Below are 42,936 nucleotides of genomic sequence, written 5' to 3'. Positions count from 1 at the left end.
GGGAAGAGGCGGGCTCCCTGCGGCCTGCCCGGACGGGCACCACGACCGGGCACCCTTACCCGAACGAAATTCACCTTTTCTGGCGTCCATCTCGCGTAACGAGAGGTTCAGCTGATCATCTCGGTGGATTTGTTGCGTCCCCGGATCGCCGGTCTCCCCGCACGAACCGGACGATGCCCGCCACGATGCGCTCGGCGGTGAAGTTCTGTGCCCCCGGTCGGATTTGAACCGACACTTCTACTCTTTTAAGGAGTATGCCTCTGCCGTTGGGCTACGGAGGCGGAGCGCCTGTCCCTGGTCTCCCGTGACCCTCGCGGGAGGGGAGGCGCGGCCTGAAGCCTTGCGGTCACCGCACCCCGGGCGCCGCGCGGATCCGGCCGTGGCGCAAGCGGATCCGGCCGTTGGGTACGCGGGCCGCGCGCGCCCGCGGCGCCGGCGCGCGGCGTTCTCCGGCCGGATCCGGCCGCCCGCCACCCGTATCCGGCTCCCTCCCGCTCAGGCCCCTGACACGTTCCACGTGGTGTCCCGCCATACCGAAGTCCCCGTCATTACGTTTTGTGTTCGCAATGTGACTAATGCTGGTCCTGGCTGATCATCCGCGACACCCAGGTTGCCCTGGATCGCGCATGGGTGCCGTATATTTTCCGTATATAGGGCCGATGTCTTCCTCGACGGTGGGACCGGAGCCTGAAGAGCGGTGCGGGGTGATCGCTCCTGACAGGCCCCGGTAAGGGGATCAGATGGAATTCCGCATCCTTGGACCGCTCGAAATCGCCGTGGACGGCCGTCCGGTGAGCGCGGGCGGCCCGCAGCAGCAGGCGGTGCTCGCGGCGCTGCTGCTCGCGACGAACCAGGTCGTCGCGATCGACCGGCTGGTGGACGCCGTCTGGTGGACCTCGCCCCCCTCCGCCAGGGCGAACGTCCGGGGATACATCGCCGCGCTGCGCCGGATGCTGCGCTCGGCGGGCGAGCCCGCGGACCGGCTCGTCACCCGCTCGCCCGGCTACCTGCTCCGCGTCGAGCCCGGCGAGCTGGACCTGTGCCGGTTCGAGGCGTCGTTCGCCAGGGGAGAGAAGGCGCTGCTCGGCGGGCGGCCGGAGCAGGCCGCGCAGGACTTCGCCGAGGCGCTGCGCCAGTGCCGGGGACGGCCGCTCGAAGGGATGGCGCTGGGCGCCCCGCTGCAGGCCGACGTGGAGCGGCTGGAGGAGCGCGAGCTCCTCCTCATGGAGCAGTACACGGACGCGTTGCTGATGCTCGGCCGCTCGGACGCGCTCGTCCCCGACCTGCGGCGGCTCGTGGCGCGCCATCCGCTCCGGGAGCGGCTGTGGGAACGGCTGATGCTCGTCCTCTACCGGATGGGCAGGTCCGCGGACGCGCTCGACGCGTACGCGCAGGTCCGCCGGCATCTCGCCGACGATCTGGGCATCGACCCCGGCCCGCGGCTGAAGTCGCTGGAACGGCGGATCCTCAGCGGCGACCCGGCCCTGGACACCGCACCGCCGCGCGCCGCGGGCGGCGGCGGGGACACCGGCCGTGCGGCCGGACGGCCCGCGGTCGCGGCGCCCGCACCGGCGCCCGGCGAGGCGGGCACGCTGCGCCAGTTCCCCATGGACATCGTCGAGTTCACCGGCAGGGAGGCGGAGCTGCGCGCGCTCAACCGGCTCGCCGACGGCGCCGGCGGCCGCGGCGACACGGCGCTGACGGTGATCGCGATCGAGGGCATGGCCGGGGTCGGCAAGACCCGCCTCGCCGTCCGCGCCGCGCACCAGATCAGTTCCCGGGGCCGGTTCGGCGCGGTGCAGCTGTGGGCCGACCTGCGCGCCATGGACCCCGAGGTCCCCGCCGCCGATCCGGCGGAGGTGCTGGAGACGTTCCTCCGGCAGCTCGGCGTGCCCCCCGCGCGGATCCCGCCCGACCTGGAGTCGAGGGCCGCGCTGTACCGGGACCGGCTGCACGGCCGCCGCGCGCTCGTGATCCTCGACAACGCGACCGACGAGGCCCAGGTGGAGCCGCTGCTCCCGGGCGACCCGACCGGCCTGGTGCTGATCACCAGCCGGCGGAGCCTGGCCGGGCTGGACGGCGTCCACCGGCTCCGGCTGGCCGGCTTCGCGCCGCCGGAGTCCGCCGACCTGCTGGGCCGGATAGCGGGCCGGGGGCGGGTGACGGCCGACCGCGCCGCCGCCGCGCGGATCGCCGAGCGGTGCGGGCAGCTCCCGATGGCCGTCACGATGGCGGCGCGCCGGCTGCAGACCCGTCCCGCCTGGACGCTGGCCGAGTTCGCCGCGCGGCTGGAGGACGAGGAGCGGCTGCCGGACGAGCTGGAGTTCCGCAACCGGTCCATCAGCGCGTCGTTCGACCTGTCCTACCGGGCGCTGGCCGCCGACCAGCGGCGCATGTTCCGGCTGCTCGGCCTGCATCCCGGCGCGGACTTCACCGCCGCCTCCACCGCCGCGCTGGCCGACCTGCCCCGCGCGCGGGCGGAGTCGCTGCTCGAAGCCCTGCTGGACGAGAACCTCCTGCAGCAGGCGGCTCCCGGCCGCTACCGGATGCACCCGCTGCTGCGCGCCCACGCGAGGCGGAAGGCCCGCGAGCACGAGGACTGGGCGGACGGCGAGCGCGAGGCGGCGGCCGGGCGCGTGCTCGCCTGGTACCTGCGCGCCGCCCATGCCGCCGACCTGGTGCTGAACACCCATGACCGGCGCGTCCCGATCGAGATCCCCGGCGGCGACACCGGCCCCGTGCCCGCCTTCGGCACGCGCGCGGAGGCGCTCGCCTGGCTGGACGCCGAGTCGGAGAACTTCCTCGCCGTGATCAAGGCGGCGGTGGAGCACGGCAGCCACGCGGTGGCGTGGCGGCTCCCGGCCGTCCTGCTGACGTTCTTCCGCCTCGGCCGGAGCCGGGGCGACTGGATCACCGCGTACGAGATCGGGCTCGGCGCGGCGCGCAGGCTCGACGACTGGCGCGGGGTCGCGCTCATGCTCAACGGCCTCGGCATGGCCTGCAACGACGCGGACCGTTTCGGCGAGGCCATCGCGCACCACCGCGAGGCCCTGGCCGTGCAGCGCCGGCTCGGCGATCTGGTCGGCCAGGCGTGGAGCCTGAACCGGCTCGCCGTCGCCTACCTCGGCGCGCGGCGGCCGTCCCGCGCCATCGGGTGCTTCGAGGAGTCGGTGCGGATCTTCCGGCGCGTCGCCGACCCGGACGACGACAGCGCCGCCGCGCCGCCCGTCCTCGGGGCCGGTGACGCCGACGGCGGCCATATCCGCATGCGCGACGCCATCACGTGGCCGAGCGCCATCATGATCCCGGCGGCCGTCCGCACGGCATCGGGCGGGGCCTGAGCGACCCGTCCGGAACGCCGGGCGCCGTGGCCCGTAATCCGCACGCCGTGCATTTCCAAGGAATGGACAAAACGCCCGTCACCGGCCGCGCGGAACATTGTTCTCGCGGGAAGGGAAACGCGCTGCGCCGGACGGCGATCAGTCGTCGATCCAGCCGTGCTTGTGCGCGATCTCCACGATGCTCCCGCGGATCTTGACGATCTGGCCGCCGGTGAGGTCGGGCGCCTCGGCGAGCAGCACGTCGACGATCTCCCGGCTGAGCTCCTTGCGGGACAGGACGTCGCAGAGCATGTCGTCGGCCGGGACACCGGCCGGAGCGCGGTCGGCCGTGGCCGCGGAGCCGTTGGACGGCGAGCCCACCGCGCGCACCGCGAACGCCTTGAGCCCGCGCTCGCCCTCGGTCACCTCGAACTCGACCGCCGTGCCGGGCGAGAACGCCGCCTTGTCGTCGAGAAGCTCGTTCGCGTGGACGAACACGTCCTCGCCGCCGCCGTCCGGAACAATGAATCCGTAACCGCGGACTTCGTCGAACTTGAGAATCCTGCCTGAACGCACCGCACGCCTCCACACGCCAAACAACAAGCCATACGCTGTTTCAACGATTTGCAGCGCACAGGATAGCACACCAATTCGCACCGGAATCGCTAATGCGATAGGCGAATGACGGCAAAGTCAGGGTTTCGCTCGTTCCGCCGCGGGCGATCGGGGCCGCGGTGCGCGGGGAGGGTAGCCCGGGCCCGGCGCCGGGACTATGCATCCCGTGCCAGAAAGACTCTCATCAGTGACCGCGGGGTTGACGGAAGGCCGCGCAGGGTTCACCTTACTGAAAGGAAAGTTTCCTTTTGGGTCGTCGCGTCGACGGACGAGCTCCGCTCGACGGGCCGGCTCGCCTCCGCCTCCAGGTACGCCGCGTACGCCGTACCTCCCGCCAAGGAGAAGCAGGATGCCAAGGAAGACCAGTATCGCCGTGGCCGCGGCCGTGACCGTCGGGCTGCCGCTGACGCTCACCGTCCCGGCGTGGTCGCACGGGTTCTCGACCTCCCCGCCGAGCCGCAGCTACCTGTGCGGACAGGGCAAGGTCAAGAACTGCGGCCAGGTCCAGTGGGACCCGGACGGCGTCGAGGGCCCGAAGGGGTTCCCGGCGCGCGGACCGGCCGACGGCAAGATATGCGCCGCCGCCGACGGGCGCTGGGCCGAGCTCGACGACCAGCGCGGCGGCACCGGCTGGCCCGCGACCAAGGTGACGGCGGGGCAGAACCTCAGCATCTCCTGGCGCTTCACCGCCCCGCACTCCACCACGTCGTTCCGCTACTTCCTCACCAAGGACGGCTGGGACATCACCAAGCCCATCACCCGCGACACCCTGGACCTCGCGCCGTTCATCACCGCGAACCTGGGCGGGCGGCAGCCGTCCAACCCGACGGTCCACAGCGGAACGCTTCCGCAGCGCCAGGGCAAGCACATCCTGCTGGCCGTCTGGGACATCGCCGACACCGGCAACGCCTTCTACCAGTGCATCGACGTCGACTTCGGCTGACGTCCCGGCCCGCCGCGCGCCAGGAGAAGCGGCGGGCCCGCTGACCGGATTTTGCGCCGGTCCACCGTCCGAGCGGGGCTTCGCGAGGGCTCCGGCGGTGGGCCGGCGCCGCCATTTCCCACAGCGCCCCGGGAGGGGCCGCCGGCCCGGCCGGGTCTACCGGATCGTCCGGTACGGGTGACAACGGGCCTGATAGGCTGCGACGCTTTGCTCATGCCCCGGACGACCCTGCAAGGGTGGCCGGGGCGTCTACAGGCCGAGCGCCTCGCGGCGCGGCGAAGGGGACATCAAGGAGGCGACGGCTGTGACCGTCTCGATGGTGAAGGGTCAGCGCATCTCGCTGGAGAAGCCCGGCGGAACGCTGAGCATGGTCCGGATGGGGCTGGGCTGGGACGCGGTGAAGAAGAAGGGGTTCTTCGGCTCCCGGGAGCGGGACATCGACCTCGACGCGTCCTGCGTGCTCTTCGCCGACGGCGCGCTCGCGGACGTCGTCTACTTCGGCAAGCTGACCAGCGACGACGGGTCCGTCCGGCACACCGGCGACAACCTGACCGGGGCGGGCGACGGCGACGACGAGTCCGTCATCGTCGACCTGAACCGGCTCCCGGTGCACGTCACCTCGCTGGTGTTCACGGTCAGCTCGTTCAACGGGCAGACGTTCAACGAGGTCGAGAACGCGTTCTGCCGGCTCGTCAACGAGATGGACGGCGGCGAGATGGCCCGGTACACGCTGACCGGCGGCGGCGCGCACACGGCGATGGTGATGTCCCGGATCTACCGGCACGGCGACGGCTGGAAGATGAACGCGATCGGCGAGCCGTGCCACGGCCGCACGTTCGAGGACATGCTGCCGGTGATCGCCAACCACGCCTGACCGCCGATGACCGACCTCTCCCGCGGCGCCAACGCGCCGCTGCCCACCCGGCGGGTGACCGCCTCGGTGTCCTGCGCCGTGCCGGTGGACGTCAGCGCCCTGCTGGTCGGCCCGGACCTGCGCGTGCGCACCGACTCCGACCTGGTGTTCTTCAACGCCCCCGAGGCGCCCGGCGTGCGCTGGGCGGACGGCGGCGGGCGGCAGCGCGTCGACCTCGACCTCGACGCCGTCCCCGCCGGCGCGCACGCGGTGCTGATCGCGGTCAGCCTGTCCGGGGCGTCGTCGTTCGGGGCGATGCCGCCGCCGCAGGTGCGGCTCACCGGGGACGACGGCGCCACGCTGGCGGTGTTCGCCGTCGACGGGCTGGGCCCGGAGACGGCGATCATCGGGTTCGAGGTCTACCGGCGCGACGACCGGTGGAAGGTCCGCGCCGTCGGGCAGGGCTACGCCGGCGGGCTGGCCGAGCTGGTCGAGGCGCACGGCGTCGAGGTCGACGACCCGGGCGACACCGCCGGAACGGCCGGAGCGGGCGAGCCGGAGCCCGCCATGGCCTCCGCGCCGGCGGGCCCGGCCGTCGGCGCGCCGCCGCCACCGCAGGCCCCACCGCCACCGCAGGCCCCACCGCCACCGCAGGCGCCGCCGCCGCGGCAGGGGATGCCGCAGGGGGCGCCGGCGGCGCCGTCCGGGAACGAGGTCGGGTACCTCGAACGGTGCTGGCTCGTCTGGGAGGACGCCAGCCGCTCGCTCGCCTCGTTCCGCGCGTCCACCGAGCACGCCCTGAACCTCCGCAACGAGGAGATCGCCGGGCGGGCGCCGCGCGGCCGGTTCGACCAGCTCATGGCGGCGGCCGACCAGCGGCTGCGCGCCGACGCGGGCCAGCTGCGCGACGAGCTCGCCCGGGTGGAGCCGCAGGTCACCGCCGAGGTCGCGCCGTTCGACGCGCCGTCCTGGCTGACCTGGCAGCCGAGCGCCGACCTGGCCGAGGGGATGCTGGCGGGCCGGCTGTCCACCGCCGAGCTGCCCGACCTCCAGGTGCCGCTGGTCCTGCGGCTGCCGTGGCGGCGCGGCGTGTGGATCTCGCAGGGCTCGATGCCCGGCGACTCGGCCGCCTACGCCTGGTCGCTGGTGACCCGGTTCCTGGCCGCCGTCCCGCCCGGGCTCGTCGGCCTTGAGGTGATCGACGCGGCGGGCCTGTCGGGCGCGGGCTGGCTGCACGGGTTCGACCCGGTGGTCAGCGCCCGGCTGCTCGGCGGCGGCGTGGCGACCGGGCCCGCGGCGGCCGAGCGGCTCCGCCGCCTCCTCGACCTGGTCGACCTGCGGCAGGTCGGCGGCGGGCAGGACGGGGACCTGCCGTCCGGGCTGGCGGAGGGGCCGCCGGTGCGGCTCGCGGTGGTCCTCGACGCCGGTGCCGCGCTCGACGGCGAGGACGCGCACCACCTGCTGCGCCTGGTGGAGGACGGGCCGCTGGTCGGCGTCCCGGTGCTGATGGTGGAGACCGACACCCCGGCGTCGGAGACGGTCCGCGCGATCCGGGTCCGGCAGTCCTGCAACAACCTGCCGTCGAGCGAGGGCACCATCGCGGACTCGTGGGTCGGCACGGACTGGACGCTCACCCCCGAGGTGCTCCCCGACGCGGGCGACGGTTCACGCGCCCCCGCGCTGTTCGCCCACGTGCTCGGCGTCCACGCCCGCACCCTCGCGTCCTACGACTAGGAACGCGCCGTACAACCGGTAACGCGTCCCACGGCCGGAAGGCGGCGCCGGACGCCCCCGCCCGGGGCGGGAGCGTCCGGCGGGACGCGGGTCAGCTCGTGAACGGGGCGAGCCTGATCCAGAAGTTGCAGTGGTGCGGTCCCGAGATCTCGCGGGTCATGCGGCTGGTCCCGGCGGGCAGCAGCGACATCTGGGCCTCCTTCTCCGCGGTGAACGGCGTCCAGCGCGGGGTGCCGGTCCCGTTCGGGTCACCGGTGCGGGCGAAGTTCGTCCACTGGGAGGTGAGCTGGTTCTGCAGGGCCTGCTGGTTGGGGTCGAGCGGCGGCTGGTTCGGGAACGTCCCGTGGTACAGGTAGCTGAACTCGCCGACGTGGAACGCCCCCGCCGGCCTCGTCAGGTCGACGAAGGGCAGCGGCGGCGGGTTGGTGTCGTCGAACCGGTACGCGTACACCGGGATGTGCTTCGCCAGGCGCCGGTCGTTCAGCAGCGCCGGGCAGACCGACGTCGAGTCGGCGAGGACGGTCCGCGCCGCGATGAACGCCGAGGGCTCCGGATACTGCGACAGCGGGTAGCGCTTCAGCACCTTGGGCGCGTACTCCCCGTACTGGCTCTGGACCTGCGCCACGTACGCCGCGGGCGTCTCGGCGGGACGGATCTGCGACTCGTCCCGGGCCACGCCGTGGATCACCGGGACCTTGTTGAACTGCCCCGTCGCGAACGCCTGCCCCGGTGACATGGTCAGGGTCTTGCCGTCCACGATCGGCGCGAGCGTGCCGCTGTCCGGGCCGAGCCCGTTGCCGGCCTGGTCGAGCAGGGTCTGCACCGGGACCTGGCGGAGGCAGGCGGCGACGTCCGCGGCGCTCCCGCAGCCGACGGCCGCGGCGAACCGGGCCCCGGCGGCCTGCGCCTCCGCCTGCGTCGGCAGCTTGGTCGCGCAGTCCTGGGCCTGCCAGGTGGCGTGGACGCCGCGCAGCGAGTTGTACTCGCCGCTCTCGATGATGCCCTTGTGGAACAGCCCGCTACCGGTCGGCGACGCCATATTGGCGCAGACGCTCGACCCTCCGGCGGACGGGCCGAAAATCGTGACGTTGCCCGGGTCGCCGCCGAACCTGGAGATGTTCCGCTTGACCCAGCCGAGCGCGGCCTGCTGGTCTTCGATCCCGTAGTTCCCGGCGTTCGAGCCCAGGGCCTGGTGGGACAGGAACCCGATGATGCCGAGCCGGTACCGTACCTCGACCTGGACGACCTTGCCCGCCTTCGCGAGACGGGTGCCGTTGGACGGGGTCCCGAGCCGGAACCCGCCGCCGTGGAGCTGGACCATCACGGGAAGCGGGCCGCTGCCGGCGTCCTCCGGCACGCGCACGTCCAGCTTCAGGCAGTTCTCGTCGGTCGAGCCGGGCCGGAAGTCGCCCGGCTGCGGGCACATGCTGCCCGGCTCGGTCGCCTGCACCGGCGACGACCAGCCGGGATGCGGCGCCGGGGGCTCCCAGCGCAGGTCGCCGACGGGCGGGGCGGCGTAGGGGATGCCGAGCCAGTTCTTGATCCCGTCGCCGTCGAGTCCGCAGACGGGGCCGCGGTCGGTCTGCACGAGGGTGCCGTCCGAGCAGGGCGGCGGCGCGGCGGCCGGGGCGGCCGCCGCCGTGTTCGCGGCCGTCAGTCCGGCTCCGGCGATGATGAGCGACGCCGTCACCTTCAGCGCCGTCTTTAGGGCTGTGCTGGGTCTCATGGGGGTCCTCCGGTCAAGACCGTGCGGAAACCTGGCTGCCCTGAATCATTCCACCGTAGTTCGATACGAAGTGATATCTGACTTGGCCATGTCGCATATCGGGAATTACCCGGTCAGGACTTAATCCCGATTATGGACAGGGGTGCGCGGCGTAACGGTCATGCGGATGTCCTCCGCGGCCCACAGGACGAAGCGTTCGATCGGCGTCACCGTGTGCCCCGGTACCAGGCGGAATTGGAAACGCTTCAGCAGAATGGCCAGCACGAGCTCCGCCTCGACCATGGCGAGCGCGGCCCCCTCGCAGCTGCGCGGGCCGAGCCCGAACGGGATGTAGGCCAGTTTCGGACGCCCGGCGGACGCCTCCGGCGTGAACCGGTCAGGGTCGAACACCTCGGGCTCGGGCCAGTAGTCGGGGTTCATGTGCACGGCCCAGAACGGGTAGAAGATCGTCGTGCCCGCGGGGACGGCATGGCCGCCCAGCACGAGGTCCTCGGTGGTCTCCCGCGCGCCGTACGGGCCCGGCGGGTACAGCCGCATCGCCTCCTTGAGCACCCGCTCCAGGTAGGCGAGGTCCCTGAGGTCGGCGTAGCCGGGCGCGGCGCGGCCGCCGAGGACGCGGTCCAGCTCGGCGGCGGCGCGCCCGGCGGCGTCCGGGTGCCGGGCGAGCAGGTACAGCGTCCAGGAGATGGCGACGCCGGTGGTGTGGTGGGCGGCCAGCATGGTCATCAGGACCGAGTCGCGGATCCGGGCCGGTGACTCGCCCGCCTCCACCAGCGCCGCGATCATGTCGCTGCGACCGGCCTTCGCGGTGGCCCCGCCGGACGCCTCGTGCGCGGCGAGGACGCGGTCGACGGTGGCGCGCAGGTAGGCCAGGCCCTCGTCGGCGCGGGCGCGGCGCTCATCCGCGTCGCCCGGCACGTCCGTGTGGTACAGCCGCGCCAGGTACTCGGTGAGGACGTCCTCGAACGCCGACACGACCCGTCCGGCGGCCCCGTCCGACTCCAGGCCGCTGCCGAGCGCGTACTCGCAGATCATGCGCAGCGACAGCTCGCTCAGATCCTTCTGGAGCGCGACGGCGGCACCGGAGGCGGCGCGTGCGGCCCAGCGGTCGGCCAGCTCGGACGTGAGCGCGGCGAACCGGGCGAAGTGCGCCTCGTGCGAGGGGCGTCCGGCCAGCACCGACAGCATCACCCGGCGCCACGGCTCGTGCTCGGCGGCCGGCATCGTCTGCAGGTTCCCCGACTCCTGGAGCGGCGCCAGGAACTCGAACAGCCTCTCCGGCCGCTTGTCGATCTTCGCGGTGGCCTCCAGCAGCACCGGGTCGGCGACCGACACCGCCAGGTCCGCGCCGGGCAGCCGGAACCGCACCACCGGCCCGTACTCGGCGTGCAGCTTCAGCTGGTAGGTGTGCAGCCCGCCCGCCGCCACGATCGCGGCGGTGCCGTCGTCCCCCGCGGGTGGTCCCGGAATGTGTGGATTCGCCATGCCTCCATCATGAAGCCGGATCCGCCGGCGGTCAGGAGGCGAGGCGCCCGGCGTTCAGGAGGCGAGGCGGCGGGCGCCGTCGCGGGCCCGGTCGGCGGGGATCGCGAAGCCGATGCCGATCGAGCCGCCGCCGTCCCGCATCAGCGTCGCGATCGCCGTGTTCACGCCGACGACCTCGCCGCGCAGGTTGACCAGCGGCCCGCCGGAGTTGCCGGGGTTGATCGACGCGTCGGTCTGCAGCGCGTTGCCGGCGCCGCCCTCGCCGAAGCGCACCCGGCGGTTCAGCGCGCTGACGATGCCGCTGGTCACCGTCCCCTGGAGGCCGAGCGGGGAGCCGAGCGCGAGGACCTGGTCGCCGACCCGGACGTCGGAGAACCGGCCGAACGCCAGCGGCGCCGGGCTGGCGGCGGTGGGGATCGCCAGCACGGCCAGGTCGAGGGCGCGGTCGGCGCCCGCCATCCGCGCCGGGACGCGGCGCCGGTCGGCCAGCACGACGGTGACCGTGCCGCCGTCGTCGACGACGTGCGCGTTGGTCAGCACGTGACCCCGCCGGTCGATCACGAACCCGGACCCGGTGCCGCGCGCGCCTCCCGACCGCACCTCGATCGACACCACGCTCGCCTGGACCCGCGACGCGACCTCGCTGAGGTCCCCGGCCCCGCCGTCCACCGGCGTGGCCTCGGGCGGCGACAGCGCCGCGGGCGCCGGGATTCCGGCGGTCACCCGTCCGGTGACGGCCCCGGCCAGGCCACCGGCCAGCAGCGCGGCGAGCACGGCCGCGACGACCGCCCGCCCGGAGCCCCCGCGGCCGCGGCGGGGCTCGTCGTGGCGGTCGTAGCGGTCGTAGCCCTCGTGGCGCTCGTAGCCGGGCATGGTCCACGGGACGGTCGGCGGCGCCGGGCGCCTGAAGGAATCGTCCTGCGGCCACGTACGAGGAGGCGGGGGAGAGTACAGCGGATGATCCGCGTGCCGTGGATGACTCATGGGGCTCCTCACGCTCGGTCTCACCCGGAAGTACTCCGTCCCCAGTGCGTTTCGTTCAGGCGAGCGTGAGACCGAGCGTGAGAAGCGGCTCAGGCGGAGTGGACGACGCGTCCGCCCGCGAGCGTGAGGGTGGGGGTGATCTGTTGCAACGCGTCGTCGTCGGCGGTGAGGACGTCCCCGTCCAGGACGACGAGATCCGCGAGCTTGCCCGGGGTGATGGTCCCCTTCCGGTCCTCGGCGTTCTCGATGTAGGCGCCCGCGGTCGTCCACAGCCGGATCGCCTGCTCACGGGTGAGGCGCAGGTCGGGCGGGACGTCGGAGTACGGTCCCGGGGCGGCGCCCGCGAACGTGGCGATGCCGCGCCGCCAGTCGGGGTAGGTGACCGGCGCGTCGGAGCTGTCGGCGACGTGCACCCCGGCGGCGAGCAGCGCCCCGGCCGGGAACGCCCGCGACCACCTCTCCTCGCCGATGGCGCGCGTCATGGACGCGCCGCTGTGCGACTTCATCAGCGAGCTGGTGATCACGCTGATGTCGTGCTCGGCGAGGCGGGCGTAGGAGTCCTCGGAGAGCAGCGTGCCGTGCAGGAGCGCGTGCCGGGCGCGTGGCCACGGGTCGGCCTTGAGCGCGCGGATGATCCCGTCGGCGGCGGCGTCCGCGGCCCGGTCGCCGGTGACGTGCACCTGCACCTGGAGGCGGTTGCGGTGCGCCAGCTCGATCATGCGGAGGAGTTCCTCGTAGCGTGCCTCGTCGTCGTCGCCGGGGGTGATGAGGTGGCCGTGGTCGCCGGACGGGTACGGGTCGTGCAGCCATGCCGTGCACTGCGTGGGGACGCCGTCGGCGAACAGCTTGCAGCCGCCGATCCGGAGCCAGTCGTCGCCCAGCCCGGTGGACAGGCCCGCGTAGCCGAGCGCGGTCTCCAGCCGCTCGGACGAGCTCGCGGGCGACGGCCAGTCCCAGTGCATCAGCGTGTTCACCCGGACCGTCATCCGGCCGTCCCTGCGCAGGGTGGTGTAGTCGCGCAGCAGCTCGGGCCAGACGATCGGGTCGGTGACGCTGGTGATGCCGAGCGCGTTGAGCTTCCGCATCGCGGTCTCGATCGCGTCCAGCCGCTCCTTCTCGGAGTGGTCCGGGACCTGCTTGTCGATCAGCCCCTTCGCCCCTTCGAGCAGCAGGCCGGTCGGCTCGCCGTCCGGGCCGCGGACGATCTGCCCGCCGTCCGGGTCCGGGGTGTCGCGGGTGATGCCGACGATCCGCAGCGCGGCGGTGTTGACGAGCACCGAGTGCCGGGACGCGTGGTGCAGGACCGTCGGCCGGTCCCCGGTGACCTCGTCGATCAGGGAGCGGTGCGGGCCGGGGACGGCGGCGTCGAACTCGGGGATGTTCGCCTCGCGCCAGCCCTCGCCGATCAGCCACCGGCTGCCGCCGGGCCCTGGCGGGCCTCCGGCGAGCGCCTCGTTCAGCGCGCCGAGCGAGTCGATGCCGTTCAGGTCGACGGAGAACGGCGGCCCGGACAGGCCGAACAGCGCCAGATGCAGGTGCGCGTCGTTGATCCCCGGCAGCACCGTCTGCCCGGCGAGGTCGATGACCTCGGTGGACGGGCCCGCCAGCGCCCGGACGTGGTCGTCGTCGCCGACCGCCGTGATCCGGTCGCCGGTCACCGCGACGGCCGACGCGACCGTGAACCCCGCGTCGACGGTGAGGACCTTGCCGCCGAGCAGCACCTTGTCCGCGTGTCCTGTCATCTCACCAGCCCGTTTCGAGAATGTCGTCAAGTGTGTCGGTGAACTCGTCGGCGTCCGCCCGGGTGAACGTCAGCGGCGGCTTGAGCTTGAGGATGTTCCAGGCCGGGCCCGTGGGATACACGAGGACGCCCTCGTCCTTGAGCCGCTCGCAGATGATCAGCGTCTCGTCCGAGGCGGGCTCCTTGGTCTCGCGGTCGAGGACGAACTCGACCCCGCTGTAGAAGCCCTGGCCGCGGACGTCCCCGATGAGGGGGTGCCGGTCGGCGAGCCCGGCCAGCCGGTCGCGCAGGTACTGGCCGACGACCAGCGCGTTGTGCTGGAGGCCCTCGTCGGCGACGATGTTCAGCAGCTCCAGGCCGACCGCGCAGGCGACGGGGTTGCCGCCGTAGGTCGAGAAGAACCGCCCGGTCGGGTCGAACGCGCGGGATATCTCGCGCGTGGTGACCATGGCCGCCATCGGGAAGCCGTTGCCCATGGCCTTGCCCATCGTCACGAAGTCGGGGACGACGTCCGGGCCCTGCGTCTGGAAGCCCCAGAACGCCTCGCCGAGCCGCCCGAATCCGACCTGCACCTCGTCGGCGATCGTCAGCACGCCGCGCTCGCGCGCCGCGGCGAAGATCGGCGCGAGGTAGCCGGGCGGCAGCACCACCTGGCCGCCGCCCGCGAGCAGCGCCTCGAACAGGTAGGCGGCGGGGGCGCGGCCCTCGGCGGCGAGCCGGTCGAACTCGTCGATCACGTGCCGGGCGTACTTGGCCCCGGCGTCCGGGTCGTCGTAGCCGTACGCGCCGCGGTACCGGTCGGGGTTCGGGGTCGGGTGCGTGGTGTCCGGCTTGCCGTAGTGCTTGTAGCGGGACGGGCTCACGTCGGACACGACGGAGGTGTAGCCGTGGTAGGCGTCGTCGATGATGACGACGTCGTCCCGCTTCGTCAGGTAGCGGGACATGCGCAGCGCCAGGTCGTTCGCCTCGCTGCCGGAGTTGACGAAGTAGACGACGTCGAGGCCGTCCGGGAGCGTCGCGGTGAGCCGCTCGGCGTACTCGGTGAGCGTGTCGTACACGAAGCGGGTGTTGGTGTTCAGGCGGCCGAGCTGGCGCGCGGCCGTCTCCACGAGGCGCGGATGGCCGTGGCCGACGAGGGTCACGTTGTTGAGGGCGTCCAGGTAGGAGCGGCCTTCCTCGTCGTAGAACCGGCAGTCGCGGGCCCTGGCCATGCTGATCGGACGCTTGAAGTACATCGGGTGGCTGTCGGGCAGGTGCGCGCGGCGGCCCTCCAGTGCCTTGCCGATCCCGGACGTCCACGGGGTGATCGCGTTCTGGGCGCCGAGCAGCGGGGTCGGGTCGGGGAAGAGGCCCTGCCACATCGCCGACTCCGAGTCCGTGACGGCGGCGGGCACGCCCGTCCACCCGCCGAGCGGCGCGACGGCCACCTGGACGCGGACGTGCGGCGGCAGCGCACCACCGGGCCCGATCCGCCCGATCCGCCCGCCTGCCGCGATCTCGTCGCCGGCGGCGGGCGTGTCGGCCAGCCCCGTGTAAAGCGTTCTGAACCGGACGCCTTCGGCGGGCTCGTGCAGCAGGACGAGGTCCACTCCGGTGACGTCCGACGCTTCGACCCGGCCGGGCAGGGGCGCGCGGACGGGCGTGCCCGCGCCCGCGAACAGGTCGATGCCGAGGTGGACGTTGGCGGGCTCGTCCGGTCCGGTGCTGCGGCGGCGCGGGGAGAGGAACCGGGGCTCGCCGTACCGTCCCACCGGCACGCCCGGACGGCGGCGCAGGATCTCCGCACCGGCGGCGGCGCGCAGCGCGTCGGGGTCGCGCGGATCGGCGCCGTCGTAGATCGCGGACGACGCGCTGAGGTCGATCGCGACGAGCGGGCCGTCCACCGGGGACACGGCCGAGGCCGCGCCGTCCGCCCCCAGCCAGGCCGTGACCGCGGGCCCGGCGGGGTGCGCGGGCAGCGCGCAGGCGTGCCTCACGGCGGCGCGTCCCACGTCCGCCGGGATGCCCGCGAGCGTGCGCACCAGGTCCGCCGCCGCGGCCGACCGGTGCCGAGGGTCGCCGTGCCGCCGCTCCGCGTCGAGCCGCGCCGCGGTCGCCGCGACCGTCGCGGACCGCACCGCGACCAGCGGGAACAGCAGGTCAAGCTCCGCCTCGGTCAGCGGGCAGGCCGCGTGGTAGGCGGCGGCGAGTGTGGCCAGGACGTTCAGGGGGCTCGCGGCGCCGCGCATCACGCTGGACGCGAGCACCGCCAGGTCGGCGATCCGGGCGGTCGGCAGCGCGTCACCGAAGTCGATCACGCCGGAGACGCGGCGCCGCCCGCCGTCCCGGCGGACCAGGATGTTGAACGCGTTGAGGTCGTGGTGGACGACCGACACCGGCAGCTCGGGGAACCGCTCGTCGAGCAGCGGCACGTACCGGTCGCGGAGCGCGGCGGCGGCGGCCTTCAGCCCGGCGTCGCCGACGTGCCCGATCGATGCGGCCAGTGCCGCACCGGCGTGCGGGAACTCCCAGTAGTGCGGCGCCGGGGGATCGGGGTGGGCGAACTCCGCCGTGGCCGCGGTCAGCCTTCCGGCCACCGCGCCGACGTCCGCCAGCAGCTCGGGCGACCGGCGCCCCACCTCCGCCAGCGGCGCCCCCGGGACCCAGGTGAGCAACCGCACCGGCAGCTCGCGCCCGCCGTCGGGGACGGACGCGACCGGCGCGCCCGACACATCCGGGACCGTCCGGGGGACGACCACGCCCAGGTCCCGCTCGGCCAGATGCGCGAGCAGCGCGGTCTGGAACCCGATCGCCTGCCGGTCGGCGGGGTCGCTGACCTTGAGGACGTACTCGGCGCCGCCCGCGTCCACCACATGCGTGTTCTGGTCCGTCTCCCCGGCGAGGCGGCGCAGGGACGCGGCCTCCAGGCCGTAGCGGTCACGCAGGATCTCCCGCAGCCGGTCGTCGGATGGCTCCGGGACACCTGCGGTGATCCGCTCGAAACGGTGGTCGGGGACTGCCATGGGCAGCTGGCTCCTCGGGGTCGATGGGTCAGGCGCGGGCGGTGGCGCCCAGGGGCGGCGTGGCGGCGGACTCGGACGGCGGCGGATCGTCGGCGGGGTCGGCCACGATCGACTGGTGCTCCGGGTCCCAGCTCACCGTGACCTCTTCGCCCGGCACGGCCGGAAGCGACCGGCCCGCGACGCGCATGGCCGAGCCGGTCGTGCCGTCCGCGAACCGGAGCCCCACCTGGTGGTGGTTGCCGACGTAGACGATGTCGGTGACGGTGGCGCGCACCCGGTTGTGCCCGTCCGGCACGGAGGCCGCGTCGGTGTGCAGGTCGAGCCGCTCCGGACGGACGACGGTGACCCCGCCGTCGCCGCGGAAGCACGTCGACTCGCCCAGGAACTGCGCCACGAACAGCGTCTTCGGCCGCTCGTACAGCTCGGACGGCGTGCCGACCTGCTCGACCCGGCCCTCGTTGAACACCGCGATCCGGTCGGACAGGGTGAGCGCCTCATGCTGGTCGTGGGTGACGAAGATGAACGTCATGCCCAGTTCCCGGTGCATCCTCGCGATCTCGCGCTGCAGCTCGTCGCGGAGCTTGCGGTCCAGGGCGCCGAGGGGCTCGTCCATCAGCAGGGCGCGCGGGTGGTACACCACGGCGCGGGCCAGCGCGACGCGCTGCTGCTGCCCGCCGGACAGCTGGCTCGGCAGCCGGTCCGCGTACTCCTCCAGGTGCACCAGCTTCAGCGCCTCGCCGACCTTCGCGGCGATCTGCGCCTTCGTCATCTTCCGCTGCTGGAGCGGGAACGCGATGTTCTTCCTGACGGTCATGTGCGGGAACAGCGCGTACTGCTGGAACACCACGCCGAGGTTCCGCTTGTGCGGCTTCTGCCGCGACACGTCCCGCCCGTCGATCTCGATCGTCCCGGCGGACACCGACACGAACCCGGCGAGCATCGACAGCATCGTCGTCTTGCCCGACCCCGACGGGCCCAGCAGGGTGATGAACTCGCCGTCCGCGATGTCGAGGGAGACGTCGTCCACGGCGGCCCGGGACGTGCCCGAGTAGACCTTCGAGACGCCCGCGATCCGGATCCCGGGGCTGCTGCTGTTGCTGTCGGAATGGCTCATGATGTGCTCCGCTTGCGGCGAACGAACTGCGGCATCAGCAGGACGACGCTGGTCGCCACCACCATCAGGCTGGACGCCGCGGCGATGGTGGGGTCGATCTCCAGCGTGATCGAGTTGTACATCTGGACGGGCAGCGTCTGGATGTCTGGCGTCTGCAGGAACAGCGCGATGACGACCTCGTCCAGCGACATGACGAACGCGAACACGAACCCCGACAGCACGCCCGGCGCGACGAGCGGGACGGTGATCCGGAAGAACGTCGTCCAGGAGGTGGCGCCGAGCGTCGAGGCGGCGGTGTCGAGCGTCCGGTCGTACCCGGCGAGGCTGGTCGACATGACCGTCACCACGAACGGCAGCGCCATCACCGTGTGCGCGACCACGTACCCGAGGGCGGTGCCGTTGAGCTGCCACTTCAGGAACACGCCGTAGATCGCGACCGCGACCACGATGCTCGGCACGATCAGCGGCGCCAGCATCAGCGAGCGGATCGCGCCGCGGCCCCGGAAGCCCGCCCGGTTCAGGCCGAACGCGACCGCGACGCCGAGGACGGTCGCCGTCAGCGCCACCAGCAGCCCGATCTGCACGGACGTCAGCAGCGAGCGCATCCACCGCTCGGAGGTGAAGAACGACTCGTACCAGCGCAGCGACCAGCCGTCCGGCGGGAACTGGAACGTGGTCCCGGAGGAGAAGCTCATCGGGATGACGACCGCGGTCGGCGCGATCAGCAGCATCCCGATCAGCCCGACGACGATCTTCAGGCCCCAGCCGAGACCGCCGTCCCGCCCGGCGCGCGCACCCTTCTTGAGCGATGCCTGCTCACTCATTGGTCACCGCCTTCTCGGTCGTCGACGAGAGGTTGGCGAACCTCGACACCACGAACAGCGCCAGCAGCGTGATCACCAGCAGCACCGAGCCGAGCGCGCCCGCGCCGCCGAAGTCGAGCAGGTCGGTCACCCGCGTCGCGATCAGCTGCGGGACGAGCGACTGCTGCGGCGAGCCCAGCAGCGCCGGGGTGACGTAGAACCCGAGCGTCAGGATGAACACGAGCGTGAACCCCGACAGCACGGCGGGCAGCGACAGCGGCAGGTAGACCCGGGCGAACGCCCGCCAGCGCGGCGCGCCGAGGCTGGTCGCCGCGTCCAGCAGCCGCTTGTCGATGCCCTCCATCCCGCTGTACAGCGGCAGCACCGCGAACGGCAGCATGACCTGCACCATCGCGACCGCGACCCCGGCGACCGTGCCCAGCAGGACGACGCCGTTGATGCCGATCGCGGAGAACGCGTCGTCGATCAGGCCGCCGCGCTGCTCCAGCATGTACCAGGCGAAGTTGCGGGCCATCATCGACGTCCAGAACGGCAGCAGGACCACCACCGTCATCAGGTTCCGGGTGCGCGGGGTGACCCGCGTCATCGCGTACGCGTACGGGTAGGCGATGACGAGCGTGCAGGCGCCGACGATCAGCGCGGTGACGAGCGTCCGGGTCAGGACGGTGACGGAGACGCCGTCCTCCAGCAGCTTGGTGTAGTTGCCCAGCCCGGCGGACGGGTCGGTGAAGCTCCGCCAGATGATGTTGCCGAGCGGGTAGCAGAAGAACACCAGCAGCAGCGCGGTGGCGGGCAGGATGAACCAGCCCGCCGCCCGCCGCCGGGGCCGGCCGGTGAGGCCGGCCCCGCTGGTGACCGCCGCGGGCGGCGGGGCCGAGGTGGTCGGGGCGGTCATCGGTGGATCACCCGGAGAGCCAGGCCGTGTAGCGCTCGGTGACCCGGTCGAAGTTCTGGCCCCACCAGACGGAGTCGGACCGCACGATGCTGTCCTTGCGCTCCGGCGCGTACGCGTTGAGCTGCTGCTGGTACTGGTCGAACTTCGGCTGGATCGTCTCCTTGATCGGCAGGACCGACGCCAGCTCCGCCATCCTCGCCGACTGCTGGTCCCCGGACGCGGACGCGATGAACTTCATCGCGTTCTCCTTGTTCTTCGAGCCCTTGGGGATCACCAGGTCGTCCCAGTTCACGATCGTCTTGTCCCAGACGGGCTTGAACGGGGCGCCGGCCTTCAGCGCCTGGTAGGCGCGGGCGTTGAGCATCAGGCCCATGTCGATCTGCTTGTCGACCATCATCTGCTGCATCTGCCCGTAGGTCTTGGCGAACGTGGTGACCTTCTTGATCTGGTCGAGCTTCTTGAACGCCCGGTCCAGGTCCAGCGGGTAGAGCTTGTCCTGCGGGACGCCGTCGCCCAGCAGCGCCGCCTCCAGGAGGCCGACCGAGATCTCCGGCGGGACGACCCGCTTGCCGGGGTACTTCTTCACGTCGAAGAAGTCGGCGATGGTGGTCGGCGGGTTCGAGCCGAACTTCTCCGTGCTGTACATGAAGATCGTGCTGTAGAAGAACGCGGGCACGCCGCAGTCGTTGACCGTCCCCGGCGGGAACTTGGTCTTGTCGATGACCGAGAAGTCGAGCTTCTCCAGGTACTTGCCGCAGTACTGCGCGGTCGCCGCGGCGCTGGTGTCGACGACGTCCCAGGTCACCTTCTTGGCCTCGACCATCGTCTTCATCTTCGCCTCGTCGACCGGGCCGTCGTTGCGGAACGTGATCCCGGTCTCGGCGGTGAACGGCTTCTGCCACGCCTCCGCCTGGTAGTCCTGGAACGGCGCGCCCGTGGAGACGAACGTCAGCGATTTGCCGTCGTCGTCGCTCGCGTTGCCGATGCTGCAGGCTGCGCCCGCCAGGGTCACGGCGAGGGCGGCGGCCGCGAATCTCGCGGTCCTGCCCGTCTTGCTGATGTTGAGCCGCACGATTTCCTCCGCAGGTCGTGTACGGGCCTCGCGTGTCCTGCCCCGTCAGGCCGCCGCGACGTGCTTGGTCAGGACACGGGCGAGCGTGTCCAGCTGTGGTTCGTCGATCACCAGGGGTGGTGAGAGGACGATGGTGTCGCCGGACGCCCGGACGATCACGCCGTCGGCGCGCGCTCCCGCCTGGACTCCGGCGGCGTCGGCCGAGGGGTCCAGCTCGACGCCGAGCATCATCCCGGCGCCGCGCACCTCCAGTACGTGGTCCAGCCGTTCGAGCGGCTTCAGAGCGTCGAGCAGCTTGCGGCCGAGGGTTTCGGCACGTTCCAGAAGCCCCTCGCGCTCCAGGATTCCGATATTGGCGAGGGCCACCGCGGCGCCGACCGGGTGGCCGTTGTAGGTGAACCCGTGCAGGAACGAGGCTCCGTCGGCCAGGTCCAGCACGCGTTGGCCCGCGAGGACCGCGCCCATGGGGATATACCCGCTGGACAGGCCCTTAGCAGTGACGATGATGTCCGGTTCGACGCCGTAGCGCTCGCAGCCGAACCAGTGGCCGATCCGGCCGAACGCGGTGACGACCTCGTCCAGGACCAGCAGGATGTCGTGCCGGCGCAGCACCTCCTGCACCCGCGGCCAGTAGTCGGGCGGGGGCGGCACCATGCCGCCGACGCCGAGCACCGGCTCGCCGACGAACGCGGCGATGCGGTCCGGGCCGATGCGCTCGATGCGCTCCTCCAGCTCGGCGATCAGCTCGTCGGTGACGTCCGCGCCGCGCAGGGCGTGCGGCTTGGCGAGGAACTCGATCCCCGGCATCAGCGGGCCGTAGCCCGCGCGCAGCCGGTCGATGCCGGTGGCGGCGAGCGAGCCGCCGCCCATCCCGTGGTAACCGCCGGTGCGCGCGAGGATCACGAAGCGCTCGGGCCGCCCGGCGTGGTGGTGGGCGAGCCGCGCCAGCTTGATCGCGGTCTCGTTGCCCTCCGACCCGCCGTTGGTGAAGAAGACCCGGCGCATGGACGGCGGCGCCAGCTCCAGCAGGCGCTCGGCCAGCCGGATGGACGGCTCGTTGGAGTAGTCCCCGAATGAGGAGTAGAACTCCAGCTTCGCCATCTGCTCGGCGGCGGCCTGCGCGAGCTCCGCGCGGCCGTGGCCGACCGGGCACTGCCACAGGCCGCAGGTGCCGTCGATGTAGGGCCTGCCGTGGACGTCCCAGACCACGGCGCCCTCACCGCGGTCGAGGATCAGCGGTTCGGCGGGTGCCCCGATGACGCTGTGCGGGTGGATGATCGTCCGCGCGTCCAGCTCGGCGAGCTCCCGCCCGCCGTGCCGCGCCGTCGTGGCCTGCTGCTCGATCGCCTGCTGTTCGGTCGCCATTGGATAGTCGCCTCAGAGTTTGATCGCCACGGACTTGGACTCCAGGTAGGCCTCGATGCCCTCGCTGCCGCCCTCGCGTTCCAGACCGCTGTTCTTCATCCCGCCGAACGGCAGCTCGGGCCGGACGGGGAACGCCTCGTTCACCGCCACCACGCCGAAGTTCAGCCGGTCGACGGCCCGCCACACCCGGGCCAGCCCGTCGCCGAAGACGTAGGCGGCGAGCCCGTAGTCGGTGGCGTTGGCCCGCCGGATCGCCTCGTCGTCATCGTCGAAGGCGTAGACGGGCAGGACGGGGCCGAACGTCTCCTCCGTGCTGATCAGCATGGTGTCGTCGGCGCCGGTCAGGACGGTCGGCTCGTAGAAGGCGCCGGTGAGCGCGGGGTCGTCCGGTACCCAGCGGCGCCCGCCCGCCTCCACCTCGGCGCCGCGCTTGACCGCGTCGACGACGTGCCGCTCGACCTTGTCGAGCCCGGCGAAGTCGATCAGCGGCCCGGTGGTGGTGCCCTCGGCGGAGCCGTGCCCGAGCCGCAGCGCCGCGACCTTCTCCAGCAGCAGAGACAGGAACTCGTCGTGCACCGAGCGGTGCACGAGCAGCCGGTTGATCGCGATGCAGCTCTGCCCGGCGTTGGCGAACTTGGCCGCCGCCGCCGCGGCCGCCGCGGCGGGGAGGTCGGCGTCGTCGAACACGATGGCGGGGGAGTGGCCGCCCATCTCCAGGGAGATCCGGCGCAGGTGGTCGCGGGTGGACGCGAGCAGGCTCAGCCCCACCTCGGTGGAGCCGGTGAAGCTGACCTTGCGCAGCCTGCGGTCGGCCAGCAGCGCGCCCGCGACCTCCGCCGGACGGGTCGTGGTGAGCGACTGGAGCACCCCGCCGGGCAGCGCCCCGGCCTCGGCGATCAGCCGCACCAGCTCGGTGCCGACCAGCGGGGTCTGCTCCGCCGGCTTGACGATCACGGGGCAGCCGGCCGCGAGCGCGAGGCCGACCTTGCGGACGAGCATGCTCGCGGGGAAGTTCCACGGCGTGATCGCCAGCGCGGGGCCCACCGGGGACCGCAGCACCATCCCGGGGCCGCCGGCGGCGTCCGGTGCGACCCGGCCGTTGGCGCGGCGCGCCTCCTCTGCGGCCCATTCGAGCATCCGGGCCGAGCCCATGACCTCGCCGCGGGCCTCCCCGAGCGGCTTGCCGTTCTCGCTGGTCATCAGGGCCGCGAGCGCGTCGGCCTGGGCGCGGATCCGGGCCGCTCCGGCGCGCAGCGCGGCCGACCGCTCCTCGGCGGTCGTCCGGCGCCACGGCTCGGCCGCGGCGTCGGCGGCGCCGAGCGCGGCGAGCGCCTCCTGCGGCCCGGCGTCGGCGACCTTGGCGACGACCGTCAGCGTCGCTGGGTCGGTCACGTCGAAGGTCGCGGTTCCCGATTGCCACACGCCGTTGATGAGCAGTGTGGCGGACGGGTCTGCGGACATGTTGCGGACCTCCCTGTGCCTTCTGTTACGCCGACCGTAATCGATATCGCGCCAGTCTCTCCCCGGGTGTTGTGTTTGTCAACACCTGCCCAAGCGGAACCTGCCCGGGTCCGCGCGGTCTTACAGTGGGGGGCATGAACGCCCTACCGTCCCGCTCAGCGGACCCCGCCGCCGAGGACACCGAGCTCATCCCCATCAGGGAGTTGCTGTCGTACCGGCTGCACCGGGTCGCGAACGCGCTCTCCCGCAGCGCCGCGCTCCGCTACCGGCGGGAATTCGGCGTCAGCCTCCAGGAGTGGCGGACCATCGCGCTGCTCGGGGCGGACGAGCCGCTCACCGTCAACCGGCTGGCCCGGCTGGCCGGCCTGGACAAGGCCCAGATGAGCCGGGTCGCGACCAAGCTCGCGGCGGCCGGGCTGGTCGAGCGGGAGCCGGGTCCCGGCCGCACGACCCAGCTCACCCTGACCCGCAGCGGGCAGTCCCTCTACCGGGGCCTCATCTCCGCCGCCAACGAGCGCAACAACGCCTTCCTCGTCTGCCTGACCCCTCTTGAGCAGGAAGTTCTCGACTCCGCCCTGCGCAAGCTCGCTACCCTGGCCAAGGCTCTGGAGCGCTCGGAACGCTGATCCGGCCCCGCCGCGGAGGTCCGCCGCCGGGGCCGGGTGTTGATGTTGTCAACAGTAGGTTATATTCCTGCTGTGACGACCTGTTCGCCCTGACGACATCGACGCTCCCCCAAGGAGGCGGACGCGCATGGCCGACCGCGCCACGATCTGCGAGTGCTTCGCCCGCGACGGGCTCCAGCACGAGACCGCCCACGTCCCGACGGAGGTGAAGCTCGACCTGATCGGCTCCTTCGCCGACGCGGGTTTCGCGCGGATCGAAGCGACCAGCTACAGCCACCCCGAGCGCGTTCCGGCCTTCCGCGACGCGAGCGAGGTGCTCGCGGGGCTGCCCCGTCCCGCCGGTGTGGCCTACAAGGCGACCTGTCCGAATCCCCGAGCCGTGGAACGCGCCATCGCCGATCTGGACGCCGGGCACGGCGCCACCGAGCTCAGCCTGCTCGTGTCGGCCACCGAGTCGCACACGGAACGCAACATGCGCACCACCCGGGAACGGCAGTGGGAGCGGGTGACCGAAATGGTGCGGCTCGCCGCCGGGCGGTTCCGGCTCGTCGGCGTGATCTCCGTGGCGTTCGGCTGCCCCTTCGAGGGCGCGGTGGACCCCGGCGTGGTCGCCTCCGACGCGGCCCGGTTCGCCGACCTCGGCGTCGACATGGTCACGCTCGGCGACACCACGGGACTGGCGACCCCGACCGCCGTCAGGAACATGTTCCGCCGGATCCCGGCGGGCGGCTCCGCACCCCCGATCGTGGCGCACTTCCACAACACGCGCGGCAGCGGGCTCGCGAACTGCGTCGCCGCGCTGGAGTCCGGCTGCCGCGACTTCGACAGCTCGCTCGGCGGCGTCGGCGGGCACCCCGCGCAGATCGAGTACGGCGGCGGCATGACCGGCAACGTCTGCACCGAGGACCTGGTGAACCTGCTGGAGTCCGAGGGCGTCGCCACCGGGCTCGACCTCGACAAGGTCATGGCCGCCTCGGAGCGATGCGAGCGGGCGCTCGGACGCCCGCTGCACAGCATGGTGGCGCGGGCCGGATGGGGCCTGGTCGGCCGAGAGGTGGCCGGCGGAGAGGTGATACGGAATGTCTGAATCCGAGGTGCTGATCGTCGAGGACCACGGCGCGGTCCGGGTGCTGCGGATGAACCGTCCGGCCAAGCTCAACGCGCTGGACACCGCGCTCACCCGGGCCCTGTACGACGGCCTCCGCGCCGCCGACGCGGACGACACCGTCCGGGCCGTCGTCCTCACGGGTGCGGGACGGGGCTTCTGCTCCGGCGCCGACCTGTCGGAGTTCGCCGGTCTGACGCCCGCCGACCAGCACGCCGTCATCCGCCGCGCCGAGCTGACGACCCGCGCGCAGATGATGCTCCAGCAGCTCACCAAGCCGATCGTCTCGGTGGTGCGGGGCCCGGCCATGGGCGGCGGCGCCGGGCTCGCGATCGGCTGCGACATGATGGTCGCGGCCACGGACGTGAAGTTCGGCTATCCGGAGGTGCGGCACTCGATCGTCCCGGCGATCGTGATGACCGGGCTGCAGCGCAACCTCGGCCGCAAGCTCGCCTTCGAGCTGATCAGCACCGGACGCATCCTGGGCGCCGCCGAACTCGGCTCCCTCGGCCTCGCCAACCGGGTCACCGACCCCGCCGACGCCGAGAAGGCCGGGCTGGAGATCGCGTCCGGCTGGGCCGAGGTGAACCCGCTCGCGATGGCCGCGGCCAAGGACCTGTTCTACCGCGTCGCCGACCTGCCGTTCGCGGAGGCCATGCGGACCGGCGGCGACGTCAACACGATCATGCGGGGGTTCCGGGAGGCGGGCTCATGAGGCCCCTGGAGGGCGTCACCGTCGTGGACTTCAGCCGCGTCCTCGCCGGACCGCTCGCCACCCAGATCCTCGCCGACCTCGGCGCCGAGGTGATCAAGATCGAGCGGCCGGGCGGCGGCGACGAGTCCCGCGGCTTCGAGCCGCGGCTGCCGGGCGGCGAGAGCGCCTACTTCTTCGCCTTCAACCGGGCCAAGCGGTCGATCACGCTCGACCTGCGGGCCCCGCGCGGGCAGGAGATCGCCCGCGACCTCGCCGCCCGCGCCGACGTGCTGGTGGAGAACTTCATGCCCGGCACGATGGACAAGCACGGCCTCGGCTACGACACGCTCGCCGCGCTCAACCCGGGCCTGGTCTACATCTCCAGCACCGGGTTCGGGCAGTCCGGCCCGTACGCGGACCGGAAGGGGTACGACACCGTCTTCCAGGCGCTGTCCGGGATCATGTCGCTGACCGGCCACCCCGACACCCCGCCCGCCAAGGTCGGCATCCCCGTCTCCGACGTGACCTCGGGCCTGTGGATCGTCATCTCCGCGCTGACCGGGCTCATGGAGCGGCGCGCCAGCGGGCGCGGCGGGCACGTCGACCTGGCGATGATGGACGTCCAGGCGAGCCTGCTGGCCCTCGCCGCCGCCCGGATCTTCGCGCTCGACGAGGACCCCGGCCGCACCGGCACCGCGCACCTGGGGCGCGTCCCGTCCGAGGCGTTCCAGTGCGCGGACGGCGGCTGGCTGCACATCAGCGGCAGCGACCAGCACTGGGCCCCGCTGTGCGGCGTGCTCGGCCTGCACGAGCTGGCCGCCGACCCCGACCTCGCGGCCAACGAGGGACGGCTCGCGCAGCGCGAGCGGGTGAAGGCCGAGCTGGCCGCCGCCGTCGCCCGCCGGACCCGCGACGAGCTCGCCGAGGCGCTGCGGGCCGTCGACGTCCCGGCGGGCGAGGTGAAGTCGGCCCGCGAGGCGCTCGCCGACCCGCACATCGCCGCCCGGGGCATGATCGGCCACTTCGACCACCCCACCGAGGGCCGGTTCCCCGCCCTGCGGACCCCGCTGCGCCTGGACGAGACCGAATACCCCGAGCCGGGCGTCCCGCCGCTGCTCGGAGCCGACACCGACGCCGTGCTGACCGGGCTGCTCGGCCTGGACGAGGCCGAGCTGGCCCGGCTACGCGAAGAAGGGACCATCTAGCGGTGAGCGACGAAGACCCGGTGCTGGTGCACGAGGCCGACGGCGTCGCGCACGTCGTGCTCAACAGGCCGGAGGCGCGCAACGCGCTGAACCTCCCCATGTGCCACGGGCTGAGCGAGGCGTTCGCGCGCCTGGACGCCGACGACGGCGTCGGGGCCGTCCTGCTGCGGGCGGACGGGCCCGCGTTCTGCGCCGGGGCCGACCTCAAGGAGCGCGAGGGACGCGACGAGGCGTGGGTCCGCCGCCGCCGCCTCGCCTCGTTCGCCGCCTACGAGGCCATCGAGCGGTGCTCCAAGCCCGTGGTCGCGCTGGTGCACGGCGCGGTCGTCGGCTCGGGCGGCGAGATCGCCATGTCGTGCGACTTCGTCGTCGCCGCCGACGACACGACCTTCCGTTTCCCCGAGCCGCATTGGGGCACGGTCGGTGCCACGCAGCGGCTGCAGCGCGTCATCGGCAAGCGCCGCGCGAAGGAACTGCTGTTCACGGCCCGGACGATGCCGGTCGACGAGGCCGTCGCCGTGGGCCTGGTGGCGCGGACGGTCCCCGCCGGCGAGCTGCTGGCCACCGGCGAGCAGATCGCCGCGACGATCGCGAGCGCGCCCCGGCTGGCGATGTCGCTGACCAAGCAGGCGATCGATCTCGGCTCGGAGACCGACCTGCCCAAGGGGATCCGGATCGAGATGGCGGCGATCGAACGTTGCCTCGCGGACGGCGGCTGGCGCGGCGGCGTCGAGGACTTCGCCGCCACCATGCGCGAGAGCCGGAGCCGTGCGGCAGCGCAGGAGGGGAGCTGACCGATGGGACCGACGCGACCGACGGGACTGGACGGGGTGTGCCCGTTGACCGTCCACGAGGCGCTGCACCGGGCCGCGACCATCGCGCCGGACGTCGAGGCGGTCGTCGCCTCGCACGGCCGCATCACCTACGGCGCGCTGGACGCGGAGGTCGCCGCCGTCCGCGCCGCGCTGTCGGCGGCGGGCGTGCGGCGCGGCGACCATGTGGCCGTCTGCCTCGGCAACGGCCCGGAATGGGTCGCGCTGTTCCTGGCCATCGGGTCGCTGGGCGCGGTGACCGTCCCGATCAACACCCGGTGGCGCCCGCCGGAGATCGCGTACGCGCTGCGGCAGTCGCGGTCCTCGATGCTGTTCGTCGCCGACCGGTTCCTGAACATCGACTTCGTCGCCATGCTGCGCGAGATATGCCCCGCCGTGGACGCCGGGCTGCCGGACCCCGGCCTCCCCGACCTGCGGTCCATGGTGGTCCTCGGCTCGGAGGTCCCCGCCGCGGCACGCTCGTGGGACGACTTCAAGGCGGGCGCCACGGGCCCGGTCGAGCCGTGCGGGACGCCCGATGACGTGCTGCTGATCCAGTACACGTCCGGGACGACGTCCCACCCGAAGGGCGTGCTGCTGACCCAGCTCAACATGTGCGGCGACGCGTTCTTCTCCGGCGAGCGGCTGGGCCTGCGCGCGGGGGACCGGTTCCATAGCGCCCGGCCGTTCTTCCACGCCGCGGGCAGCACCCTGACCGTGCTGGCGTCCGTCCAGCACGCCGCCACGGTCGTGACCATGGACCGGTTCGAGGCCGGGGAGGCGCTGCGGCTGATCGAGGAGGAGCGCTGCACCCACTTCTCCGGCAACGACACCATCGCGCTCATGCTCCTGAACCACCCGGACCGTGCCAGGCGGCGGCTCGCCCTGCGGGGCGCGTGGGCGGCGGCGTCGCCCGCCGTCGTCCGGCGGATCATCGACGAGCTCGGCGCGACCGAGTGCGTCGTCGGCTACGGGCTGTCGGAGGCGTCGCCGAACGTCGCGCAGTCGGCCTGGTGGGAGCCCGAGGACGTCCGCGCCAGCGGCCGGATGCTGCCCGAACCCGGCGTCGAGGTCCGCATCCACGACCCGGAGACCGGGCGCGACCTCCCGGCCGGGGAGGTGGGCGAGATCTTCGTCCGGGGCTGGAACGTGATGCGCGGCTACTACGCCATGCCCGCCGAGACCGCGGAGGCGCTGTCCCCGGACGGCTGGCTGCGCACCGGCGACCTCGGCAGGCTCGGCGGCGACGGCCGCCTCGAGTTCGTCGGGCGGGCCAAGGAGCTGATCCGCGTCGGCGGCGAGAACGTCGCGCCCACCGAGGTCGAGGACGTCCTGCACGGCCACCCCAAGATCAAGCAGGCGGCGGTCGTCGGCGTGCCGGACGAGCGCCTGATCGAGGTGCCGTTCGCGTTCGTCGTCCTCGCGGCGGGCTGCACCGCCGAGCCGGAGGAGATCATCGCCTGGACGCGCGAGCGCCTCGCCCGCTTCAAGGTGCCGCACCACGTCCGGGTGGTCGCGGGCTTCGAGGAGTTCGGGATGACGGCCAGCTCCAAGGTGCAGAAGCGGCACCTCGCCGAGCACGCCCGGCGCCTGCTCGAATCAGTGGAGACCCGATGAACGAGGGCGCGCGGATCGAGACGCCGGTCACCCGGCTGCTGGGCTGCGATCTGCCGATCGTCCAGGCGGGCATGTCGTGGGCGTCGTCGAACTCGGCGCTGCCGCTCGCGGTGTCGAACGCGGGCGGCCTCGGGGTGGTCGCCGCCGGGCCGATGCGGCTCCCCGACCTGGACCGTGCCATCACCGAGGTCGCGGCGGGCACGGACCGCCCCTACGCGGTGAACCTGCCCCTCTACCGCAAGGGCGTGGACGAGGTCATGGACCTGCTCGCCGCCCGGCGCGTCCCGATCCTGATCGCGTCCCAGGGCGGCCCGCAACGCTACCTGCGGCGCTTCCAGGACCTCGGGACGATCTGCCTCCACGTCGTGTCCACCGAGGTGCACGCGGCCAAGGCGGTGGACGCCGGGGTCGACGGGCTCGTCGTCGTCGGGGCCGAGGCGGGCGGCCACCCGCCCCCCGGGCTCGTGTCCACGCTGGTCACGGTCAGGGCCGTGGCCCGGCGGTTCCCGGCGACGCCGATCATCGCCTCGGGCGGGTTCGCCGACGGGGCCGGGCTCGCGGCGGCGCTCTCGCTGGGCGCGGGCGCCGCGCAGTTCGGCACGAGGTTCCTCGCCAGCGCCGAGTCGACCGTCCACCCCGCCTACAAGGAGGCCGTCCTCGCCGCCGGGACCGGCGACACCCGCACCGTGGGCCGCGGCCTCGGCATGATCCGCGTCCTCGCCAACGGCTTCGCCGACCGCATGGCGGAGCTGGAGGACACCGGCACCGACCTGGAACTGCGCCGGTCCGAGTTCACCGCGTCGAGCCTGCGGGACGCGGCGGTCGGCGGCGACGTCGCGGGCGGCAAGGTCGAGATGGGCCAGTCGGCGGGCCTGGTCGACGCGATCCTCCCGGCCGCGCGGATCGTCCGGCTGCTCGTCGAGGAGTACGCCGCCGTGCTCGGCGGCCTGCCGGAAGTGCGTCCCGCCCGCGACCGTCCCGACCGTCCCGCCGCGACACCGCTCCCCGCCTGGTAGCCCGCGATCCGCCCGCCAACCTCCCGCCACCCAAGAACTCGGGGGACAGTCAGCCGACATCAAGATCTGGGAGGTCTTGAGTGACGACCAACGACAGAGCCGAGCGGGTAACGTCCGCTCCAAGAATCGGGCGAAGAGGACTTCTGGGAGGTGCCACGGTGCTGGCCGCCAGTGGCGCGGTGTTCGCCGGCGGCGGCGGGACGGCCGCCGCCGCGGGCGGATCGAACCAGCCTCCACTCAGGATCATCCCCGTTCCCGAGCAGGTCCCGGCCCGCGAGGGCAACGCGCCGGTGCCCGGCGGACACCTCTGGTACTGGGACACCGGAGGCCGCGGCACCCCGATCGTGCTGATGCACCCCGGCAGCGGCAGCGGCGAGATATGGCCGTACCAGCAGCCCTACTTCGCCAAGGCCGGATACCGCGTCATCGGCTTCTCCATGCGCGGCAAGTACAGGTCGAGCGCGCCGGACCCGGACGACCCGGGAACCGGTGCGGAGGACCTGCACACGCTCGTCCAGTTCCTCGGCCTCGACCGGTTCCACCTCGTCGGCGTGGCCTACGGCGGGGGAGTCGCGCTCGACTACGCGCTGACCCATGAGGAGCGGCTCATCAGCCTCTCGATCAGCGGCAGCCTGACCAGCGTGACCAACCCGGACTACGTCGCCATGCTGCGGCGGCTCCGGCCCACGGGCTTCGGCGACATGCCGGCGTCCTTCATCGAGCTGGGGCCGTCCTACCGGGCGCTCAACCCGGAGGGGATGCACGCCTGGGAGGAGATCCACGACCGGGCCTCCACCAGCGACGTCGGGCAGCCGTACCTCACCAGCCCCACCTGGGCCGACGTGGAGCGGCTGAGGGTGCCCACCCTGCTGCTGTGGGGAGACGGCGACCTCTACAGCCCGCCGTCCGTGCAGCGGGTCATGGCGAGCCACTTCCGCAACGTGGAGACGGTCGTCGCCGACGAGTGCGGGCACGCGCCGCACTGGGAGCGGCCTGACATCTACAACCCCGTCCTGCGCAAGTTCCTGCGCAGGCATTCGCGCTAGCGGCGCGCCAGTGCCGGGGAGCCCGATCCCGTTGCGGGCTCCCCGGTCCGCTCACCGCAACCGGGGGACGACCTCGGCGGCGAGGCGCTCCATCTGCTCCGCGTCGTCCCAGAGCGGGGTGAACAGGACCATCTCGGCGCCCGCGTCCATCACCTCGCGGACGCCCCGCGCGCATTCGCCGGCAGGGCCGAAGACGGCGACGGAGAGCAGGTCGTCGCGCGCGTAGAAGCGTTGCAGGGTCTCGGCCGCCCTCGCCTCGGCGCGGGCAGTGTCGTCGTCCACCCCGATGTAGACGCGCTTGGCGATCTGGAAACTCGCGGGGTCGCGCCCCTGCTCCGCGAGCGCCTCCCGCACGACGCGCATCTGGTCGGCGAACTGCGCGGTCGTCGCCGACCCGGCGCCGAAGAAGCCGTCGCCGTGCCGGACGGCGCGCCGCAGCGCGTTCGGATGCCGGGCGCCGAACCACAGCGGGGGATGGGGCTTCTGGAACGGCTTGGGCTCCATCGCGGCGCCGTCGAGCTGCCAGAAGCGCCCGTCGAAGGTGATGCGCGGGCGCGTCCAGCACGCCTTCATCAGCTCCACCCCCTCGGTGAACCGGGCGACGCGGCTGCCGGGATCGACGGCGAACGCCGCGAGCGCCGGGCCGGCGTTGCCGACCCCGACGCCGACGTCCACGCGGCCCAGGCTGAGCTGGTCGAGCGTGCTGAGGCTCTTGGCCAGGTGGAGGGGGCTGTGCAGCGTGCTGACGAACACCGCGCAGCCGAGCCGGATCCGTTCGGTGCACGCGGCGGCGTAGACCATGGTCTCGAGCGGGCTCGACCGGGCCGCGGTCCCGAGGACCTGCTCCTGCGTCCAGGCGCCGTCGAACCCGAGTTCCTCGGCCCGCCGCATGAAGGCGCGGAAGGCGGCCGGGTCGAACTCGCCGTCGGGAAGGTCCTGCGGAAGGGAGATCGCGAAGCGCATCTCTCCCACCCTAACGATCGTCCAGGTCCGTGACCAGGCCGGACGGCAGCCGGAGCCAGGCCTTGGCGCGGCGGATCTCCTTGCAGCTCACCCGGAGCGGCCGGTAGCCGGCGAGGGCGCCGCGGCCGCCGCGCAGCACGGCCTCGGTGTACAGGGTGTCGGAGGTGATCACGCCGAGGTCCGTCCCGGCGGCCCGGAGCGCCTCCTTGAACGCGCGCGCCTCAAGGAGCCGGAACAGGTGCATGGTGGCCGGGCTGAAGACACCGTAGGCGTCGCGCTCCACGTAGCCGTGGTGGACGGCCATGCGCAGCCGCAGCCGGGCGGCGTCGCCCGCGAACCGGTTGTGGCCGCGCAGGATGACCGCCAGGTGGTGCGCCAGCCGGTCGAGGCAGTGGACGGGGTCCACGCCGGCGGGCGCGACGATCAGGGCCCCGTCGCCGCGGTCCTCGCGGCGACAGTCCGGCCACGGCAGCCCGGCCGCGGCGAACGCGGCGCCGAGCCGCTCGTACATGTCGCGGCGGACGCGCCGCTGCGACGCGGTGTCCCGGCAGCGCCGCCCGAACCCGACGACGTCCACGGCGATCAGCGTCGTGTGCGCGCGGGGCGCGGGAAAGGGATCGGGCGCCATATCCTCCAATTGGTCGTCGGCCCAGAATTCGATCAGTTCGGCGGGTGTCAGCTCGCTGATCGGAGCGTTGCGCAGGACGCGTCCGGTGCGCGCGGCCCACGTGGTGAACAGCGACATCGCCAGCACCGCCGTGTCGGCGGTCGACCAGCAGGGTTCGGCCGGGCGGCCGTGATCGTCCGGGGGGCGCATGGGCAGCGGCAGGGGTGGAGCGGCGTCCCGCAACATGGTCGTTCTCTCCTTCGCTAGAACTGCGGGCACCACTGTGGCCGTGGGTCGCGGCGTTCCGCCCATGGGTGGGATGAGTTGGGACGCCGCTCGAAATTCTGATCTTTATCACTATTGCCCACTTTGTCCGTGTTCGCGGGGATGATGGCGGACCGGAATTCCGCTCCTGTCCGCCCGTGGCCAATGTGTACGGTTATCCCCGGGAGGGGTGGATGGAAGGCGGGGAAAATGGATCATGAAATCGTCCGATGATGACCCGGCGGTCGTTCTCGCGCGTTTCGTCGCGGAGCTCGACGACATCTGGATCAAGGCGGGGCCGCCGAGCCTCACGGAGGTGGAGGCGCTGTCGCGGAAGTTCGCCACCCCGGTGCAGGGGCGGGTGCTGCGGGTGGAGGAGCTCAAGCGGTCCACGATCCAGCGCATCCTGTCCCGGCAGGGGAAGACGCTGCCGAAATGGCCGTGGGTGGCGTCCCTGGTGACCGTGTTGCGGGTGATCGCGTCCCAGAACGGGGTCGCCCCGGACGACCTCGGCACCCTGGACGAGTGGAAGGCCAGGTACGAGGAGGCGTGGCGCCGGTTCCACGGACGTCCACGGGAGACGCCGCCCCCAACTGGGGGTTCCACCGGGGTCGAGGTCGCGGCGGTGCGCGAGGTCCTGCGTGAGGCATCGGGTGCGGCGCGGCGCGCCACGGTGGCGGCCGGAGGCCGCTCGGCGAGCGCGCCGCGGGAGGGCGAGCAGATGACGGACGAGTACGCCGGGCTGCGGGCGCTGGCCCGGCGCTTCAAGACGGCGGGCTGGTGGCACGGGTACCGGGACGTGGTGCCGGGGTGGGCGGAGCTCTACCTCGAACTGGAGCAGGCCGCACGGCTGATCCAGGCGTACGAGACCCAGTTCGTTCCCGGCCTGCTGCAGACGCGGGAGTACGCCGAGGCGGTCATCCGCCTCGCGCACGGCACGGCTCCCGAGGCGCAGATCAACCGCCGGGTCGAATTGCGAATGCTGCGGCAGAAGAGGCTGCTGGGCCCGAACGCGCCGCGTTTGTGGGCCATTCTGGACGAGACCATGCTGCGCCGCGAATACGGCGGTCCCGCCACGATGCGCGCCCAGCTGGAGCATCTGCTGGAGATGTCCTACCGGCCGAATGTCGGGATACAGGTGATGCCGCTGAGCAAAGGCGGGTACGCCGCGGCGGGCGGGCCGATCACCGCCCTGCGCTTCGCCGAGGAACGGCTGCCCGACGTGCTCTATCTGGAACGGCTCGACGGCGCCGATTACCCCACCGGCCCGGCCGACATGCTCCATTTCGGTCAGGTACTCGACCGGCTCAGCATCGAGGCCGCAACTCCGGAAGAGACCCGCGAGATGCTCCGCGATCTCTGCGCCGGCATGTGACAAATCACAAAATGGCCGTCCAGCGGGTTGCCTCCCCACCGCGGGCTTGATTTCCTGGCCGCGGAACCGATTCCCGTGAAGCCCCCCGCTTCCCCCGGGAAGGCGGCGGGGGGCGCACCGATGGAGGCTGCGATGAGTTCCGGCGACGACGCGTTCTCCTGGCGCGAGGCCGAAAAGGATCTGCTGGCGGGGATCGACGCGTCCGTGCCGCACTCCGCCCGGATCTGGAATTACTGGATGGGCGGAAAGGACAACTATCCCATCGACCAGGAGGCCGGTGAGCAGTTCGCCGCGATCTACCCGGCCATCAAGGACATGGCCCGCGTCTCCCGCTACTTCATCTCCCGCGTCGTCCGCCACCTGGCCGAAGACGAGGGAATCCGGCAGTTCCTCGACATCGGCACCGGGCTGCCGAGCCACGACAACACCCACGAGGTCGCGCAGCGCGTCGCCCCCGAATCCCGCATCGTCTACGTCGACAACGACCCGCTGGTCCTCGCCCATGCGCGGGTCCTGCTGACGAGCAACCGGGTGGAGGGCACCGACTACATCGACGCCGATCTGAACGAACCGGAAGCCATCATCGACGTCGCCCGCACGAAACTCGACTTCGACCGACCGATCGCGCTGATGCTGATGGGTGTCATGGGGCACGTCCCCATCACCGAGGACGACGAGCGCGCCCGTTCCATCATCGGCCGGCTCACGGCCGAACTGCCTCCGGGAAGCTTCCTCGCGGTGTACGACGGCACCGATACCGACCTCGCGTACGTGGAGGCCATCCGCCTTTACAACGAGGGCGGATCCGTCCCCTACCATCTGCGCAGCCCCGGGCTGATCAGCCGTTTCCTCGACGGGCTCGAACCGGTCGACCCGGGTGTCGTGCAGATTCACCGGTGGCGTCCCGAGCACAATCCGCTCGCCCCTTCGGCGGTCGTGGACGCCTGGGGCGGGGTGGGCAAGAAGACCGCGTGACGGCATCGGGTGCCGGCGGGAAACGCCGGCACCCGAAGCACGATCGACGGTCAGCGGTTGTAGGGAGTGAGCCGGTCCCAGAAATCGCAGTGGTGCTGGCGCCCGATCTCGCGGGTCAGCTCACTGTCGCCGGCCGGGGCCAGGGACATCACGTCTGGGGCGCGGCTGGTGAACTTCGGCCAGAAGGGCGCGCCCTTCACGGTCGGGTTCCCGGTGCGGGCGAAGCCCGTCCACTGGGCTGTGATCTGCGCGCCGAACGCCTTCTGGTTGGGGGACAGGTTCGCGCCCGGACGGGGCGACAGGAACTGGTTCAGCAGGACGTGGAACGCGCCGTTCGGCTTGGTCTGGTCGAGGAAGCTCGCGGGCGGGGCGTCGGAGTTGTCGGACTGGTAGGCGTACACGGTCATGTGGCGCGACATCCGCCGGTGGTTGAGCAGGGACGGGCAGACCGAGTTGGAGTCGGCGACGATCGTCCGGTAGGCGATGAACGCCGACGGCTCGGGGAAGCGGTCGAGCGGGTAACGGGCGAACACGTGGGGGGCGTAGCGCCCGTACTGCTCGCGCACCATCCGCTGGTAGTCGGCGGGCGTGTTGGCGGAGGCCAGCTGCGTCTCGTCGCGGTCCACGCCGTGGATGAGCGTGACGTCGTTGACGCGTCCGGTGGCGAACGCCTTCGCCGGCGACATGGTGAGGGTCTTGCCGTCGACGATCGGCGCGATCGTCCCCTGGTCGGGGCCCATGCCGTTGCCGGACTTGTCGAGCAGCGTCTGCACCGGCACCCGGCGGAGGCAGGCTGCGGTGTCGGCGGCGTCGCCGCAGCCGACGGCCGCCGCGAAACGGTCACCGGTCCGGTGCGCCTGTTCCGCGGTGGGCAGCTCGGACTTGCAGTCCTGCGGCTGCCAGGAAGTGTTGGTGCCGAGCAGCGAGTTGTATTCGCCGCTCTGCGAGATCCCCTTGTGGAACAGCCCCTTCGCGGTGGGGGAAACGGTGTTGGCGCAGACGCTCGACCCGCCCGCGGACGCACCGTAAATGGTCACGTTGCCCGGATCGCCGCCGAATCTCGCGATGTTCCGCTGCACCCAGCGCAGCGCGGCCTGCTGGTCCTGGAACGCGTAGTTGCCCGAGTTGCGGCCGAGGTCGCGGTGCGCCATGAACCCGAAGATCCCCAGCCGGTAGTGCACCTCCACCGAGACGACGTTCCCGGACCGGACGAGATGGCTCCCGTCGGCGGGCGTCCCGAACCTGAAGCCGCCGCCGTGGATCTGGACCATGACCGGCAGCCGCTTGGCACCGGCGTTCTCCGGCGCCCGGACGTTCAGGTTCAGGCAGTCCTCGTTGGTCGACCCGGCGCCGAGACCGTCCGCCTGCGGGCAGTTGGTACCGCGCTCGGTGGCCGGGAACGTCGAGGTCCAGGCGGGGGCGGGCGCGGGCGGCGCCCAGCGCAGCTCGCCGACCGGCGGGGCGGCGTACCGGATCCCGAGCCAGGACGCGACCCCGCCGGAGACCGTTCCGCACACGGGTCCCTTGTCGGTCTGGACGGTGGTGCCCGGCGCGCATTCGGCCGCTTCGGCATGTGTCGTGGACTGCGGGGAGGTGCGGGCCTGGGACGCGGGGGCGGTGAACATCATCGCCGCCGCGGCGGCCGCGGCGATCGCGGGCCATCGGAGTTTCTTCGGCTCCATGCCGACCTTCTCTCTCGCGCGGGGGGAATGGACGGCGCCGCCAGCGAAAGAGAGGGCGCCGTGTTCGCGGGAAGTCGGCCACGCCACCGGAAAACGGAAATGCACCGGACGCTCTCTGTCCGGGCAGGATGGCGTGACGAGCGGGGACGTGTCTGACACTAGGGACCGGCGACGGCAGCAGCGCCTTTACTTCTGCCGGATGGTGTGCGCGCGCACAATGATCACGAGTTGATCGAAGATTAAATTGGTGTTTCGGAGCCGGATAGAGTCCGGTGCCGCCGCGGTCGGTCAGCGGCCGCGTGGGAGCGGTGACCGGCGGGGGCCGGTCGGTGAGCGGTCGGATCCCTGCGACGGGCGGTCGTTCGGCCCCGAAATTTCTCTCCCGTCACACGCTCACCCGATAGGTCACGACAATCCACGCAAATCCCACGGTTCATCGCGCGTTCCCGACCGCTCGCCGCAGCCGCCCCCGATGCTCGACGCGCCCGCCCGGCGGTTCGCCGCAGCCGCTCCCCGGCCCTCCTGACCAGGTCACGTGACCATGTGATGCTCCGCCCGACGGCGTCGAAGATCGGCCGAAGGGATGCGGGATGAGATCAAGACGGCGTGCCACCAGATCAGCCGGACCGGCCGGAACGGTCAGGCCGGCCGGAGCGGGCCGGGTCCGGAAGCTGTCGCTCGGTGCGGCGGTCGTGGTGCTGGCCGGTGCGGCGGCCGCCCCCGGAGCCGGCGCCGCCGGCGCGGGCGCGGGAGCGGCCGCGGGCGAGAAGTGCGAGTTCACCGTCCAGAGGGACGTCCCGACCACCATGCGGGACGGCACCGTCCTGCGCTCCAACGTGTTCACCCCTAAGGGGAAGGAGAGCGTCCCGGTCATCCTGATACGGCTGCCCTACAACAAGGACCGCGCGGAGAACATCTTCTACGCCGACCCCGACTTCTACGCCGCCTCGTGCTACATGGTCGTCTCGCAGGACGTCCGCGGGCAGTACAAGTCGGACGGCACCTTCTACCCCTACCGGGACGAGGCCACCGACGGCTACGACACCATCGAGTGGGCGGCGCGGCTGCCGCACTCGAACGGCAAGGTCGGCATGTACGGGTTCTCCTACCCGGGGCTGACGCAGTGGCTCCCGGCGACCCTCCGCCCGCCGCACCTGGTCACCATCGTCCCGGCGTTCACCTCGGCCGACGTCTACGACGGGTGGACGTACGAGGGCGGCGCGATGTACCAGTCGTTCACCCAGGACTGGCCGCTGTTCTCCCTGGCCAACAGCGCGGTCGACCGCCTCCCCGACGGCGCGAGGCTGAGCGCGGAGATGAGCCAGGCGTCCCGCGACCTGTTCAGGAAATGGTACTGGTCGCTGCCGCTGAAGAAGTGGCCGCCGCTGTACCCCGAGGACGAGCGCGTCGCCCCGTACTACTACGACTGGGTCAAGCACCCCAGCAACGACGCCTACTGGAAGCGCTGGAGCATCCGCGACCGGCACTCGCAGATCACCGTCCCGGCGCTCAACTACGGAGGCTGGTACGACATCTTCCTCGACGGGACGATCGAGAACTTCGCCGGGATGCGCGCCAAGGGCGGGTCCCGGACGGCCCGCGAGGGCGCGAAGATGCTCATCGGCCCGTGGACGCACGGCAGCTCCGGCCGCCGGACGGGCGCGATCGACTGGGGACCGGAGGCGATCGTCTCGATCGAGGAGGTCCAGCTCCGCTGGTTCGACTACTGGCTCAAGGGCAAGCGCAACGGCGTGGACCGGGACCCCGCCGTGAAGGTCTTCGTGATGGGCGCGAACAAGTGGCGGACGGCGGACGCCTGGCCCATCCCCGGCACCGACTACACCACGTACTACCTGCACAGCAACGGTGACGCGAACACGCTGACCGGCGGCGGCACGCTCACCACCGCCCGCCCCGCGAAGGAGGCGGCCGACCGCTACCGGTACGACCCGGAGAACCCGGTGCCGAGCTTCGGCGGCCGGTTCCAGAGCTCCGTGCCCGGCGGGCCCCAGGACCAGCGGGTCATCGAGCAGCGGCGCGACGTCCTCGTCTACAGCACCCCGCCGCTGCAGAAGGACACCGAGGTCACCGGCCCGATCTCGGTGACGCTGTACGCGTCGTCCTCGGCGCGCGACACCGACTGGACGGCGAAGCTCACCGACGTCCACCCGGACGGCACCTCGATGATCGTCCGGAACGGGATCCAGCGGGCCCGGTACCGGGTGTCGCTGGAGCGGCCGTCGCTGATCCGTCCCGGGAAGGTCTACAAGTACACGATCAAGCTGTGGCCGACCAGCAACCTGTTCAAGGCGGGCCACCGCATCCGGCTGGAGGTGTCCAGCAGCAACTTCCCGATGTTCGACCGCAACCCGAACACCGGCCGGACGTTCGGCACCGACACCAGGACGAAGGTCGCCGACCAGACGATCTACCACGACGCCGAGCACCCGTCCTCGATCACCCTCCCGATCATGCCGCGCCCGGTCGGCTGACCGTCCGGCGCAAGATTCACGTTAGAACTATTCCTCTGGATAGTACTTAGGGTCCGAACGATCCGGCCGTCCCGCGCGTCCCCGGACCTGCCGACCGGCAGCCGCCCGGGGGCGCGCGGGACGCCCGCCTCACCCGACCGCAGCGCCTCCCGGCACTCTCGGCGCTGCCTCACATCGCGTAACTGCATGTCATCAAGCCGCCGCGGCCCGCACTCCGTGACCCGCCCCAGGGCCGCGGTGCCGAATCCTCACCGGGGCGGGGTTCGGCGCCCTCGGATCGGGAAGACCTGCATCACCTCATTGACGGATGCTTCCGAAAGAAATACTTTCTTCAGAAAGTAAGCATATGGGCAGCCGGGAGGCCCGTCATGGTGACCTATCAATACCGCTGCGCGCGCTGCGGCCCCTTCGACGTCGCGCTGCCGATGGGCGGGGCACGCCCCGAGCAGCGCTGTGACCAGTGCGACGGCACCGCCCGCCGCGTGTTCACGGCCCCGTCGCTCACCCGTCCCGGCGCCCCGCTCACGCGGGCGCTGGACGCACAGGAGGCCAGCCGGTACGAGCCGCAGGTGGTGAAGGCGGCGCCTCCGCCGGAGCGCCGTCCCGCACCGCCGTCCGACCCGCGCCACGCGCTGCTACCACGGCCCTAGGGGGATCTCATGGCAAGCGTGGGCCTGCTCTACGTCGGCGCGGTGCTCTTCGTCAACGCGGTGATGCTGCTCGGACGCGTCGACCCGAAGGCGGCGGGCGTCCTGAACCTGTTCGTGGGCGCGATGCAGGTCGTGTTCCCGACGATCCTGCTGATCCAGGCGGGCACCGACACCGCGGCGATCAGCTTCGCGGCCGGCATCTACCTGTTCGGCTTCACCTACCTCTACGTCGGCATCGGCAACCTCGCCGGCATCGACTCCACCGGCGTCGGCTGGTTCTCGCTGTTCGTGTCCGTCTCGGCGATCGTCTTCGCGGCCGTGAACTTCTTCGACGTCAAGGACTACCCGTTCGGGGTCATCTGGCTCTCGTGGTCCTTCCTGTGGTTCCTGTTCTTCCTCCTCCTCGGGCTCAAGCGGGCGGAGCTGAACGACTACACCGCATGGGTGACCCTCGCCAACGCGCTGGGGACGACGACGCTCCCCGCGTTCCTGCTGCTGACCGACAACTACTCCAGCGCGGGCAAGTACGCCGTGATCTGGGCGGTCGGCACCGTCGTCATCGTCGTCGGCCTGTGGCCGCTGACCCGGCGCGGAAGCACGGGCGCAGGCGGGGGCGCGCCCGCCGGACCCGCCGAACCCGCCGCCAGAACCTGACCGCCGACCGCACTTCACCAAGTTCAAACGCACCAACTCTGGGAGGGCACTCATGCCAGAAGTCGTTTTCAGCGTCGACCAGGCCCGGTCGATGCGCGACCAGAACGTTCCCGGCCACAACCGGTGGCACCCGGACATCCCCGCGGCGGCGACCGTCCGTCCCGGGGCGGAGTTCCGGGTGGAATGCCGGGAGTGGACGGACGGCCAGATCGGCAACAACGACTCCGCGAACGACGTCCGCGACGTCGACCTGCAGCCGTGCCACATGCTGAGCGGGCCCATCGCCGTCGAGGGCGCCGAGCCCGGGGACCTGCTCGTGGTCGACATCCTCGACCTCGGTCCCGTCCCGCAGGAGACCGGGCCGAAACCCGGGCAGGGCTGGGGCTACACGGGCATCTTCGCCAAGCAGAACGGCGGCGGCTTCCTGACCGACTACTACCCGGACGCCTACAAGGCGATCTGGGACTTCCACGGCCAGCAGGCCACGTCCCGGCACATCCCCGGGGTCAGGTTCACCGGCATCACGCACCCCGGCCTGTTCGGGACGGCGCCGTCCGCCGAGCTGCTGGCCAAGTGGAACGCCCGCGAGCAGGCGCTCATCGACACCGACCCGACGCGCGTGCCGCCGCTCGCGCTGCCGCCGCTGGAGCCCGGGACGCTCGCCGGCCCGCTCACCGGCGACGCGCTGGCCAAGGTCGCCGCCGAGGGCGCCCGCACCGTCCCGCCGCGCGAGAACGGCGGCAACCACGACATCAAGAACTTCACCCGCGGCGCCCGCGTGTTCTACCCGGTGCACGTGGCCGGAGGCCTGCTGTCCGGCGGCGACCTGCACTTCAGCCAGGGCGACGGGGAGATCACCTTCTGCGGCGCCATCGAGATGGGCGGCTTCATCGACTTCCACGTCGACCTCATCAAGGGCGGCATGGAGAAGTACGGCGTGACCACCAACCCGATCTTCATGCCCGGCAACGTGGAGCCGCGCTACTCCGAGTTCGTGTCGTTCATCGGCATCTCCGTCGACCACGACACCAACACCAACTACTACAACGACGCGACGATCGCGTACCGGAACGCGTGCCTGAACGCCATCGAGTACCTCAAGACGTTCGGCTACAGCGGCGAGCAGGCCTACCTCCTGCTCGGCGCCGCGCCGATCGAGGGACGCGTCAGCGGCGTGGTCGACATCCCGAACGCCTGCTGCTCGCTCTACCTGCCGACGGAGATCTTCGACTTCGACATCCGTCCGACGGCCGACGGCCCGCGCCGCGCCGACCGCGGCCAGTGCGCCGTCTCGTCCTGACACCGGAACCGCAGCGCGGCCCGCGACGGCCGCCGCTGCGCTGACCGCCCGTGGCGGCCCGGCCACACTCGCCCCGCAGGCGACCGGGCCGCCACGGCGCGTCGCTCCGGAGTCCGCCGCTGGACGAGCGCCGCGAGCGAAGGGCAGGATCGGCCCATGCCGCCCATCCCGCCGCCCATGCCCGATGAGCCAGACCTGCAGACCGACCGCCCGCATTCGGCACGCGTCTACAACTACATCGTCGGCGGCACGGTGAACTACGCCGCCGACCGCGAGACGGCGGCGAAGGCGCTGGAGGGCTGGCCCGGGCTGCGCACGTCGATGCTCGCCAACCGCGCCTGCATGCGGCGGATGGCCCGCCACTTCGCGCGCCTCGGCATCCGCCAGTTCCTCGACGTCGGCTCCGGCATCCCGGCCTCGCCGAACCTGCACGAGGTCGTCCAGGAGACGGCGCCTGATGCGCGCGTCCTGTACGTCGACAACGACCCGGTCGTCCTCGCCCACGCGCGTGCCCTGCTGACGAGCACCCCCGAGGGGCGCACCGCCTACGTCGAGGCCGACATGCGTTCCCCGGGCACGCTGTTCGCCGATCCCGTCCTCCACGAGACCCTCGACCTCGCCCGCCCGGTGGCCCTCACCGTGATCGCGATGCTCCAGTTCGTGGAGGACGCCCAGACCTTGGTGGACGCCCTCGTCGCGCCGCTCGCCCCCGGCAGCCT

General features: G+C 72.2%; 34 protein-coding genes and 1 tRNA gene. 19 read left to right on the top strand and 16 right to left on the bottom strand.

The window, feature by feature from the left end:
- Nucleotides 1–208: 208 nt before the first annotated feature.
- Nucleotides 209–281 (bottom strand) — tRNA-Leu (locus E1264_RS08935).
- Between the two features lie 459 nt (nt 282–740).
- Between E1264_RS08935 and E1264_RS08930 the strand changes: the two genes are divergently transcribed.
- Nucleotides 741–3,341 (top strand): AfsR/SARP family transcriptional regulator, encoded by a 2,601-nt coding sequence (locus E1264_RS08930; protein WP_132171517.1) that lies wholly within the window; start codon nt 741–743, stop codon nt 3,339–3,341.
- A gap of 138 nt (nt 3,342–3,479) precedes the next feature.
- On the opposite strand, the gene E1264_RS08925 is transcribed toward E1264_RS08930, so the two are convergent.
- Nucleotides 3,480–3,896, bottom strand: a complete 417-nt coding sequence (locus tag E1264_RS08925; RefSeq protein WP_132171515.1) for a cold shock domain-containing protein — start codon at nt 3,894–3,896, stop codon at nt 3,480–3,482.
- 388 nt (nt 3,897–4,284) lie between these two features.
- Here E1264_RS08925 and E1264_RS08920 point away from each other — a divergent pair, with 388 nt between their 5' ends.
- The 3 genes from E1264_RS08920 (at nt 4,285) to E1264_RS08910 (ending at nt 7,465) form a co-directional block, all read left to right on the top strand.
- Entirely contained in the window at nt 4,285–4,878 is a 594-nt protein-coding gene (locus tag E1264_RS08920) for a lytic polysaccharide monooxygenase (RefSeq protein WP_132171513.1), read from the top strand.
- 304 nt (nt 4,879–5,182) lie between these two features.
- Complete coding sequence (locus E1264_RS08915; protein WP_132171511.1) at nt 5,183–5,752, top strand: TerD family protein; 570 nt, start codon at nt 5,183–5,185, stop codon at nt 5,750–5,752.
- A gap of 6 nt (nt 5,753–5,758) precedes the next feature.
- Nucleotides 5,759–7,465 carry a TerD family protein gene (locus E1264_RS08910; protein WP_132171509.1) on the top strand — a complete coding sequence of 569 codons (1,707 nt, stop codon included), beginning with the start codon at nt 5,759–5,761 and terminating at the stop codon, nt 7,463–7,465.
- Nucleotides 7,466–7,556: 91 nt separating this feature from the next.
- On the opposite strand, the gene E1264_RS08905 is transcribed toward E1264_RS08910, so the two are convergent.
- The 11 genes from E1264_RS08905 to E1264_RS08855 all read right to left on the bottom strand — a co-directional run bounded on the left by E1264_RS08905 (nt 7,557) and on the right by E1264_RS08855 (nt 23,134).
- Entirely contained in the window at nt 7,557–9,191 is a 1,635-nt protein-coding gene (locus tag E1264_RS08905; protein ID WP_132171507.1) for a carboxylesterase family protein, read from the bottom strand.
- A gap of 120 nt (nt 9,192–9,311) precedes the next feature.
- On the bottom strand, nt 9,312–10,676 hold the full coding sequence (locus E1264_RS08900) for a cytochrome P450 (protein ID WP_132171505.1): 1,365 nt from the start codon (nt 10,674–10,676) through the stop codon (nt 9,312–9,314).
- A 54-nt stretch (nt 10,677–10,730) separates the two neighbouring features.
- Nucleotides 10,731–11,549 (bottom strand): trypsin-like peptidase domain-containing protein, encoded by an 819-nt coding sequence (locus tag E1264_RS08895; protein ID WP_132171503.1) that lies wholly within the window; start codon nt 11,547–11,549, stop codon nt 10,731–10,733.
- A gap of 200 nt (nt 11,550–11,749) precedes the next feature.
- A complete protein-coding gene (locus tag E1264_RS08890; RefSeq protein WP_132171501.1) occupies nt 11,750–13,402 on the bottom strand; it encodes an amidohydrolase in 1,653 nt (550 codons plus the stop codon).
- Nucleotide 13,403: 1 nt separating this feature from the next.
- Nucleotides 13,404–16,403 carry an aminotransferase class III-fold pyridoxal phosphate-dependent enzyme gene (locus E1264_RS08885; protein WP_132171499.1) on the bottom strand — a complete coding sequence of 1,000 codons (3,000 nt, stop codon included), beginning with the start codon at nt 16,401–16,403 and terminating at the stop codon, nt 13,404–13,406.
- A 28-nt stretch (nt 16,404–16,431) separates the two neighbouring features.
- Complete coding sequence (locus E1264_RS08880) at nt 16,432–17,517, bottom strand: ABC transporter ATP-binding protein (RefSeq protein WP_132171497.1); 1,086 nt, start codon at nt 17,515–17,517, stop codon at nt 16,432–16,434.
- Nucleotides 17,514–18,341 (bottom strand): ABC transporter permease, encoded by an 828-nt coding sequence (locus E1264_RS08875; protein WP_132171495.1) that lies wholly within the window; start codon nt 18,339–18,341, stop codon nt 17,514–17,516. The genes E1264_RS08880 and E1264_RS08875 overlap by 4 nt, the downstream gene beginning before the upstream one ends.
- Nucleotides 18,334–19,236: an ABC transporter permease gene (locus E1264_RS08870; protein ID WP_132171493.1), complete on the bottom strand. Its 903-nt coding sequence runs from the start codon at nt 19,234–19,236 to the stop codon at nt 18,334–18,336. The genes E1264_RS08875 and E1264_RS08870 overlap by 8 nt, the downstream gene beginning before the upstream one ends.
- A gap of 7 nt (nt 19,237–19,243) precedes the next feature.
- Nucleotides 19,244–20,308: an ABC transporter substrate-binding protein gene (locus E1264_RS08865; RefSeq protein ID WP_165964078.1), complete on the bottom strand. Its 1,065-nt coding sequence runs from the start codon at nt 20,306–20,308 to the stop codon at nt 19,244–19,246.
- 45 nt (nt 20,309–20,353) lie between these two features.
- Nucleotides 20,354–21,673, bottom strand: a complete 1,320-nt coding sequence (locus E1264_RS08860) for an aspartate aminotransferase family protein (RefSeq protein ID WP_132171489.1) — start codon at nt 21,671–21,673, stop codon at nt 20,354–20,356.
- Between the two features lie 12 nt (nt 21,674–21,685).
- Complete coding sequence (locus E1264_RS08855; RefSeq protein ID WP_132171487.1) at nt 21,686–23,134, bottom strand: NAD-dependent succinate-semialdehyde dehydrogenase; 1,449 nt, start codon at nt 23,132–23,134, stop codon at nt 21,686–21,688.
- 134 nt (nt 23,135–23,268) lie between these two features.
- On the opposite strand from E1264_RS08855, the gene E1264_RS08850 reads away from it, so the two are divergent.
- The 8 genes from E1264_RS08850 to E1264_RS08815 all read left to right on the top strand — a co-directional run bounded on the left by E1264_RS08850 (nt 23,269) and on the right by E1264_RS08815 (nt 31,255).
- A complete protein-coding gene (locus E1264_RS08850; protein ID WP_132171485.1) occupies nt 23,269–23,760 on the top strand; it encodes a MarR family transcriptional regulator in 492 nt (163 codons plus the stop codon).
- A 127-nt stretch (nt 23,761–23,887) separates the two neighbouring features.
- On the top strand, nt 23,888–24,847 hold the full coding sequence (locus E1264_RS08845; protein ID WP_132171483.1) for a hydroxymethylglutaryl-CoA lyase: 960 nt from the start codon (nt 23,888–23,890) through the stop codon (nt 24,845–24,847).
- On the top strand, nt 24,840–25,580 hold the full coding sequence (locus tag E1264_RS08840; RefSeq protein WP_132171481.1) for an enoyl-CoA hydratase/isomerase family protein: 741 nt from the start codon (nt 24,840–24,842) through the stop codon (nt 25,578–25,580). The genes E1264_RS08845 and E1264_RS08840 overlap by 8 nt, the downstream gene beginning before the upstream one ends.
- Nucleotides 25,577–26,764, top strand: coding sequence for a CoA transferase (locus E1264_RS08835; protein WP_132171479.1), 1,188 nt, complete (start codon nt 25,577–25,579; stop codon nt 26,762–26,764). The genes E1264_RS08840 and E1264_RS08835 overlap by 4 nt, the downstream gene beginning before the upstream one ends.
- 2 nt (nt 26,765–26,766) lie before the next feature.
- Nucleotides 26,767–27,558 carry an enoyl-CoA hydratase/isomerase family protein gene (locus E1264_RS08830; RefSeq protein ID WP_132171477.1) on the top strand — a complete coding sequence of 264 codons (792 nt, stop codon included), beginning with the start codon at nt 26,767–26,769 and terminating at the stop codon, nt 27,556–27,558.
- A gap of 3 nt (nt 27,559–27,561) precedes the next feature.
- The gene (locus E1264_RS08825; protein WP_132171475.1) at nt 27,562–29,193 is read left to right on the top strand and encodes an AMP-binding protein; all 1,632 of its coding nucleotides are present in this window, start codon (nt 27,562–27,564) and stop codon (nt 29,191–29,193) included.
- Entirely contained in the window at nt 29,190–30,209 is a 1,020-nt protein-coding gene (locus E1264_RS08820; protein WP_132171473.1) for a nitronate monooxygenase family protein, read from the top strand. The genes E1264_RS08825 and E1264_RS08820 overlap by 4 nt, the downstream gene beginning before the upstream one ends.
- 158 nt (nt 30,210–30,367) lie before the next feature.
- The gene (locus E1264_RS08815) at nt 30,368–31,255 is read left to right on the top strand and encodes an alpha/beta hydrolase (protein WP_207935799.1); all 888 of its coding nucleotides are present in this window, start codon (nt 30,368–30,370) and stop codon (nt 31,253–31,255) included.
- Nucleotides 31,256–31,306: 51 nt separating this feature from the next.
- Here the strand turns inward: E1264_RS08815 and E1264_RS08810 are convergent, their stop codons facing one another.
- Both E1264_RS08810 and E1264_RS08805 read right to left on the bottom strand, forming a co-directional pair.
- Complete coding sequence (locus E1264_RS08810; RefSeq protein ID WP_132171519.1) at nt 31,307–32,218, bottom strand: LLM class flavin-dependent oxidoreductase; 912 nt, start codon at nt 32,216–32,218, stop codon at nt 31,307–31,309.
- Between the two features lie 10 nt (nt 32,219–32,228).
- Nucleotides 32,229–33,071: a hypothetical protein gene (locus E1264_RS08805; RefSeq protein ID WP_132171472.1), complete on the bottom strand. Its 843-nt coding sequence runs from the start codon at nt 33,069–33,071 to the stop codon at nt 32,229–32,231.
- Nucleotides 33,072–33,306: 235 nt separating this feature from the next.
- Between E1264_RS08805 and E1264_RS08800 the strand changes: the two genes are divergently transcribed.
- Together E1264_RS08800 and E1264_RS08795 are read left to right on the top strand one after the other, a co-directional pair.
- A complete protein-coding gene (locus E1264_RS08800) occupies nt 33,307–34,464 on the top strand; it encodes a DUF5753 domain-containing protein (protein WP_132171470.1) in 1,158 nt (385 codons plus the stop codon).
- A gap of 132 nt (nt 34,465–34,596) precedes the next feature.
- Nucleotides 34,597–35,439 (top strand): SAM-dependent methyltransferase, encoded by an 843-nt coding sequence (locus E1264_RS08795; RefSeq protein WP_132171468.1) that lies wholly within the window; start codon nt 34,597–34,599, stop codon nt 35,437–35,439.
- Nucleotides 35,440–35,489: 50 nt separating this feature from the next.
- On the opposite strand, the gene E1264_RS08790 is transcribed toward E1264_RS08795, so the two are convergent.
- Complete coding sequence (locus E1264_RS08790) at nt 35,490–37,121, bottom strand: carboxylesterase family protein (RefSeq protein ID WP_132171466.1); 1,632 nt, start codon at nt 37,119–37,121, stop codon at nt 35,490–35,492.
- Nucleotides 37,122–37,711: 590 nt separating this feature from the next.
- Here E1264_RS08790 and E1264_RS08780 point away from each other — a divergent pair.
- The 5 genes from E1264_RS08780 to E1264_RS08760 form a co-directional block, all read left to right on the top strand.
- A complete protein-coding gene (locus E1264_RS08780; RefSeq protein WP_165964077.1) occupies nt 37,712–39,613 on the top strand; it encodes a CocE/NonD family hydrolase in 1,902 nt (633 codons plus the stop codon).
- Nucleotides 39,614–39,981: 368 nt separating this feature from the next.
- On the top strand, nt 39,982–40,263 hold the full coding sequence (locus tag E1264_RS08775) for a zinc ribbon domain-containing protein (RefSeq protein WP_132171460.1): 282 nt from the start codon (nt 39,982–39,984) through the stop codon (nt 40,261–40,263).
- A gap of 9 nt (nt 40,264–40,272) precedes the next feature.
- Nucleotides 40,273–40,917 carry an AmiS/UreI family transporter gene (locus tag E1264_RS08770; RefSeq protein ID WP_132171458.1) on the top strand — a complete coding sequence of 215 codons (645 nt, stop codon included), beginning with the start codon at nt 40,273–40,275 and terminating at the stop codon, nt 40,915–40,917.
- A 52-nt stretch (nt 40,918–40,969) separates the two neighbouring features.
- Entirely contained in the window at nt 40,970–42,217 is a 1,248-nt protein-coding gene (fmdA, locus tag E1264_RS08765) for a formamidase (RefSeq protein WP_132171456.1), read from the top strand.
- 177 nt (nt 42,218–42,394) lie between these two features.
- Nucleotides 42,395–42,936: SAM-dependent methyltransferase (locus E1264_RS08760; protein WP_207935797.1), on the top strand; the 542-nt coding region annotated here is incomplete at its 3' end.

It is taken from the genome of Actinomadura sp. KC216 (assembly GCF_004348535.1).
GTDB lineage: Bacteria > Actinomycetota > Actinomycetes > Streptosporangiales > Streptosporangiaceae > Spirillospora.
This window is presented reverse-complemented; position numbering and strand designations above follow the sequence as displayed.

Bases quoted from the DNA above. Each gene is read 5' to 3' on its own strand.
- E1264_RS08930 (WP_132171517.1), top strand. From the start codon at position 741: ATGGAATTCCGCATCCTTGGACCGCTCGAAATCGCCGTGGACGGCCGT.
- E1264_RS08920 (WP_132171513.1), top strand. From the start codon at position 4,285: ATGCCAAGGAAGACCAGTATCGCCGTGGCCGCGGCCGTGACCGTCGGG.
- E1264_RS08910 (WP_132171509.1), top strand. From the start codon at position 5,759: ATGACCGACCTCTCCCGCGGCGCCAACGCGCCGCTGCCCACCCGGCGG.
- E1264_RS08905 (WP_132171507.1), bottom strand. From the start codon at position 9,191: ATGAGACCCAGCACAGCCCTAAAGACGGCGCTGAAGGTGACGGCGTCG.
- E1264_RS08900 (WP_132171505.1), bottom strand. From the start codon at position 10,676: ATGGCGAATCCACACATTCCGGGACCACCCGCGGGGGACGACGGCACC.
- E1264_RS08895 (WP_132171503.1), bottom strand. From the start codon at position 11,549: ATGCCCGGCTACGAGCGCCACGAGGGCTACGACCGCTACGACCGCCAC.
- E1264_RS08890 (WP_132171501.1), bottom strand. From the start codon at position 13,402: ATGACAGGACACGCGGACAAGGTGCTGCTCGGCGGCAAGGTCCTCACC.
- E1264_RS08885 (WP_132171499.1), bottom strand. From the start codon at position 16,403: ATGGCAGTCCCCGACCACCGTTTCGAGCGGATCACCGCAGGTGTCCCG.
- E1264_RS08880 (WP_132171497.1), bottom strand. From the start codon at position 17,517: ATGAGCCATTCCGACAGCAACAGCAGCAGCCCCGGGATCCGGATCGCG.
- E1264_RS08875 (WP_132171495.1), bottom strand. From the start codon at position 18,341: ATGAGTGAGCAGGCATCGCTCAAGAAGGGTGCGCGCGCCGGGCGGGAC.
- E1264_RS08870 (WP_132171493.1), bottom strand. From the start codon at position 19,236: ATGACCGCCCCGACCACCTCGGCCCCGCCGCCCGCGGCGGTCACCAGC.
- E1264_RS08860 (WP_132171489.1), bottom strand. From the start codon at position 21,673: ATGGCGACCGAACAGCAGGCGATCGAGCAGCAGGCCACGACGGCGCGG.
- E1264_RS08855 (WP_132171487.1), bottom strand. From the start codon at position 23,134: ATGTCCGCAGACCCGTCCGCCACACTGCTCATCAACGGCGTGTGGCAA.
- E1264_RS08850 (WP_132171485.1), top strand. From the start codon at position 23,269: ATGAACGCCCTACCGTCCCGCTCAGCGGACCCCGCCGCCGAGGACACC.
- E1264_RS08845 (WP_132171483.1), top strand. From the start codon at position 23,888: ATGGCCGACCGCGCCACGATCTGCGAGTGCTTCGCCCGCGACGGGCTC.
- E1264_RS08840 (WP_132171481.1), top strand. From the start codon at position 24,840: ATGTCTGAATCCGAGGTGCTGATCGTCGAGGACCACGGCGCGGTCCGG.
- E1264_RS08835 (WP_132171479.1), top strand. From the start codon at position 25,577: ATGAGGCCCCTGGAGGGCGTCACCGTCGTGGACTTCAGCCGCGTCCTC.
- E1264_RS08825 (WP_132171475.1), top strand. From the start codon at position 27,562: ATGGGACCGACGCGACCGACGGGACTGGACGGGGTGTGCCCGTTGACC.
- E1264_RS08820 (WP_132171473.1), top strand. From the start codon at position 29,190: ATGAACGAGGGCGCGCGGATCGAGACGCCGGTCACCCGGCTGCTGGGC.
- E1264_RS08810 (WP_132171519.1), bottom strand. From the start codon at position 32,218: ATGCGCTTCGCGATCTCCCTTCCGCAGGACCTTCCCGACGGCGAGTTC.
- E1264_RS08805 (WP_132171472.1), bottom strand. From the start codon at position 33,071: ATGTTGCGGGACGCCGCTCCACCCCTGCCGCTGCCCATGCGCCCCCCG.
- E1264_RS08800 (WP_132171470.1), top strand. From the start codon at position 33,307: ATGAAATCGTCCGATGATGACCCGGCGGTCGTTCTCGCGCGTTTCGTC.
- E1264_RS08795 (WP_132171468.1), top strand. From the start codon at position 34,597: ATGAGTTCCGGCGACGACGCGTTCTCCTGGCGCGAGGCCGAAAAGGAT.
- E1264_RS08790 (WP_132171466.1), bottom strand. From the start codon at position 37,121: ATGGAGCCGAAGAAACTCCGATGGCCCGCGATCGCCGCGGCCGCCGCG.
- E1264_RS08780 (WP_165964077.1), top strand. From the start codon at position 37,712: ATGAGATCAAGACGGCGTGCCACCAGATCAGCCGGACCGGCCGGAACG.
- E1264_RS08775 (WP_132171460.1), top strand. From the start codon at position 39,982: ATGGTGACCTATCAATACCGCTGCGCGCGCTGCGGCCCCTTCGACGTC.
- E1264_RS08770 (WP_132171458.1), top strand. From the start codon at position 40,273: ATGGCAAGCGTGGGCCTGCTCTACGTCGGCGCGGTGCTCTTCGTCAAC.
- fmdA (WP_132171456.1), top strand. From the start codon at position 40,970: ATGCCAGAAGTCGTTTTCAGCGTCGACCAGGCCCGGTCGATGCGCGAC.